Consider the following 57212-nt stretch of genomic DNA (forward strand, 5'->3'; position numbering starts at 1 on the left):
GCCCCGGCCGCCCCCGCTCCGGCCGCCCCTGGCGGTCAGCAAGCCGCGCCGGCAATCCAGAGCGTCAACGTCATCGACATCAGCGAGCTGCCGAAGGACACCCAGACGCAGGTCAACCAGGTGATCGCCCAGCGTGGCGATGCCGGCCTGCAGAAACTGCGCAGTTCGATCGACGCCACGCCCAAGGTTAAGTCCGCCCTCCAGGCCAAGGGCATGACCTCGGCTCAGGTGGTCGCGGCCAGCATGGAGCCGAACGGCGCGCTGACCCTGATCACCAAGAAAGCCAGCTGACGAACGGGCTCGGCGGGCCGGCATCCGGTCCGCCGCCCGGGTCGCGGAGGGAACCCTGACAGGGCCGGGGGCGTTTCGTTTTCCAGATCTTGAAGCAAACCGCGAAAGCGAACGATGACGATCACCACCCTGCCCGATATGAGATGGCTGCATGCCCTTGCGGCGGCTGCCTTTCTGGTGGCGAGCGCTCCCCATGCGGCGCTGAACGCGCAGGGTCTTGAAAGTCCCGAGACCGTCGACCGCATCGTCGGCTCGCAGGTCAATCAGGAAGAGGCCAAGGCAACCGCGGAAATCGGCAAGGTCAGTTCCGCGATCGACCGCACGCGCGAAAACATCAGCACGGTGCGCAAGACGTCCAAGCTCGACAAGGTCGACATCGTCTTCCTGACCGACGCGGCCCGCAGCGAAGGTGGCCCGCCGCCGGCCATCGAGAACAAGGTTCGGCAGCATCAGGACGATGTCGCCGAACTGCGCAAGGAGATCGAGGCCAACGCGCTGCTTTTCAACGCCATCGATTCGCGGCGTGTGCTTGCCCAGGATGTTCTGGCCGTGGAGTTCGACGATCCCGGAAAGATCGTCATCTACGCGGCCGCCAAGCCCTCGGACTGAGCGACGCGCAGCGCTCGTGCCTGCGCTGAAGCCACTCCTCGCGCGCCACGCAGTAGACGCCCTCACAGCTTGCCCATCACCTTCTGCTGGAATCCGTAGACCTCGCGCTTGCCGCCAAGCGGCACCAGCGTAACGTCCCGCTCCTGCCCCGGCTCGAAGCGCGTGGCGGTGCCGGCGGCGATGTCGAGGCGCATGCCGCGCGCCCGTTCGCGGTCGAATTTCAGCGCCTCATTGGTTTCGAAGAAATGGTAGTGGCTGCCGACCTGGACCGGCCGGTCGCCACTGTTGGCGACTTTCAGGGTGAGGGTAGGCAGACCCTTGTTGAGTTCGATGTCGCCTTGGGCGGGGATGATTTCGCCGGGGATCATGGAGCCTCACACGACGCCGAAGGCGAGGCCGACGCCGATCGCCGCGCAGGCGGCACCGGCGATGCGGGCCACGCGGCGAAACCTCGTGCCGAGGCCAAGCCCGGCGGCGATGCCGACGGCATGGAGCAGCATGGTGGCGATGGCAAAGCCGGCCATATAGTCGAGCCCACCGGCATTTTCGGGCACTTCCGTGCCATGGGCGTGGCCGTGGAACAGCGCGAACAGGCCGAGGATGGCGACACCGGCAGAGACAGGCAGATCGACCGCCAGCGCCACCAGCAGACCGAGCGCCACGACCGAGGCCAAAATGCCCGGTTCGACGAAGGGCACCGGCACATGGGCCATACCAAGGGCCGCGCCGGCGAGCATCACGCCGACAAAGGCCGCCGGCCAGGCCCAGATCGCCTTGCCGCCCTTGAGCGCCGCCCACAGCCCGACCGCGATCATCACGGTCATATGATCAAGGCCGGACAAAGGATGCATGAAGCCGGCGGTGAAGGAGGAGGTCGTGCCGATGCCGACATGGGCGTAGGCAGGCATGGCCGCCGCCACGAGCAGGAGCGCCGAGAGGCACAGGCGTTTGACAGGGATCATTTTACTTGCCTTTCGTTTTGCGATGTCAGGCGGCCTTGGCCGGCCCGCAGCCCTCGGCCTTGAGCACGCGTTTGGTCGAAGCCGGATATTTCTTCAGCATCGCGGCGGGGCGCATCGGCCGGGCCGTAAAATTGCCGCCGCAGTTGGGGCAGACGCCGCCAAGCACGGTTTCGGCACAGCCGGCGCAGAAGGTGCACTCGAAGGTGCAGATCCGCGCATCCCTGGCTTCCGGCGGCAGATCCTTGTCGCAGCATTCACAGTTCGGGCGCAGCTCCAGCATTTTTCTCTCCTCACCGGATCGGTTCGTGCACGGTCACCAGCTTGGTGCCATCGGGGAATGTCGCTTCCACCTGCACGTCATGGATCATCTCGGCGATGCCTTGCATCACCTGCGCGCGGCTGACGACATGGGCACCGGCCTCCATCAGTTCGGCCACGGGGCGGCCGTCGCGGGCGCCTTCGACGACGAAATCGGTGATCAGCGCGATGGCTTCCGGATGGTTGAGCTTGACGCCGCGCTCCAGCCGCTTGCGCGCCACCACCGCCGCCATGGCGATCAGCAGCTTGTCCTTTTCCCTTGGCGTCAGGTTCATGCGGCTTCCTGAAATGATGCGGAGACAGTCACAGTGACCATAATTTGGGCAGCCCGGCCTTTCCGTTGAGCAATCCGACAAGCGGGACCAGCCGCTGGCGCAGCTGGTAGCCGTCCTCGGCGCAGAGCCTCGCAAGAAGCTTGCCAGATGTCTTCACGCTCCAGACGCTGGCGCCGCCCTGGTCGCCGATGATCTCGCGAACCGGGTCGAGCAAGGCTTCCGCCCGCGGCGACACCAGCAACAGCGTCGCCACGGCGATCGCGCCGCCTGTTATCGCCGCGCGGGACAGGGTGTCGGCGATGCCAGGTCCGATGCGAAAATCCTCGGCATGGATGAGGGTTCCTTCCCTGCGGACACGCCAGCGGTCGTGAAAAATGCCCTGTGCGGCGCGTTCGCCCATGGCCAGGCGACCGAAGACGGCCGCTTCCAGCACCAGCGCCTCGGCGCCGGCCGCAAGCTCGACATCGAGCGTACGGGCAAAGGCGGCGCGGTCGAAGACGATGGTTTCCTGCGGCAGCCAGGCAACACTGCCGTTCTCGCCGACGCTCAGCTTCACGCTGACTTCGGCATGGTCCGACGCGGCGCGATAGACTTTTTCACAGGCTTGGGTTGTGACCGTGGCGCTGGCATCGGCGCCGACATCGACCTCCCAGCCGAGACGGTCGCCGCCGGTCAGCCCGCCGGCGGTGTTGATCAGGACGGCCTCCAGCGGACCGGCCGAAACGGCCGGCAGCCTTATCTTGGCGGAGCCGTCCTGATAGAGGCGCCGCAGCCGCGTGCAGCCGTCGCTGCTGGCGCAGCCAAGCTGCGCCTTGCCCGCCGCGCGCTGGGCCAACTGACCTGAAAACTTCGTATTCTCGATCGTATCCACGCCGCCAAGTTAAGCACTGTGGCGCTTTTGTCGACATAATAGCTTGTTGCTTGATGGCGTTTCCGTTTCTATAGAGGGAACCACCTTGGTACGGTCAGGCGACGCTTGGCGGAGGTATAAGGCGAAGATCGCGGCCTGATATCGAGGAAAAGAAGGCGCCGTTCAGTTGGCGTCGGGAAACGACACAGTGGGGAAGAAACCGAATGGCTGACCAGCTGGCAACGGACATCATCGAGAAGATCAAGGCCCATGCCGAGCCGGGCGGCGAGGAAATCACCACAACAACCGAACTGACGGCGCTCGGCATCCATTCGCTGGAGCTGACCGAGATCATCTTCGACCTCGAGGAGCAGTATGGCATCGAGATCGAGATGAACACGGTCGATGCCTGGAGCAATCTGAAGAATGTCGGCGACATGGTCGAGGCCGTTCGCGCGCTGATCGCGAAAAAAGCCTGACCGAATGCAAAAACGCGTCGTCATCACCGGCCTTGGCGGGATATGCGGGCTCGGCACCAATATGCCGGCAATCTGGGGCGAGATGCGTGCCGGGCGTTCGGCGATCGGCCCTATCGGCAGCGATTTCCAGAGTGAACTGAAGGTCAAGACCGGCTGCGAGATCAAGGAACTGCCCGACCACGGCATCGAGCGCAAGCAGCTGGTGTCGATGGACCGCTTCAGCCTGCTGGCGGTGATCGCGGCGAAAGAAGCCATGCGGCAGTCCGGATTGGTCCCGCATGCGGACAATACCTATCGGATGGGAACCATCGTCGGCGTTGGCGTCTGCGGCTTCGAGACGGTCGAGGAGAACTATCGCGCCATCCTGATCGAGGGCAAGAATCGCGCCGGTATCTTCACTGTCCCCAGGGTCATGCCGGGCGCCGCCGCCGGCCAGGTCAGCATGCATCTTGGCTTGCGCGGACCGGTGTTCGGCGTCACTTCGGCCTGTTCGTCGGCCAACCATGCCATCGCCTCGGCGGTCGACCAGATCAGGCTCGGCCGTGCCGATGTCATGGTGGCCGGGGGCACCGATGCGCCGCTGGTGTGGGGCGTGCTGAAGGGCTGGGAGGCGCTGCGCGTGCTGGCGCCCGACACGTGCAGGCCGTTCTCGGCCGACCGCCAGGGCCTGGTGCTGGGCGAAGGCGCCGGCATGGCGATTCTGGAAAGCTACGACCATGCGATGGCGCGCGGCGCCACCATCCTCGCCGAAATCGCCGGCGCCGGCCTTTCGGCCGACGCCTCCGATATCGTCGCGCCGACTGTTGAGGGGCCGGAGGCCGCGATGCGCTTCTGCCTCGCCGATGCCGGGCTCAATCCCGAGGATATCGATTACCTCAACGCGCATGGCACCGGCACCAAGGCCAACGACCAGATCGAAACCCTCGCGATCAAGCGCGTCTTCGGCGAGCATGCGCGCGCGCTCTCGGTCTCTTCGACCAAGTCGATGCACGCCCATTGCCTTGGCGCATCGGGCGGACTGGAGATGATCGCCTGCGTCATGGCGATCCGCGAAGGCGTCGTGCCGCCGACGGCGAATTACCGCGAGCCCGATCCCGATTGCGATCTCGACGTGACGCCGAATGTCGCCCGCGAGCGCAAGGTGCGCGCCGCCATCAGCAATGGATTTGCCTTCGGCGGCACCAATGCGGTGCTGGCCTTCAAGGCCATCTGATCCGGGACGGTTGCCATTTGCTCCGGCAGTCACCACCTGCGCCGGCGGTTGCTATCCGCCCAGGCGGTCCGATCGGTTGACTATCCGTGCATGGTTAAAGCGTCGCCGCCATATTGATCCGGCCCGACCGCAGCTCTAATTCTTGGCCGACCCGCCAACACCGCGCCCTTCGCGCGCATCCCCGCCCAGGAGTTCCCGATGGCCGACCTGTCCGCCTTTCCGATCGCAACCCGTTGGCCGGCCCAGCATCCCGACCAGATCCAGCTCTATTCGGCGACGACGCCGAACGGGGTGAAGATATCGATCGCGCTGGAGGAACTGGGCCTGCCCTATGAGCCGCATCTCATCAACATCGGCAAGAACGAGAGCTGGACTCCGGAATTCCTGTCGCTCAACCCCAATGGCAAGATCCCGGCGATCATCGATCCCGACGGCCCGGACGGCAAGCCGATCGGCTTGTTCGAATCCGGCGCCATCCTGCTTTATCTTGCGGAAAAGACCGGCCTGCTGATGCCCGTTGACGCCGCGCGGCGCTACGAAACGATCCAATGGGTCTTCTTCCAGATGGCGGCGGTCGGGCCGATGTTCGGCCAGGTCGGCTTCTTCCACAAATTCGCCGGCCGCGAGATCGCCGACAAGCGGCCGCTGGAGCGCTACCGCGACGAATCGCGACGCCTGCTCGGCGTCCTCGATGTCAGGCTGAAGGGCCGCAAGTGGATCATGGACAATGACTACACCATCGCCGACATCTCGTTGCTGGGCTGGGTGCGCAACCTGATCGGCTTCTACGAGGCGCGCGATCTGGTCGGTTTCGACGATTTCGCCAATCTGGCGAAATGGCTGGAGCGCGGACTGGCGCGGCCGGCGGTGCAGAAGGGCCTGACCATCCCGGCCCGGCCCTAAACCCCGCCAGAACGGGGAAAGGCGGGCTCTACTTCGCTTTCGCCTTGGATCCGCCCCTGCCGACCACGGAGGCGGCAAGGGACGCCACGCCTCGCGCCGTGGCCACGACCGCTCCGGCGGCGACATTGGCTGCCGTGCGAACCTTGGAGTCGGCGCCCGCCGCCGGTTTGCTCGCCCGGGGGGTCTTCGCCGCCGATTTAGGCGCGGCCGCTTTCGCCGTGCTGCCCGACACGACTTTTTTAGGCGCCGCCTTGCCGAAGGCCTTCGCATCCTTGGAGCGCTGGGCGATCGCGGGGCCGGCCCCAGCAGTCGATTGCGGCGCTTTCGGTTGAGCTGACTTGCCCCTGGCGGGCTTTTTTGCCTTGGTTGCCATCGGACGGAATCCCTCTTCCGGCATGATTGCCTGACCGGGATAACGCCTTGTAAGTCTTAAGGTTCCCGTCGAAAAATACTGAAGATTGATCGGGTTAATCTGCGTTACGCGGGTTAATCGGATTAGCCCAGGTTAATCTGGATTAACCGGGTTAACCCATGACCAGGTCGGCCGCCCGGCGCCGGGCCAGCACGCGTTCGATGTTGGGCATGTCGTTGGAGGCGATCCAGGCGCGTGCATCCGCCTCGGAGCGGCCATGCTCGTGCCAGCGTTCCATCAGGCGGCGCTCGAGTTCGTTGCGCGGCACGTCGACGAAAATCGAGAAATCGAACAGCGGCGCCAGCCGCGACCACGGCTCCTCGTCGAGCAGCAGGTAATTGCCTTCCACCAGGATGAACTTGGTCTCGGTGCCGACGATCGCGGCCGCGGCGCGCGACAATTCCATGCTTCGGTCGAAGACGGGAATGGCGATCTCGGCCTCGCCGGCCCGGATGCGCCTCAAAAGTGCCTCGAAGCCGGCAAAGTCGAAGGTTTCCGGCGCGCCTTTTCGCGCGCGCAGTCCGCGCGCGTCGAGCACGATGTCGTCATAGTGGAAGCCGTCCATCGGCACGACTTCCACCACACCCTCCGGCAAGAGGTCATGCAGGCTTGCCGACAGTGTCGACTTGCCGGCACCCGGCGGGCCCGCGATGGCGACGATGAAGCGCTTTGCCTTGCCGGCGCGCTTGAAGATGGTGGCGGCGAGGTGGGCGATTTCGGACATTTGGCTCTTCCCGCACGATTTCGGACGCATCTTGTCGGCAGTTGGCGGAAATTTCAAACCCTGCCGTCAGGCAATTTTCCTTATGCGGCCGCCGGCCGGCCGATGCGCAGGAATTCGCTGTCGAACGGGACCTCCAACGCGGTGGCGCCGACCAACCGCAGGCGGCCATCCGCCGTGGTAACCTCCCGCGGCGGCTTTCCGCCCGGCAGCGGCAAGGCACCGATGACGTGCCGGAACGAGACGGCGCGGCCCTCACCAAGATCGAATGCCGTGGCCACGCCCTCGCGCTTCAGCCAATTGTCGCCGAGCGAGGCGGCGTGGCCGATCGCCGTGCGCCCATCCTCGATGCCGAGCACGCCGAGGTGGCGGCCGCTCCACGGCGCGTAGTCACGCCCGCCATTCGAGAACCACAGCATGGTGACCGGCAGTTCGGCCGGGTTCTTCAGCACCAGCACCAGATCGTCCTCTGCCTGACGGGCCAGCGCGGTCCAGCCCGGCCCGCCATGGTCGGCCTCGACCAAGGTGAGGAAATCCTCGCGCCGATCCTCCATGCGATAGTCCGTGAGATCGAGCGTACCGCCGCCGGCGGCGGGAAAATGCCCGAGGTCCGACGACCGACCGGGATACGCCAGCATGAAGCGGCCGCGCGCGGGGTCCGGCTCCAGCGGATCGGCCGGCGTGGCGGCAAAACGCTTCGGCGAGAAGGCCAGCCTGCCGCCGCCTCTCATCGCCGTCATCGGGTGATGAGCGACCGAGATTGCGCCATGGCCGCCGGAGAAAACATGTTCCTGGTAGAGGAAGGGATGATCGTCGATGAGCGTGAGGATCTTGTCGACGCTGGCGCCCATCACCTTGTGGCGCAGGCGGAAGACCGCGCGCCAGCCTCCCTGCGTGACCCCGCTTTCCACCACATCCCAGGCGCTGTTGGCCGGCCAGCCATGCAGCGGCGCCTCCTCGACGTCGCTGCGCGAGAATGGCGCGCAGAGAAAATCGCCGGAGAGCCGGACGGTGCCTTGCGGCAGGTCTGGAGGCAGCGTCTCGCTTGCGTCCACCCATGGCGCGCGATGCAGCGGCCGTAGCCGGCGCCCGCCGCTTTCGACGGTCATGTCGGCGATATGCCCGACGGTGAGGTCGAGCGAAACCGAAATGCCCTTGGCGTTGATCGTGACCATATCCACCCTGCGATTCTGGAGCCGCCCACCAAACCCGCTTGGCGCACCTTGCGCAAGCGGCGACAGGCATTTCGCATCAAGGCAACGCCGCCGCCCCTCACCCAGCCTCCTCGCCCTGCCAAGGGCGGGGAGAGGAAATCAGGCCGTACCGCTCTCGACAATCCCTGCTCCAACCGCCATTAACCAAATGGACGCATCCGCCGCGTTACGTTAGCTTCGCCTCATCTCAGCAACAGCATCGCCAGAACAGTCCAGCCCTTGTCCTTTCCGCGTCTCTTTCCGCTCCTCCAGAAAATCCTGGCCGCGCTCGCCTTGGTGGCCTTGGTGGCCGGCTGTTCGACCACGGCCCCGCCGGACTCGGTCCTGGCCGTGCCGGCGGCACCGCAGAAATACGCGGCCATCGTCGTTGACGGAAAGAGCGGCAAGCAGCTGTTCGAGGTCAATTCGACGGCGCAGCGCTATCCGGCCTCGCTGACCAAGATGATGACGCTCTATCTGCTGTTCGAGGCGATGGACACCGGCCGCGTCACCAAGGAAACGCAGATCCCGGTTTCCGACCACGCCGCCTCGCAGCCGCCGACCAAGATGCGCTTCCGGCGCGGCGAGACGATCGACGTCGATTCCGCCATCCGCGCCATCGTCGTCAAATCCGCCAACGACGTGGCGGTGGCGGTGGGCGAATATCTCGGCGGCTCGGAGGACCAGTTCGCCGCCATGATGACTTCAAAGGCGCGATCGCTCGGCATGACCAGCACCACTTTCCGCAACGCATCCGGCCTGCCCGACGATGGCCAGATGACGACGGCGCGCGACATGGCGGTGCTCGGCATGTCGCTGCAGCGGCGCTTTCCCCAGCATTTCCACTATTTCTCCGAAAGCGACTTCATGTTTCGCGGGCGGCTGGTGCGCGGCCACAACGACATGCTCGGCCGCGTGCGCGGCGTGAATGGCATCAAGACCGGCTATATCAGGGCGTCCGGCTTCAACATCGTCACCTCCTACGACGCCGACGGCCGCCAGTTGATCGTGGTGGTGATGGGCGCCGACTCGGCCCGCCAGCGCAACGACCATGTCGAAGCGCTGATCCAGCGCAGCCTGTCGCCCACCATGGACGCCACCAAGACGCGGCTGATGTTCGCCGAACAGCAGTAAAGAACTAGCTGGCCTTTGCCGGCGATTGCGCGGAGCCTCCCCCGAATTCGTCATCCACGGGCGGAGCAAGGAGTGTAGCGACGCGGCGCAGACCCGAGTATCCATGCCGGGACTCTGAAGCTGTCGCCACGGTCCAGAATTCCGCACCGTTGCACCCTCCGACAAAGGTCGCGGCATGGATCATCGGGTCTCCGCGACGCCGCTGCCGCTCTTTGCTCCGCCCGTGGATGACGAAGCGCCTGCGGGGGCCGTCGTCGCCAAGAAGCTAACAAAAACCCCGCAGCCGGCTATCGTCTTGCGACTGTCACGCAATCGTGCGGAAGACGTGGCATAGGCTGCGGAACCCGACAGTGGATATGCCCCGCCGCCATGGCGTATCCTAACTTACAGCACGACAGCAGGAGCCCATCATGAGCACCGTTCCCAAGGCATCCGAGCAGACGTCGGCCGACAATGAGAACGACAGCGGCGGCGAGTATTTCGAGGCGTCGACCACGCAAGCGGATTTGCAGGAGGTTTCCGACGAGCATTTCGACACGCCCGAAGTGCCGGATTCCGAACCCGCCGGCCCCGGTGGGTCGCGGATAAAGCCGAAGAAGAAACCGTCGGCGATCTCGGGCCGCAAGTTCCGCAAGCGCGACCTGGTGCGCATCGACACGCTGCGCCCGAGCCTCGCCGACCGCATTCACTCGGACCACCCCGACCTGCCCAAGGGCGCCCGCATCAGCCGCGAGGAGCTTGGCCGCTACCGCATGCGTTACATGGAGGAGCTCCTGCAGCAGGAGCACGGCGAATTCTCCGAGCTCGACCGCCAGGTGGTGGAATCGATCGCCCGGCAGGATACGATTTCGGAAAACAGCGAAGAAGAATTCGAGGAGCACCGGACGTTCGCCGACCGCGTCTCCGACGGCATGGCCGCCTTTGGCGGCAGCTGGTGGTTCCTGATCTCGTTCGGCAGCGTGCTGCTGGTGTGGATCGGCATCAACCTGTTCGAGGGCACGACCGGCGCCTTCGATCCCTATCCCTTCATCCTGCTCAACCTGCTGCTCTCCTGCATCGCCGCCATCCAGGCGCCGATCATCATGATGAGCCAGAAGCGCCAGGAGGTGAAAGACCGCCTGCGCTCCTTCAACGACTACCGCGTCAACCTCAAGGCCGAGCTCGAAGTGCGCCACCTGCACGAAAAACTCGACTATTTGATCTCGCGCCAATGGACGCGGCTGGCCGAAATGCAGCAGATGCAGCTCGATGCCATGCATGAGCTGGCGAGCGCGAAGAAGGCAAAGCGAACGGTGCGCGGGCGGCGGCCGGTGAAGAGCCCGGCGGCGCAGTGAGGCTCAATTTCCTCTCCCTCCGGAGGGGGAGAGGTGGATCGGCGAAGCCGAGACGGAGTGGGGGAACCCCCTATCCGACATACCGCCTATGAAGCGGGCCTCTGCATCCCGCACGTCATCAATTCCCCGTTGAAGCCCGCGCCTGCTTCCGCTAAGAAGCCGTGACTTGCCGGTTCGCCGGCTGGTTCGTTTTCCGGACCCCTTGTCCTGAAAGCACCCGTAGCTCAGCTGGATAGAGCGCTGCCCTCCGAAGGCAGAGGTCACAGGTTCGAATCCTGTCGGGTGCGCCAGTTTCAACATAAATATCAAATAGTTATCCGATCGTACTTTTCGCGAGTGTCCTCGCATTTTTGTTCCGGAAGCACTACGGAAGCACAAGAGACCGTATCAATTTCGACACACCCTCCTGTGGAAACAATGCCATGGAACTCTGCTCGACGATTTTCTACGACGCGAACGACAGCTTTGCGCCGGTGGGTTCAACTGGTCATCGCAACACCTTTCGTAGCCTATCGGCCGGCGTTTCGAAGTCCAGGGTTTTTCGGGGGCGCTGATTGAGACGCAGAGCGATGGCGTCGAGCTGGTCCTGCGAGACTTGGGAGAAGTTGGTTGCCCTGGGGAAGTACTGCCTGAGCAGGCCGTTGGTGTTTTCGTTGCTGCCGCGTTGCCAGGGACTGCGCGGATCGCAGAAGTAGACCTGTAGGTCGGTTGCAACGGTAAAGCTCCTGTGACGAGCCATCTCCTTGCCCTGGTCCCAAGTCAACGAGCGTCGTAACTCTTCGGGCAATGCGCCGATCTTTTGGGCGAGAGCCGCCACGACGGTCGCCGAGTCCCTTCTGGTCAACTTCACAAGCATCGTGAACCGGCTGTGTCGCTCGACGAGGGTGGCGATGTTGGTATCGTTCGCACCGGCGAGCAAATCACCCTCCCAATGGCCTGGTATGGGACGATCCGCCGCCTCGGCGGGGCGCTCGCGGATGGAGACCATATCGAGGATTTGTCCTTGCCCCGTTTGGCTCTGTGCGCCCTTGGCGAGGCGCATCTGTCGTCTGGTGCGCAAGTGCGCCGTCAGTTCCTTCTTGAGCACCCCTCGCGACTGGATGAACAGGCTGCGATAGATCGCTTCATGAGATATCCGCATGATGGGATCGCCCGGGTACTCTCGCCTCAGCCAGCCTGCAATCTGCTCCGGCGACCACTGCAGCGCCAGCTTTTGCGCCACTCGCCACCTTAGCCGTCCAGAGCATGCCAGACGACACTGCTTCGGACGAAGCGCTCGCTCCCAAGCCTGTTTGTCTGCCCGAGTTGCGCGATACGTTTTTGCACCACCATTGCGCGCGATCTCGCGACATATCGTTGATGGGGATCGCCCCAGACTGCGTGCAATAGCGCCGATAGCAAGACCTGCCGCAATCCCCCGAGAGATATCTTCGCGCTCAGCCAGCTCAAGCGCCGAAGCCGCTCTACGCCGTGCTGCCGGAGCAATGCCGCCGTGCAAGGATACGATCCGCTGAACACCGCCCTTGTTCCGGCGGTCCAGTGACCGCGAGATCGACGAAATGCTCTGACCTTGCTTCCATCGTTCCCAAAGCTCGGCCTTCTGCGCTGACGTAAACCAGACCCGTGACGTCACCATGCGACACCTCCTCATCCTCTCAGAGATTAAAGGTGTTGCCACGATCAGTTGAACCCACCGCCCAATGTTGGACGTTCAGGCAAACTTTGCTTACATCTACAAGCGGGACGATCGGTTGCCGCGCAGGGCCTGCTAGTCAGCACCAGTCAATGTTGCCATTCCGAACAAAGAAATGGCTTTTGCAACCGCTCCGACGCCAGATCGATGGCTGGAGTGTAGCCAGGCCGTCGAAGCCATCAGGAGCGGACCATCGCGGGCGAACCTGTGGCAGCATATTGAGCTCGATGGTTTCACGGCAGCCGCAAGGACAGGTCATGGCTGCTCCCCAGAAATCGTCATCTTCGCCGGCAAGATAAACACGCCCCGACATGAGCATGTCGGGAAAGTCTTCGACGCGCTCAAACTGCCAGACAAGGCGACGCCGAAACAATCGGTTGAACGCTATAGGCGCTGCAATCAGCCATAGGCAGACCGCGAGGATGAACGCCCAGATCTGTCTCACGGCGACACCAGGCTGAGCGCGGGCATGTTCAAAAGCGGCGTCGTGTCGCCCCTGCCGGCATATTTGTTGAACATGCCCGATGCCTCACCTTCGGCGGTTCGCATCACCTCCGAGCCGACGAAGTTGACACGAATAATGGACGACGACGCATTTTCGTCCAGGCGGTAAGGATGGAGCCGCGCCAAGAACTCGTTCACGGCCATACTGGCGATCTGCATGTTCACGCTGATGACAGCGGGCCGGTCTTCCGGAACGCCGCGTAGGTAACCTCGCGCCACCTGATCACGATAGGCAGCGAGGTCGGTCCGCTTCATACCTTCGGCCATCAACTGCTGCTGGGTATAAACCTTACGGTCCATCAGCGTGTCACCATCTGGCCGAAGGTAGTGGATGGCGGCCACTGCCTCGTTGATGCCCCCGGCGCCATCGGCCTCAAGTTTCACGCCGAGATCGAAGTACGGAATCATGTAGAAGGACGCGATGCGGTTCAGCAGCGCGCGACCCTCAACCCCGTCCATACAGCCAAAAACGACATCGCACTGCGCCACCGCCTCGACGCAGCGCGCCTTGGCAAGATCATCGCGCAGAATTTCAAGTTCGGTCCCGAAGCCCATAGCGGCGATGGCGCGCGCCATCACCTCGACCTTCGGACGGCCAAGATAGCTGTCCTCGCGTGAGCTATTGAGTATCCGGTTCAGATTTTTCTCTTCGACGATATCCGGGTCGACCAGAACCAGTCGGCCAATACCTAGGCGCGCGAGTTGCTCGACCAGGGGGCTACCGGTCCCTGAGCAGCCGATGATCGCAGCCGACATCGTCCGCAGACGATTGACCGTTCCGGCTCCGAACATCTGAGCGTGGCGCCTAGCGAACCCGGGCGCCGCCCCAGTACCGCCGCCGTCCCATATCTGTATGTCATCGCCGACGACAGTGGTCGCATCCAATGGGCGCATCTGTCCGTCAGGCAGGATCGCGCGGCCGAAGAGTTCGCCGTCCGGGAGCATGACTGCGCTCGCGTGCGGGAACGCGCTGTCGGTCCAGCCGAAGACGGAGTTGAAAAGGTCGGCGTCAGACTCGTCGTCGATGGAGGAAAAAGCTCGGTATCCTCCCGGATGGCTGTGAATCTTAAGAATGCCGAGGTCGTATTTGGCGGCGCGCTCAAGGAGCGGGACGAGCCGCTTCGTCGACCAGGTCACGCGGTCGGCGCGCCGGACGCTGCACTCATCATGCGGTATCGGGACGAGATCGAGGATGCTGAGGGCGTGGACCGCATCGCCACGACGGCGCCCACACAGAGCGACGGCGACGGCTTCGAGGCCGTCACCGGGCAGCAGATGGGCCTTTGCCACATCGTGCTGCTTCTTGGTGAGCCGGAGTTTGATCGCCCTCATTTGTTCAGCTCCCGCTGCAGCCAAGTGTCGACCTGCAGAAGGTGAGTGCAGACATTGTCCATGCCAGGCCGCCACGGATTGGCTGCGGTGCGGTGTCGCGACCACTGTTGATATTGCTTGCCGTCGAGGGTAGTCATCGACAGGTTGGCAATCACCCGGCCAGTCTTTAACGCTACCGGCGGATCGAAGTAGACCATGTCGATCTGCTCGTCAGGATACTTGGGCGGGATCTTGAGCGCTGCTGTCGCCACGCGGGCGTTGTAGCCGTCCGGGATACGGTGGCCGGGAAGGATCAGCCAGTTGGCGTCCCCTTCCCGGATGGCTTCCCACGAGCGCCCGGCCTGCGCCAAGCACTCTTCGTCCTCTTCGGAAAGCTGAAAAGCCCTGCGCATATCAGCCCTCCGACGGATCGAGCGCGAGGGTCTGGAAACGTTCCACGCGGTCCCTGTGGAAGACGACGATCTGGGTCGGAGCGACGGGCTGGAAGCCGGCGCCTTGGACTTTCATAGACAGAAGGTACTTGTCGGGGGTCTTGTCGACGAGCGCGAGGATCTGAGTGCCGTTCATCTCGTGGACCTCGACCACCTTCTTCTCTTTGTCGATGCGCAGGCGGTACTTTTTGGCCTTCTTCGGATCCTTGCCGGCCTTGGCCCGCTCTTCGAGATCGATGATCTCGTCGAGCACCTCGACCTCATGCTCGAGCACAGCCACTTCCTGCTTCAGGTCGGCGATCTCGCGGCGATCATGTTCATTCTCACTCATTTTTTTGGGTCCTTGTTTGGCTTGGTCCTGCACCGCCGCACGAGGTGCACCGGCGTCGGAAGGTCGCTTTTCGACCGTGAGCAGCTTATAGCACGAAGTTTACAATTTTGCAAGTCAGGTTTACATTTACGATTTTCATGTTGACAAAATATCGAAATTAGGTGACACTTCCCAATATGGAAATCGACACAAAAACCCTCGTTTCGCTGCTCCAGGCCGCCATGTCGGCCGACTACACGCAAGTGCGGAGGGCGGCGAACATCCTCTCAAAGCGGCTGCTCGACGCCAAAGACGTGGATAGCGCGAAGGCTATTCAGGCGGTGGTGCGCAAGAAGGGCGTGCCCCTTCAGGCATCCGGGTATGTGGAAAGGCTGCCCGTCGATGCGGGCACCCGACTGCCGCTGCTTGAGGAAGGAAGTGCGCCGACGACGCCGCTGATTCTCGACGAAAGCGCCGGGCACGTCGTCGCGCAGTTTATCGAGGACGCCACGCATCACGATCAGTTGGAGCAGGCTGGTGTAGATGCGCCGATCCGACTTCTGATGTTCGGAGATCCGGGCACCGGCAAGTCCCTGCTCGCCTCGCACATTGCCGCACAGCTTGGCCGGCCGCTTTACATCGCGCGCCTTGATGCGCTGATCTCGTCGCGCCTGGGCGAGACCGCCAAGAACGTTCGCGGCATTTTCGATTTCATCCCAGTCCGAAATGCCGTTTTATTTCTGGATGAATTGGACGCGATCGCAAAGCTGCGCGATGACAGGCAGGAACTGGGCGAGCTCAAGCGCGTGGTTAACGCGGTAATCCAGGGACTTGATACGCTGACCAATGACGTGATCGTCATCGGTGCGACCAATCATCCGCACCTGCTCGATCCAGCGATATTCAGAAGGTTCCCCTACAAGCTTGAGCTCGGGCCACCTTCGGAAGGCACGCGTGCAGAGATGTGGCGGACATTCCTGCGGCTGCATGCCCACGACATGCCGGACGCTGAGACGCTCGCACGGCTCTCTGAAGGGCTGACGGGAGCGGACATCCAGAATATTTCACTGAGCGCGCGTCGCCGGGCAGTCCTGGATAAGACGGATCTGAACCTGCCGAACATTCTGCTTGCATTACTGTCGTCCCGCAGAGGCAGCCCTTCTCTCCTCGACTCGCGGAAGCTCACGTCTGACGACAAGCGACAGCTGGCTGTCACGCTGCATGATCGCGCCAAGCTCCCAGTGACCGATATCGCACGGCTGGTCGGCGTAAGTCGGCAGATGGCCCACCGTTACCTCAAAGGCGAGGACGGAGAGATAGATGGCTGATGAACAATCCCGCCGCCCGATCCTCAATCCGGTCCTGCGTTTTACGAAGGACCCGAGGCCAGAAGGCATTACCGGACGAGGCAAGAATCGGACGGGGATCAGGTTCGAGCGACTAGACGATCAGCGGAGCGTCCTCAGTGATGCGTTCGCCGGCCTCAATCGGAGGCAGGAGCAGCTCGCGACGGCTGCCGGCCGTACGATGATCTATGCTTCGATGTTTAGCGACTCACGCGCGACAACGTGGACGCCTACGGACATTTTCAACGCGGATCGTGGCGCCTCGATCGTCGCGCCCTACCGCTCCGGATATCTCGTCGAAATCGAAACCAGCCGCCTTGGTTTTTATTCGAGCCTCATGATCGCGGCCGATGTCGATCGCGACATGGTCGATATTTCGCGCGTCGAAGACGTGCGCGCGTACGATTCGAATGACGTCGCGCACGGAATCGGGATCGACCGGCTTTGGGAGCTCGCGCCTGAGATAGGAGCAGGTCGGGCCTTCACACTCTGGTTCATGCCCTACCGTGACAACGCAAGCGCCGAAGTGGTGCTGCAGGAAATTGGCCGCCTTCGCGACGAGGAGGTGCTAGGAAGTCTGCCGACCGCGCCGTTGCTTCAGCTGCCGGCACTGCCAGTCGCACCCGGTGAAGAGACCGGTCAACGCTTGCGCCTCGTCTCAAGCCTAACCGACCGAATCTCTTTCGCGCTGCGGGACTATCGCGCGCGTCACCGGGCAAAGACCGGGGTCATTATCCGGGACAGGGAGCGGTTGGCGTCGATACTTGGCTCTGCCGCCGTTTTCCGGCTCGATCCGATGCCTGTCATTGCCTCGACGTCGCCCGGCGAAGGGACAGAGCCACAACGCCCCTTACCGGCGTCACTTGCCTCGATGCCGATCGTAGGCGTCGTCGATGGCGGCCTGACGGCCTCCTCCTATCAACCGGCCGAAGCATGGCGAGCGCAGCCCCTCGTCCCGACCGGCTTTGCTGATGCCAGACATGGAAACAAGGTCACGTCCCTGATTGTTCAGGGGCACGACTGGAACAACCGCCTGCAACTCCCCTCGCTCTATTGCCGCGCAGGCATCGTGCAAGTAGTGCCGCGAGAAGGCTCGGGATACTTCCTGGATCCGGATTCGCTCACGCCTTATCTTGATGTGGTGATGGCAGCCCATCCAGAAACGAAGGTCTGGAATCTGTCGCTGAATCAGCGAACGGATTGTGACCTTAATCAGGTCAGCGCCCTCGGCCACGACCTCGCCGTTCTCGCACGCAAGCACGGCGTTCTATTGGTGATTTCGACTGGCAACCAGCCAAGTGGGCGAATGCAGCCGCCGGCTGACTGCGAAGCGGCTCTGACGGTCGGTGGCCGGCTTCACCTGTCGGATGGCGCGCCTGGAGGTAAGTGCCCGGTGTCCCTGACCGGTCCAGGCCCGGCAAGCATGCTCAAGCCGGAAACCGTGCACTTCTCTCACGTGCGGACCATCGGTGGGGTCGTATCGGCGGGGTCGAGCTTCTCTGCTGCCCTTACTTCTCCCCTTGCCGCGCACACGATGGCCGCTCTGCGGGAGCCATCGCCAGATCTGGTAAAGGCGCTGATCCTCCACAACGCCGACAATCCGGTCTACGATATCGCGCTCGGATACGGGTCGCCTGGCGAGTCCATGCCATGGAACAGCCCGCCCGGAGCGGTGACGCTGCAGTGGACGGCGTCTCTGAAAGCCGGCGCAGCGTATTATTGGGAACTGCCGATTCCGGCTGCTTTGCGCGCGAGTGGGAAGCTTCGTGGGTACGGCACACTGACTGCGATTCTCGACCCCCATCCTCTCGTAAGCGAAATCGCGGGCCCGAACTATTTCTCGGCGCGACTGGAGACGGCGGTTCAGTTTGAGCGCGATGGGAAAACGCACAACCTTCTTGGATCGCTCGACACGAAGAAAATCACCGAGCAAGAAGCGCGCGAGCTCGATCACAAGTGGAGTCCGCTTCGCCACCATCACAAGAAATTCAAAGGCATTTCCTTCGACGGTGACAATCTCCGGGTCTATGCGCGCATCTTCACCCGCGACCTTTACCTCTACGGCTATGATCATCCGGACGAGAGCCCCGAAATGACGGTCAACTTCGTGCTGACGATTGGAACAGGATGGGAGAACGATGCCATCTTCAATCAGATGCATGCATCGCTTGGGGCTTTCGTCGAGAATTCAACCCTCGACACTTCGGTTGAGGTCGAGACCTGAAGTCGTGCCTTAGCCCTCGGCCTTCGGTCCGCTTTTGGCGCAAAGCCAACATCGCGTCGCGAAAACAAATGGCAGCTCTCGGCAATCTGCAGGTCACCTTGAATGGCGGAATTGCAGCCGTGATCTGAAGGTCCTCTGTGGATGGCTCCCGCGATGCAAGAGGTAATTCGACATTATGGCGCGTTGGTCGGGTGCAGTCTTCTGTCCGGCCTGTTGATGCAGCCATTCGAGGCTGCTGGCCCTGATGGGGTCGGCGAACTGGGTCCCAATCTGCTTATCAGGCTATGATGCCTCGGACATTCGACGGGTTGTCCCTGTTCCCGGCCTGACCGGTCTCGCCATCACATCGCGTCGCTCTCACAACCTCATGGAGCCGATCGATCGGCTCGAACTGTTCTCTGTCCTTAAAATTTCATCTTCTTCGACCTTACGCCGCAAGGCTCGCGGCATGGCGAGCTTGATAGGTTTCGCCGCGCGCCATGATCGCCCAGACCACGCGGGCCATCTTGTTTGCCATGGCTACGCTTGCCACGCGCGCTGGCTTCCTGGCGAGCAACGCGAGGAGGCGCGGATCCGCAGCCTCGGGCTTATGCCTTGCCCGTCGGATCAGAGAGGTCGCGCCGATCACCAGGAGCTTTCTCAGATACCGGTCGCCCATCTTGGTGATGTGCCCGAGACGGTCCTTTCCGCCGCTCGAGTTTTGCGAAGGTGTCAGCCCAAGCCAGGCGGCGAACTCTCGACCCGAGCGGAACTGTCCCGGATCGGCAACGGATGCAGCCAACGCTGTAGCCCCTACCGGACCGATACCGGGGATCGTCGACAAGCGTCGTGCGACGTCGTCGGTTCGTTGGAGGGCACTGATCGAACGGTCGATCGCCTGGAGACGAACATGGGTGTCGAGCACCTGCCCGCACAGGAGACCGAGAACCTGCGTTGCCATTGCCGGCACTTCCGGCGTCGCTTCCTTCGCGGCGATCTGGTGCGCCAGCCTGAGCGCCCGCTCCAAACCTTGAGGAATGTCGATGCCGAACTCAGCCAACAAGCCGCGGATCATGTTCACGAGTTGCGTGCGCTGCTTGACCAGAAGATTGCGTGTGCGGTGAAGCGACAGGGCCGCCTGTTGCTCGGCCGACTTCATCGCCACGAAGCGCATGGTCGGGCGTGTCACCGCTTCGCAGATCGCTTCCGCGTCCACCGCATCATTCTTGCCGCGCTTCACATAAGGCTTCACGTAGCTCGGCGGCATCAAGCGGACCTCATGGCCGAGCTCCGTCAGTTCTCGAGCCCAGTGATGTGACGTCCCGCAGGCCTCGATCCCGATCAGGCAGCGCGGTAGCTTGGCGAAGAACGGCAGAACTTGCGATCGGCGCAGTGCCTTGCGCACAACAACGTCTCCAGACGCGTCGACGGCGTGAACTTGAAAAATGCGCTTGGCCAGATCGAGGCCCACGGTGGTAATCTGCATGGCGGATGGCTCCTTTGCTCGGGTTGCCTGACAGCAAACCCACTGTGGCACTCAGATGCCGGGAGCGGGAGCCATCCACCTCATCTGCTTTCGTCTGGCTAGAACTCCTAAGCGGAGACAGCTACCGGTCGCGAACAGATCGATGATCATTTCTGCCTTCGAGGGCGAAGAATCTCATGTCTGCGGCACCGCTTGGTGGCAAGCGAGTTATCGGCTTTTGACGTCCTAGCGTTTGATGAGACGCACCGCGAACCGCGATGTTGCGGGTTAGTTCCAGTAATCCTGTACGACCTACGTGAGACTGCCGAACAGTGTCATGAACTCTGGCTTATACGTCGCCCACTCCAGGTTTGCGTATAACCCACTCAATTTCTCCCTGACTAACTCGTCTGTGCCCTGAGTGCGTGTCTTCAAATAGTCCATCAGTTCATTGATGCTCTTTTTCGCTGCCTGCCTTTTCGCAGGGCCCGTCAGAGACGTGTTGTATTTCCCAACGATGCTCCGAACCTGCAACTGGTTGTCGCCCCACCTTTCCCGAACCTTTTGCTCAAAGCCCATCGCGTTGCTGGCTGCATAATCCATTAAGCCAACTTCTGGGGTGAAGGGGAGAAACGCGATATATCCTTTCAACTCCTGATGCCTCGCCAATTTGGCGTGATTTTTCGCATTCTGCCACTGGGCCAGGGTCTCGGTCGCCACGTCCGCATCGAGAACGGCCTTTTGCCTCACCGATGCAGGTAGGACCGAGCGATTTCGGTCTAGAAATCCAACAACCTCGTTAAAGCCACCCACCGGAACAATTTTGGCTGAGGGACGAAGCGTGGGGTCGCCGTATTTTTCGTCGACAAACAGTTCGAAGAACGCATTCAAGAAATCTCTCGCGAAAAGGTCTTCTACGTACAGCATGATGTCGGGAAGTGTCTCTTCCTCGGCGGCGATATTACCAATGGCGTAGGTTGGGAAACAGCCGACAACGGGGTTGATTGTTCCGTCATCCTGCCTCTCCAGGTAAATGATGCGATTGTGATTTATAGTCTTAAGGAGAGTGACTGAGTGAGTAGAAAAGATCACGGTAAGCGATTTGTCTTTGGCTTGTTTTTCCAAATAGCGGAGCAACTCGACTTGGGCTCTCGGATGTAAGGCCATCTCGAGTTCATCAACGATAATCATGCTGTTGTTCGCGACATCTTTAAGTAGGCGCAGAAGCTTTAGAACGCACAGTTCTCCCAAGCTGAAGTGCTTTTCAGAATGGTAAGTTTGAGGCGTGGTGCCCAAGGCCAGCACGAAAGCATTGTTACCGATGCCCCGAGTCAAATTGATTGACCGCAAATTCGTGAACTTGTCTGTTTGAAAGATTTGGTTAGCCGCGACCAAAATCTGCCTATCAACGGTTTTGACGTGACGGGTATCAAAGTCTTCAGGCCTGGGAGTTATGCGGTCTGCAGTGGCCCCAACGTAGGTGACTGACGCGTAGCCAAAATTCCGGAATAGATGTGAGGCACTTCGGGGCCGTGGCGTCCAGCGTGCACCACGATAGGCGTATGCTACGTATGTGCCATTAATCTCGTAAGTCACAGTCCCGGTAGCATGATTGTCGAGACGCTCCGAGCGCAATGATGAGGGAAAGTGTACGGGAAAAGCGTTAGCACTACCAAGCCGTCGAAGGCAGGCAAGCAGAGATGTCTTGCCGGCGCCATTAGCGCCTGTGAGCAGCCAAACTCCACGATCCGGGATTGAGAACTTGAGGCGTCGGATGTTACGCAGATTGCAAATTTCTATCGAGCCAGGCATTTGCCCCCCAAGATTCAGCTCAAACTAAATTACACGTAGTGTTTATCCGGAGTCCTCGCGGAAATGCTAGTGGCGGCCCCACCTGCTAGCCGCATTGCAACGAAAGGGTTCACGGCATTCCGAACCCGCAAATGGCGCGCTACGAATATGTATTACGCTTTGACTGCGGCACGACCTCAGCGGGAAGCACGCACAACGCAACGCTGATTTCTCCGGCCCTCATCGTCAGCTCTCTGGGTCCCGTGTCCACGATGCCGGCTATCCAATCTGGCTAGATGAACTTTGAACGATGCCTTTCTTCCGGGGCCACCCAGTTCTCTATGAAATCCAGCGGATCCGCGTTTCCCATCATTGCCTTCGCGAGCGCCAGACGCTCCTCCAGGCGCTGCCGCCCCCCGTCGTTCGTACACTTCAGGCGCTCTTCAGCATCCGCGAAAAAGCGCTCTACCGTCATAGCCTTTCCCCACCTCTCGATAATTTCCGCAAGCTGCTGCTGGCTATCGGCAAGAGCTTGAGCTGTCTTGCGGGCATCTTCTTGCCTTAGGTAGCGCTCCCACTCCTCCTCTCGCTCTTTTTTCCTCTTCGCCGCCGCCACATCCTCGGCGTCCATAAGGCGTTGCACATTGTCCTTAGCCGCTTTCAAGGTCTCGACGATTTTTGGGATCAGCGTGCCAAGCGCCTCCTGCTCGGTCTCCTGCCAACTGACAGACCAGTCGACGCCCTTTTTCGGGGAATAGGCAATCACCCGAAAACGTCCGCAGGGCATATCCTGCTCTGTTGTCCAGGAGTGCGTCAGTTGCCAAGACTTGGCTGATCGTATGAATCTGCTGTCCTCGCGATGGTAGTCACCATTGAGGTATCGCATTGTCACTCTCTCGGTCATCTCGGTGAGAGCGAGCCCTATTGGCACCGTATCCACGTAGAAGACGGTCGGTCGGTCCGGAGCCCAGATGCTTCCGGAGTGATAGCATCCGTATTTGCGATCCTTTCGCTCCACCTCCTGTTCCTTGACGTGAATGCGATGAAGGTCACCGCCAGCCTGAGCGATGTGGACGCGGTAACCTTGTTCGTCCAGCGCGAGGTAGAGGTCATTGGCGATCGCCAGTGCGCGATGCAGTGCAGTTTCCGATGAAATTAGATCTGGCAGGATCCTCTTGTAGGGCCTGAGGAACTCGCCTTCTTTTACCTCCCGCGTTTTTCGCAAATGTTCTTCGACACCAAACAGCAGCGGATGACGTGCCGGACGATGGGGTTTTGCTGCGCGCCTGGTCTTCCGCGCGGAGCCTTCTTCCGGTGCTCTTTTTGATCTTGGTTTCTGGGTCGACGGCGTGATCTCAATGATCTCGTCAGGTGCCTCTGGCAGCGCTGGCAGCTCCGCCGGGAGCCCGAGAGAGATGCGGGTCCAGTACCCCGATCCGGGGTAAGGTACCTGATACCCTTTGCAGATGGCGGCTAGCGCCGTGCCGGAAATTCCGAGTTCCGGGGCGACTTTACTGAGCGGCCTGTTGCACACCTGTTGATAGAGCTCAAAACGTGTCAGCTGCATTGGCGAAAAGGTCTCAATTCAATTGCGGCCGATATCGCACTGCCGGGATACACCGGGCAATATGTCTCTCCGGTCGTCACTGATTTGTCGGCGGATAATTTTTAACGTAACTTGGTACGACGGATCCCCTCGACTAGCTTGAAGGCAGGCAAGCGCTTGAGGGAGCGCGGCCCTCCTGTCCAGCAATCCGTGGCCGCGTCAGCACCGCCCGGCCGGCCGCTTGATTAGCCCGAAGCGAAAGCGCTCTACGGCGGTGATGGCAGCAACGCGCGGGGATAGGCACGGTTGACAAGTTCCAAGGACGAGAGGCGCCCATCGTGATCTATTCCATCACGACCTCCAGTCATGCCGACGCCCCCCAGGGAATGGAGTTCCTCTACACCGCGAACCACCTCAACGTGGCCAACTCGCGCGCTAAGGCACTGTGCATTCTATCGTGGCCAATCCGGACGTGTTCGAGCCGGAATGTCGGACGCCGCGCCAAATGTATCTCGCCAACGGCTTCTGCCGCTACCTGGAAGGCTGATGTGGTCAATCCACAGCCGTTTCGCAGGGGCGGAGCCGTGGCCGTTGAATGGTGGCGGCGAGGAAGGTTGTCCTGCGCTCGACGCCACACATATCAAGGCCGCCAAGATGGCGATTATGGCCGAGACGTTGCGCACCCTGCCATCGTCGAGACGGATAGAATGGGGCGGGGCTGACGCGCTAGGCTGTCGTGGCGCCCCAGCTCCGCACTGGCCAGGAACCCTTGCTTTCCTCCTCCACGACGAAATAGAAATTATTGAGCCGCCGGGCTTCGATGCGTGGCAGCATGTCCGAAAACTGCGCCCTGGTGACTTGGAGGGAGAGGCTTAGCGACGGCAGGCGATCGGCCGGGAAGAGTTTGCCAGCATCGGGGAACTCCGTCTTCATGGGCGTGGGCGCCATGATCATGACGACGCCCGGCCACCGGAATGCCGCATCCGGCATGATGAGCGTGGCGGGGAGAATGATATAGGTGAACTCGACCGACTGGCGGGGCAGGCCTGGCTGGACCACCTGGCCGAAGTTGATGCTGGCCGGGCCTACGATTTCGCCGCGCCACTCGCCGGCCACGATCGGCGGCAACTTAAGACGGTCGCCCTTTTTCCTGACGGTCATTCGGCAGGTGTGGCGCCAGGAAGCGCGGCAATATCGATATCCGCTGCCTCCAGCCTGCGCCTGGCCGCCGCGACGACCTCCGCGCCAAACCGCGGCGCGTGCCGCAGGACGACGGCTTCGCCGGTCAGCTCCGGCATGTTCCGTTCCAGCAGCATGACAAAGCCGTCGGTACTTTTGGCACTCATGGCCCAGTCTTGAAGGGTTTGGACCACTCCGGCCCTTGCGACTTTCTGCCTTGTGCGCGCGAGCCGGGTCGTCTTTCCCCGCTCTTCGGACAGGACATGCTCGAAAGCATGTATCGTCTGCCAGAAGTCATGCTCCACCGTCCCCGGCTTCTCTCTTGGCAGGACCGAAACCAGCTTACGGAAAGCGGCGTCGACGACGCGCGGCTCACCCTTGTCCCGGGCGTTCCTGATCCACGACCTCAGCTTTTCGGGATCGTTGCAGTTCTCGATCAGTCCCAGAACCTTGGCCACGTCGCTCATGCAGTCCTCCTTTGGCCCCTGACCCGGACGCCCTTCTTGCAGACCACAGTTAGGCGGACATTCTGAGTGACCGGGACAACTTGGGTCGACCGCCGCTTTCCATGGCACCTCCGTTTGCTCTACTGTTAGCAGAGGTTGCCCACGTTCGGAGCCTACCATGTGCAACGACTACGAGCAGCATGTCGCTTGGGCTGAATATTGCCGGATGATGGCGTTACTGGCGCTCAAAATCCCCAGCCACCAAACCGAACTCGATCTGCCCCAGGCGGACGACGTACGCATCAATGACCCGGCGCCAATAATGCGGGCCGTTGATGGCACGATCGAACTGGCATCGATGACGTTCGGATTTCCGCCGACCGGACCAAAGGGCGGGCCAGTGTTCAACTTTCGCTCCGAAGGCCGGCAGTTCGGAAACAGTAACCGCTGCCTCGTTCCCGGGTCCGCGTTCTTCGAATTCACAGGCACGAAATATCCAAAGGCGAAACATCGCTTCACGCTCAACGGCTCTTCCTTCATGGCCGTCGCGGGGCTTTGGCGCGAAGCTGTCGGCAACAAGCCGCCCACCTTCACCATGCTGACGACCGATCCCGGGCCGGATGTTGCGCCGTACCACAATCGACAGGTCGTGGTGCTTCAGCCTGAGAATTGGGCGGCTTGGATCAACCTGACGAAGCCCGAGGCTGAGCTGTTGCGGCCGCTTCCAGCCGGCTCCCTCTCGGTGGAGACAGTTCGCCCCGAAAGCCAGTGATTCAGCTGCGCAATATCTCCGGCACGCTGAGAGGGCCAAGATTGACAACCGGAGCGTATTCACCCGTACGACGCCAGGCGCCCCGCACCTTTCCATTCTCTCTATCCCGCCTCGGATCGAACATCAGCCCCTCGAAGTGATTGCGGAACGCCCGTGCAGATGCGGCATCGCCGAAGCAGTGGAGCCGATAGATTTCATATTTGCCATTCGGCCATATCGCCTGCACGTGCCGCGTATGGTGCTTAAGCCCTCGTTCTTGGCAGAACTTCGCGATCATGGTGAAGTTCCGGACGGTGCAGAAGTCATCCGGCAGCGCAACCTGGTGTGGCCAGTCCCGGTCGATGACCGATGGCGTTGGTAAGCTCCTACTGCGTTTGACCACTATTCGAAATGCATGGACTGGCCGCGCATCATTGCCAGAGTCAGCGCGATTGCGGGATTTGCCGGCGGCTTCTCCATATGCAGGGAGCCGTCGAAATCACGCCATGCCGCCATCCGCAATTCATCATCGTCATCGCTGGCTGCCGGGTTGAAAACATGGGCGTCACAGGGATCTCGGTCGACCTCGATTGTCCAGTCCTTGAGTGCCTTGCGGGCCATCTCTTCGACCTGCGCAAGGTCGCTGGTGAAGAAGGGGATACGGTCGCCATCCTCCGAGAGCGGCTCAACCCGGTCCAGCGTCGGCCGCTCGGGAACCCAGCCGAGAACGAAGGCAATATCGAAATCGATCTGGCGATCCGGGCCGGTCGTGATCTCCAGCCGCCTGACGACGTCAGGATAGAGCTGCTTCCGCTCCGGCCAGGTGTCTGGAGTTGCCTCGGCTTGCAACTTTGTGCGGGGAACGTTGATCAGTTCCATGATTTGATGGCGCGGAACTCTTTCCTTCGGCCAGCCCGCACAACACGCTGCCGCCGCAGCCTCGTCGGCCTCCAACCAGATTGTGGCAGCTCGGTCCTCGTCCTCGGTAGGCTTGTCGTCTTCTGGAAAGCCTTTGATATCCCACCCTTCTAATGCAAACAGTCCTTCCGCGCCTTGCAAAGCTGTAATGCCGGCGCGTGCAAACACTGCTTCGGCTGCCGCGATGCCAAGTGCTAGCTCTTGGGGTGTTGCGTCCTCAATGTTCAAGCGAAGTTCCATGGTTCGCCTCCTATGACCTAACCCCCGCTAATGTGAACAAAATAAGAACAAAGAGTCAAGCCCGCCCTTGACGAAAGAGGAATATGTTCCTTATTTCAGCTTGATCTTGAGCAGCAAAGGACCATGGCTCGGCTTCAATCGCGCTGGCCGGCGAAGCTATGGCGAATAAAACAGCGGAAGACAATTTTCGGATCGAGGTCTGGGATCGCGAGGAGCAGGCTTTGTCGGAGACCATTTCGCGTTCTCCCGATTCAACGGTGAGTCAGGCAGCCTGGCAAGCCGCCATCCGGCGCCGCTCCGGCATGTTGCTGATTCACTACAACAGTCGGCATGTAATGGAGAAAATCCTGACACCCGGCGAGGTGAAGATTCCGACACAGACGATCATCGACGGCAGCGTTCACGCCGGCCTCGATGTTGCGCTCGGCGATCTTCGCGAATGGCATGTGCTGCGAGCCTGGTGCAAATCCTGCTCGCACCATGCAACGGTGAAGCCAGCCGGGCTCATCAAACGTTATGGAAAGGACGCTCTGTTCAGTTCGGTCGAGCGAGCGCTTTTTTGCACCAGTTGTGACAGGGGCGGACCAGTCAGGCTGGAAATTCACAAGCTGCCACGCAATTGAGGGGAGTTGAAGAGATGCAGGACCCGATCGATTTCTTCCGGGCCAACTCGGCTCTGGCCTTGGCCAGCCCTATCGCATCGTCGCCGATCAGCGGCCGGACTGTCGAGACCCGGTCCCGCGTCCCGTCCTGCGGCCGGCGCTATGCTGACGCTCCTACGGCTGTCCTGTTTACCGCCTGCGGCGGGCGCAAATTTCCTTCGTCCTACCGCGACAATCGCCCATTGGTGCGGACGCACGCAGGACTGCGGTTTGTACGCCGTTCTTCCTCAGAGCGCCGATGCGCGGAGATCAACGAGACAGGGATGGTATGTAAAGCGGTTGCATTACCGATATGGTGGCGAAACTCTCCTTCGCTGAGCGTGGCAAGGTCGACCGGTTCTCCAACCCAGTTTCCGCTCTGGAATGGCGCGCCCCGCTGACCTTTCCAATGTTGTCTACGAGGTGGTGGCGTGGTTCGACAATCAACACAATGGCGAGAGCAAAACATGACGGTGTTCAAGAATTGCACAATGACAATGTTCACAGCCGAGGGGGAATGGGACTGGGGTGATTCTTGCGAAGTCAGGATTAGCGACGGCTCCATCGCCGTATCATACAGGGATGACGGGCAGTTGGTCGTTTACGAAGGACCAGAACTGGAGCCGGGCCATTTCAAGCTCCAATTTTCAGCTATAAATGGCCGTGCGACGCTGCATCGATTTGCTGGTGCAGACATCCTCGAAGGTCATTGGATCGAGGGTGGTAATCAGGGGATGTGGCGTATTCAGCTTGACGATTAACAGGCTGGACGGGCTGCCCGAGGCGGCCTCGCGAGCAGTCGACCGAAAGTTCCGACTTTCAAGATAAGTAATCTTCGATTGCGCGTAGGATACTCGAAAACCCACGACCTTGAGCATAGAGCAACGGACGGTTTGCGCGGTGTTCGCGAATAAAGTCGGTCGCTGCGTGTTTTGCAGAAAGCCATGTCATAACGAAGAGATCGGCATTCTCGGCCAACGCCCTTAAGCGGGCTGTACCGCCATGATCTGCATTGCAGTCGACGATTGCCGTTGGTGCGATCTCTTCGATCGCGGCCTTAGCCTGGCGACTCGCTGCCTCGGTCAATGAGTAAATGGCAATGCGCAGACCTTGGATTCGACTGGAGAAGTCGTCGGGTTCACCTATGCCGGCACTGATCCCTAAAGATTGGGGCGTCCAGCCTAGTTCATGCGCCAGACGCCCCATGGCAGCACGTTGCAAGCTGGTCAATCGCGCGTAAATCGGAGCAATGTGCGCGAGGACGCCGTGCAGGAAAGACTCTCTCGCGTCAACGTCCGGCGCGCTAGCTCGCATGAATTCCTCGGTGATCTCCAGCACCCAATAAACCATGTCGACACCGAAACCGTCGCCAGCCAACTCCTCGATGTCCGCAATCAGGGCTTTATATGCCTTGACATCTAGACCTGCGGTCAACAGCGCGCTTACTAGGATTTGACTGGACTCATAGGTGCCCCTCCCGCGCGCTGGACCGAGGGCAAACAGGGTCAGGAGACTTGCGTAGATAGGGGTCATTGCGGATCTCGGAAAGTCCGGATCGCGCTGTAGCCAAGCGACGAGAAATGGGAGTGCCTGTCCAGTCCGCTCGGTGGCAAGTGCGTTGCTCTGCGCATGATCGAGCGCTGAGGCAAGTGCCTGGACTGCGACTGGGTCACCGGCTCCAGCCTCAATCGTCCATTCGTCCTTTCCTTTACGGGCAATGTCGAGGGCAGTGGTGAAAGACGGATCGACAGTCTTAGCCAACCACTCAGTCCATGAGGTCGGCAGGTCGATTTCGGCCAACTGGTCTGTGACCTGCAACGTCGATCGAAACGGTTCGGCTCCGCGGAGGCGCGCGAGTTCTTCCGAAGTCAACTTCGCCAGCGCCGCCAGCGCTGCTGCCACCGCGTCGACGCTCTCGACGGCATCAACCTGAACAAGCGCGCCACGGGCGCTGTCGAGTGGGGTAGGTTCGGGGGCTAGCCCCGCTGCGGGCACGGCGGCCGGGAGCCTATGGCTGATCCAACCGAGCACATCTTGTCGATCGACGAGCGCGAGCGCGATGTCGGTTCGGGAAGGCGCTATCCAGCTTTCGAGGCCGTAGATCCGCCAACCGCCCTCTTTCAGCGTCATCGGCGCGGGAAGGCTCAGCATAGGTTGGGCGAAGGGCCTCACTGCGGCCTCATACAGTGTGCGGGTTTCGCTGGCATCGCCCGCGTCAAACGGATCGGCTAAATGGACTCTGTAGAGCGCTTCGAGCAGCAGCGCTGTTATGGCTGGCGATCGGCGCGCGAGGCAAAGATTGGCAAAACCCGGAAGACCGACAATACCTGTCCAATCGCTGAAGGTGGCGAGGAGTTGGACCTCGAGAAATTTCAAATTTAGCGCGTCAAGACGCAGTTCGCTCTTAATGCGTGCGACAATGTCAGTCGCAGCGTCGCGCCGACCGACATTGAGATAATCTTGAAAGCGCGCAAGCAGCCAACTGGTCGGTTCGGGCGCCGCACGTTGCAGATTGGGCGCACGACCCAACATGTCGCGCGCCTGAAGCAACGCGCGGAGTGCCGACAGGCGGTTCTTCGTGGGCAACCGCATCACGCCGGTCGCAGCAGGCTGCGAGTGCATAACGATCTCTACAACGGGATCGCCATGAGATAAAGGTTCGAGCAGTCCATCGAACGAAGTCAGCGTTGGACCGGCAAAGGCCCGGAGCACTGGGCTAAGCCGCCGCCACGCGGTCATGGTTGGAGCGGCGAGAATGAGGCGAAGATCGCCCGTCGCATCAACATTTGGTATGATGGCGCCCGGGAAGCTGGGATCGATGACAGTCTCGATCAGCTTGGTACAAAGTTCGGCTGCAGCGGGCTCAAGCGCCGAGAACTCAAAGGTCGACAAGTCCCTTGCCATCGCCCGTGCGGTCTCGATATCCGCACCGATCATTTGAGGAGACCTTCCCAGCGGGATTCGAGTTCGATCGCCTGTTCGGCAACCGCTGCGGGATCCGTTCGCAGCACTAGATGCTCACCATTCACTGAGATGCCGGTCAACGTAAGATTCATTGAACCGCTGAGGAAATAGTCGGCGCCGAGCAGTCCTTTGGCATGAAAGCTCTTCTCAATCGTCCACTTCACCAGGTCGCCGTGGCGCGCCTTCAACGACTGCAGCTTGGCGATGAAATAGTCGTTGTGACCATGTTCACGGATGATCAGACGAACCTGGACGCCGCGCGAAAGGAGTGCCTGCAGGACCTGCGAAAGCCGGATCGTTGTCGCCGGCCAATCGGGCTCCAGCGCCGCGAACTGGCGTGCCGAATTGTCGAGGATCTCGACGTCGGAGATCCAGGCGAAGAAGAACCAGAGCTTGGGGCTCGGATTGATCAGTTCCGCTACGAACAAGCTCTGGAAAAGATCACGGATGGCGCGCGACTGCGTGGGTCCGTGGAGGTCGCGCGAGGCCGGTGGCACTAGACTTGCTCCCTTAGAGTGAGGCTCACCAGGATTCGGCCGTCGGCACGTTCGACTCGCTCGACGATCGGGAAGAACTGCAGGACGCCAACATCGACAGGCATTGCTATGAGAAGCACGGTTGCTTGGCGGAGCGCCGAGGCCTGGTTAGCACTTGCGGCGAGTCGACAGGCACCTTGACCGGCGAACGCGGCGACGAGTTGGGCATGCCAGTCGAGATCGGCGAGTTCGACTGTCGGCATCAATCGGCCCAACAGCAGATGGCGAACGACGGCGGGATCGGTGCTGCGTCCCTGCCGGTATGGATTATAGGATTGAAGCGCCCGTTGACGCATCTCGTAGGCACGCGGCCACAGCAGGCTGGTCACGGCGGCGATCACGGTCACTTGCCCGATAGCCGCCGCAGGTAACGTCGTTGATAAGAACGTTCGAACCGACGCCGACAAGTTCACGTCTTTGCTGCAGATATAAGCGAATTCGCGGAGGCCGATTGCCAAGCCAAAGCGCCCCTCAAGACTGTCCCAATGCGTGTGAAGGTCGAGCAGAAGCCGGTCGAGCAAGGGCCCAGACCCCGAACGGAGTAGGCGATTGTTGAGCGAAACCGACAACGCGTGGCTGAGATCAATCCCACCGCGCTGTGTCAGTGTGTGCGAAAGGGACTGCCACAAAGTCGCGCGTTCGCCGTGGGAGTTGGTTGCGCGAAGCCGCGCCATGTGATCGGCAATTTCGATATCGTTCAACGCCAGCGCCAAGATTTCGCGTAAGCCCCCGTCGACCAATTCAAGATCGGTCGCTGCTAGCGCGGCCTCGATCGCCGTGAAGAAGACGCGTGGTTCAGAAGCGAAGCGCTCCGCAAAAGCCTGAAGTACGCCCCCGCCACCGAGCGTCGTCTCGGTGATCCATACGCTGGCTGCGCCACTGCTGGGATCGTCATGAATATCCACTAGCAGGGTGTCGACGGTCGCCTGGCGAGGGGCTGCCGCAATGCAGGCTTGCAGTACCGCCTCCCCAAGAGTGTCGAGAATCATTCGCCGAAGCCACCCGGCGAATCTTTCGGGGGCAGTATTACCAAGCTGGTCCGCCACTGCACGCAACCGCTCGCGTACGATGGGCTGGGTCAGTTGAATCCCAAGTGCCTGCTGCAGCCGGCCTGGCCCCGTACGCGTCGTCCCTCCATCCCGAGCGCCGTTTTCCGGCTCTACACCATCCCCGGCGTTGTCATCGTCGATTTCATCACTGTCAGGAAGGTCGGGCGGCGTCGCGCCGAACAGTTCGTCCATCACGCCATGAAATACGCTCTCGATCCGGTTCTCTTGTAGGAGATCGGCGGCTACAGCGTCGATCCTGCGGCCGGTGGTTGCGGCATCGGCCAGCAGCGATGAGAGCAGTATCTGAAAGAGCCAGTCGCGCTGGAACCCGTTAAGATCGGCGGGCAGGTCGGGGTCCGCACGGAAGGCGTCGCGGATGTAACTGAGTCTGCTTGACGCCATCAGCCGTGGCGGTAGCGCGTTGGTCGCAAGCATCTCGGCGCCTGGGAGTGAAAGATCCAGGCGGAAGCCATCTACTTCAAGCTCGAACCCGATCGCGGCTGGGCGATCATCGTCGCTCTTAAAATGCAACGTGACAGGAAAATCATCTTGAAGTGTGCGAATGTTCGCATGAGCGGTCGGCGCGAACCGCCGCACGCTGACGCTCGATCGGAAACGGTGAAGATGGAAATCGATGGCTTGGACATAATCACGCCATTCCGAGCGTAGCGGAATGGGCACGTTCAGGGGCTCCCCGTTGGGGACAATGTCGGTGCGCCACGCGAGTCGCGCGTTGCTGCTAGGGAGCGCTTCGCTGCGCGCGGCCTTTGAAAGGCGCACCGTCCAGGGCCGGAACACGAGCAACGGCTGAGCGTCCACGTCATCATTGAGCCGGCCGATGAAAGTGCCGACAAACTCATGCTCCTCGGCATACTCGCTAATCCGCCGATCCTGCTCCGGAAACGCCGGATCGACCGGTACCCAGTGCGAGAGAGCACCGCGCTCATGCGCAAAACGTCTCGTCACGCGCCCGGGCACAAGATGGTTCAAAGCCTGGAGGATCGGCAGCGTCTCGACGCGCTCCTCATGATTGACGGTTGCGGGCGGCAAGATCACCCGCACCTCCGGCAGGCTAAGATCACTGAAAAGGCTACGCGGTACGAAGTCCGGCAGGGGATGGAAGTTGATCTGAAGGTCTGAAGCACCCGCGATGCCTGGAAAGGCCAATTGCCATTGCCGAAAAAGGCGACGTACAAGGGTTGGCACAGCCTCAAGCAGAAGCGAGCGTGGCGCGTCCCAAAGCAGCGTCTCGGCCGTGATCTCGTCGACTCCGAGCGCCGAGACAAGGTAGTCGCGCAGATCACCGATCGTCGCGGCGTCGCCCTTGAAGAGTTTGGTAAGCTTGGCTTTGGTGAGGTCGATAACCTTGCGGACCGCTTGATTGGGATGTTCCAGTGGTCGGCTCAGCAAATCCCATTGCCATGCCTTCTCATAGCCGGCCGTCCGCGCGGCCAGCCAATCGAATAGGGCGAATACAGCCTGGATCTTCAATACATAGGAGTTTCGGATTGGGAGGTGCTGCGGCTCAAGCGTCGGATCGAATAGATGCTCATAAGCCTGGTAGAAGACGCGATCGCGGCCATAATCGGAAAGGATGGTGACCGTAATCGGCCGCATGGCACGGTCACGCCCGGCGCGGCCCTTGCGCTGCAGGAACGACGCCATTCCACGCGGCGCTTTGTGCTGGATGACCGCGCCGACCAACGGGTCGTTGAAGCCGACCTCAAGCGCTGCGGTGGCAACCACAATATTAGCCGACTGATTGACGCCAGCATCCTGCGATGTAGTGCGGCCGACAATCAACCGTCGATCTAGCGGGTGACCTATATCCTCGCATATACGCCAGCGCTGGCCCGCGATATCGCGCACTGTCGCATCGGGGCCAGCGCGGCGGATATTGGCGAGTGGTTGGCGCTGCGGATCAGGCTGGCCAAAGATCGTGTAGGCCTCGGCATCGCGTAGGTCGTCATAGAGCCGATTGGTGACGTCGAGATCGTCCGTGAACAGGAAGGCGCGGCGGCCGAACGCGCCCGACGCACCGCTCGCCCCCGGTGGATCGAGAACGCGGGGGACCAGCATAGACGTCTGGATGGTGGTCGAGAGCAACGAGGCGCGTGACGCGGGGTCGCCGCGCAGAAGCACCTGATACTCGGCTCCCTGTTCCTCAAGTTCATCAAGGTGCGGTGCTATCTCGACGACGCGATCGGGGTGAACACCGGTCAACTCGGAAAAGAAGCGCGCGGCATCCCCAAGCGTCGCTGACAAGCCGACCCAACTGATCGGTGCAGCCAGAAGATGACGCCAGCGTCGAAGCGTAAGCGCAGCCTGAGCCCCCGTCGCCCCTTCATAAGTGTGCACTTCGTCGAGAAGCGCGAGGAGCGGTTTTTTCGCCTCGGCTGATCCAACGCCAAACAATCCCCGCATCCAATGGTCTGACAGGCGTTGGTTCAGGATCTCGGTGGTCGTGAACAGAATATCGGGTGGTTGCTGTTGCAAGCGGCCTCTGGTGAGGATGATGTGATCTTCCCCCACCGCGCCGGTACAATCGTGGCGGACACAGGTGAGTTGTTCGTTTGCAACCTCGAGATCCGCCTGCCGCCAGAGCAGTTCGTCGCCGCACTTGGGACAACGCATCCAAGGGCAAACGAAATCCTGACCACGCCGGAGCCACTCTCTATCGATCAGTTCCTGGCGACTGGCACGCGTTGGTGTTGCGCGAAACAGCGCACCAATCTTCAATGGGCGCCGACCATGAGCAACGAGCGGTGCATCGATCGTCCGTGCCATGCGGAAGGCTTCGGCGAACTGGTCTTTCAGCAGTTCTATCCGGGGGTAAATCGCTACCGCCTTCACCCAATGGTCGGCCCCTATCGCCTCGCCTATACGAAGCATACCCGGCAGATAGAAGGCGATTGTCTTGCCGCTGCCGGTCCCAGCCGTAACGATCGTGCCGGCGTCCTCGGTGGGTACCGCAAGGCGCACCGCCGCGCGCTCCTGGAACGCGGCAAGCTTAGTGCCTGGACGAGAGGTTAGCGCCTGCCACAGGTCATGCCGCAGTGTGGTCGAAGTGATGATGGTGGCATGCTCGTCCAAAATGGCAGACGGCAGACGATCCCGACGTGGGAAACGCCGGGGTCTCCGATCGACTCGAAAGTCGGCCACAAGGTGCGGCGCCCCCTGCCAAGGCTTGTTGGGGAATAACTGCCGATTGTTGGCAAGCAGTCGCATCATCTCGGCGAAGCGCGAGCGTATGCGCACACCACTACCCATGCTTTGCAGTTCGAAGATAAGCTTGGCGTCGATCAGTTCTTCAATGATATCCTCGCCGTCGCCGGCGCTGCGATCCCCTTCGCTTACACGGTTGGCGAGCGCGAGCGCCTCGCCCTCGCCCAACGAACCGTCAGTAAAGCCCCATTCGAGCGATCGCATCTCGATTGATTCGATTAGATCGAGCACCGCCAATGCTTTTCGGGAAACCGTCATTGCGCGTTGCTACCGAAGCCTAATGCGGAAGGAATTGATGAGGTGGCGACTTTCGAGCCATGTTTGCACTTCGTCGGTATAGGCCGTGAGCGGCGCGCCGTCGCTCGCCGCTGCGCGAATAAAGGAGATGACGCTCCGTGGGATATCCTCCGCCGAAATGGTGGCCCAGGCGGTATCGTGTTCCGCGATGAGCGTGTCCAACCGGACGACGGTCGCTTGCGGATCGGTCGGCAGGCTATTGCCGAGTGCCGTAATGTTAGTGCGGCAATGCAGGATCTTGTCGACGCTCGGGCGGAATTGAGGGACCTCTGCGAGCGCGCTCAACACATCGTTGGGCCCAAAGTCGGCCCGCTTGGCGACATAGGCCTTCCAGGCGTCGGTCATCGACTTCTCGGCGGCGGCCGCGATCCCAGTAATCCGATCTGTAAAATCGTACCTGAGATCGAACGGTGGATCTTTGACCGCGGCCGGGTTATCCCGAATGGCCGCGCGAAGCGTTTTCGCTTTGGCCGCTAAGCCCATTCCGTCGCTCGGTACAAAGCTGATGGCCACGCCTGCACTTGCCAACCTCTCTAGCGCGCGGCGCGTGTTCGCGATCCTCTCGGCAACAGTACCGAATTGGTCGGCGCGCGTATGGAACTGTTGGGCTTCGTCTGCCGTACCTTTCAGCTTCTGATACTGGCTGATTTTCTCAGCAAGCCCGGACGCGCGTTCAAGCAGCATCGAAGGCCTCCTCGCCCTTAGCGCTCACGCTGGTGAGGTCCGTTTCGATTGCCCGCAGCGAAGCGTCGATTCGCGATAGGCTATGCGCTAGAGCGCCATGCGTGGCAGTATGGCTATGGCCATAGGTTTCGAGATTCTGATCCACCGCGTCAAGAAACGCTTTCGCGCTCGTTACGAGCGCAGTGCCTGCCTCGACCGCGTTCTGTCGTCCACGCCCGAAATGCGCCAGCGCCGCAAGTGCGTCGTCCTGTTTGACGAGGGCGCGCGCAGCCAAGATTGAGTCATCAAAGTTCGTCCCGCGAAGGCGTTCGAGTGCATCGAGCAGCGCTTTTGACGTATTGCTCGAACCGATGCCGGCATCGAGTGCCGCCTGACGTGCGCCCTCAAGCGTTGCGGCGATGGTCGAGCGGATAGCGTCCGGGCCAAATGCGGCTTCCATCTCGCTCAGCCATTTCTGGCGGACCGCCATCTCGGCCGTAGCCGCGGACGCGAGGTCAGCCCTGGTCTCGCGATAAAGTTTGGCAACATCGCTCCGGTCGTCCTCGGGTGGCTCCAGGCCAAGGCGCCATTTGGATTGGCGTATGTCGCGGATAGCACCGACGATGCGCCCCGGATTCAACATCGCGCCGACTTGGCCGCCCTTCATGCTCGATAGTTGAGCCCGCGCCGCGCTGACGATCTTGTCACGGCCGCGCACCAGCCTGTGGTATGTCGTGCGCATATCGTTGGCTGTACTGGCGCACTCAGAAGGCCAGGAGCTGAAAGCGCCGTCGATCATCTCGGCGATGCTCGCATCCGGCCTGATCTTACCACCGATTGCCGCGCCGACGCAGAGGAGTTCAAGAGCAGCTTTCGCTTGGTTCCAGGCGGGTGTCGGCGCACAAACCTTGCGCAACTGGTCTTCAACGCTTTTCGACCAGACTTCGATACAATCGAGAAAGGCTGCGAGCATCTTTTCGCCATCGTCAAAATTCCAGCGGAACTGTTGCTTGCTCGCGCGGAGCAACCCCTGAAGGGCCGTACCAACGGTCGGTGCCGCCGGCAGATCACCCGGTACCCGGATCTTGACCTGAAGATGCTCCTGTATCTGCGTCATCTGCCTGTCGAAACTGATGCTGTTGGTTTGGAACGCCCGTCCAGTCGTACCGACAAAGCTCGTTTTTTCGAGCCCCAGCATATCCCAGTCGATCGCATCGGCGATGGCCGTGAAGATTAGCGGCCTAAGTTGCGAGGCCACCGTCTGGTCGAGCCCCTTGCCATTAATCCACGCCTCGATTGCCTGATCCTCACGACTGGCCACCGCCGGCATTAGTCTTTCGGAAAAGCCGTCGTCTTCACCTTGTTTGATGACTGGCGCTACGGCTGCGTCCGGTATTTCGGGTACCCCGAAAGCCTCACGGAGAGGTGCCTCGAGGTTCTTGATCTCGCCAGAGCCGTCGTAGAGTTCTAGAAACGCCTCCCAGCGTTGAAAGACCTGTGGATTGCGGTTTTGGAGCAAAACCTGCGCTGTGAGAGGAAGCATCTTCACGCCGCCGAGCTTCTCTAGAAGCCTGTAGGGAGGGAAATTGCCTGTCGTGATGGTCTCCCCATAGTTGTCGAGCACCTGCACGAGCAGGTCGTTCTGGAGGATACGTGGGTTCAGGCTTTCCGGCATCGAACTGTCGGCACGCGAGGCGGAGTTCCACAACGCGCGCGGGGTGAAGGGATAGAGACCATACCCATCAATTGCTCCGAAGGTCGCATGACATTCCCCCCGGTGGGGGCAGTTGGCACAGCGCGACGGTGGATTATCGCCTGGTCCGGCGCTCTCATTCCAGCGTTCGATTTCGGCTCGCCCGAGCCGAACGGCATTCAGATAGCGCGACGCGAAATAACCGAGTGAAGACATCGTCACGCTCCGTCCTTCGGCTCGGCCAGCGGATCGATCCATGTCAACGATGTGAGTGGTCCGCATATACGCCGTTTCAGCGACGCTCTTGAAGAAGCCAGTGGTTACTGCGATGGCAGAGCGCATTTTGCATTGTCGATCATCCCCATGTGAGGTGATGGCTTGAAGCAGGGCCCGATCAATTCCCTGAAGACGAGCAAATTCCTCTACCAGTAGGACCAGTTCTTTACCTTGGCTCTTCAAGTGGGTGCGCAACCGCGCCATCAGCTCCTCAACCCGGTCCCCGGAGAAGCTCAGTGTGCGTGCCACGGCGCGGTCGAGATTTCGATTTATGATCTTAATTGCGAGTGGAAGGTAGGCGGCAGGGTCCAGTTCGATAATATGCATTGCATCGCGCGCTTGCTTGGATGCGTTGGCGAAGTCCATGCCGCCGAGCGGAAGGTCGGTATCCACAAAGCTTCGCCGCTTATCCGGCCGGTCCTGGGCGTTCGATGGTGCGAAGATGTGGTCGATGATCTCTGCTACTATGGTGCTGTCTGCCAGAAAGTGCGTCGCACGCATGTGCGGATCTTGGAACAGATGCGGCAGATGCCTGACGAGTTCCTGCTCGATCTCGTCCGCATCGGCGGCCAGCACCTCCTCTCGGATAACCTGAGCGAGGTCATTTAGAAGCTGTTGCTTCTGGTCGCTCCGGTTTTGGGTGCCGTCACCGGCAGACTGCAGCGTGTCAAGAAAGCTTTGCTGTTCCGCCTTTGGTAGCTTCTCGATGATCATCTTTACGATGGCCCGCAAGCTCGTGCCGGACTTGGGCACCACAAGCAGTAGGTGCTTCTCGTCCGGCCTTATGTTGAGCCGCATCCAATGAACGAGGTGAGACTTGCCCGACCCCGTTTCACCGAGTATGGCGGCGAGCGCATGCGGGCGCTCTTCGCGCAGGAAGTCCGCGAGGAATTCGCTCGGCGTCAATTCGCGCCATGCCGCGTCGCTGATCTCCTGGAAGGATTTTCCGACAGGTGGGCTTACGTTGAGGTTCCAATCGCTGTGGACTGCACGGAAGAGACTGTCAGGCATATGCTCGGCGAAAGGGTTGATGACCTGGCGGACGGCATTGGGTTCCCAGCAAAGATAGTTACGCATCGAGCGAACCCCGGGTAGCGATATGGCTGACCCGGCTCTCACGCGCACCGAAAACAAGAACACGTGCCGGCGCGTCGGCTACGCTGTTGAGTACAATCCTTTGTCGGTCGGACAGACGCTGAAGAGCGATGCTCGTTGCGATTGACAAGCGATATGCAGCATCAGTCGATGAGATCGGCCTCATCGCGTCATAACTCTGACGGACGCTGCCCGTCTCAAAGACTGGATAGACTGCGGCTAGGCGGGACAGGAATTGCTGGATAGGCAGTTCAACGTCGCCCCCAAAAACCACAGGCAAAACGGCGTCGATTGCCCGCGCGGGATCAGGGATGGCACGGCGAGAGTTGGAATTGCCAACGATGGTAGCGAAACCGAGGTATCTCGCCCAATAGAGGAAACTTTGGTAGTTAAGGAGTGTAGTGCATTCCGTCTTTCTGGCGTTTTCGCCAATTTCGGCCTTAATTGCGAAGCTAGGATCTTCTGAAAAGCTCATGGGCGTCAGCGGATTGGCGCTGAGAAACCACGCGAGTGCGAGCATAAAGCCGGCCTGTTGGGCGTCGTTGGCGCGTGATGGGTCGAATAGGGTGTGGTTAAGATAATTGCGGAAGAAAACTTCGCTGCTCTGCCCCTTCTTGCCATTCCCCCGCGCATCGGCTGTGAGCCGCAGCTTACCATCTGCTTCCTCGACGAGACCAAGCTTGCGAGCCTCCAGCAGTGAATTGACAAACAGTTTGGTGGTTGGACCGCCTCCCTCGTCCGAACCGCTTTTGCTCAAGGACAGAGGCGTCGCCCAGGATTCTATGCGGTCTTTGGGTTCGCCATTTTCGCTGTCAAAGAGCGTCGCGTAGATCGCGAACAGGCGACTCGGAACGGCTTCGACAGTGGTGATGATACTCATTGAATAACCCTTTCAAAGAATTCATCAAGCGTCAGTGTGCGGCCCCCAAAAACGTCGCGCAAGCGTCTGCCGTCCACTGCCATCTGGTCCTGTGGAGTGATGAAGATTCGTGGTGTTTTGGGACGGGTGACGAGATTCTGCTCCTCCAACACCTGACCCTCGCCCACCATCACCACCTCCGGACCCCTTGGTAGCCGCGAAAGCGCTAGAGACGAAACTTCACTCACGAAAAATGGGACCTTCTCTGCGAATTTGAGAATCTTTGGCATGTCGAAAAGTTGCGCGCCCAAAAGCAGCAGCTTGGCGAACTGGGCTTGCTGTAGGCGATGAAGGCACTCCCCAAGCCGCCGGGACGCAGCGCGCGGTAGGCTCTCGGCTTCGTAGGTCACGAGCAGGCGCAGGTTGCTGTCGAGAAGCCGAAGAGTAGTTGGATGCAATGGTTCAATCCAAGGCGCGCGCGGTTCACCAACCGGCACAGTACGGTGCCGGTTGGTGGGGTCGGTCCGGCAGTTGCTGCACCGGCTGCACGCGCGTCCAAGGCGATCGCTACTATATAGCTCCTCAAGTACCTCAGCGGGACAACGCGCGTCACCAAGGAATTCGCGCATAAGGTCGAGGTTGCGCTTGCTAGCCATCCAGCCCTCGCGCCGCACAGGTTCCACACGCAAGGCCCAGACCGCCTTGTCTAGGTGGTGATCGTCCACAATCTCTACCTGGAGCCAATCGCCCGCCTCTTTCACACGCGGGTAGGGAGTTCCCAAAAGCCGGACGAGACCGGCGCGCGCCATGAGCGCCAGAGTCCGCAGATTCCAATCTGTATTGGTCTCGCCGAACATATCGATATCGTGCTCGTCGGCTCCTGGCCGGCCGTCAATGCGGACCACAAAACGGCCCTCGGCCAGTTGCAATTTTCGCGCGAACATCGTCGACCAACGCTTGAGACCGCGATCAATACTAATGACTTGTTGGGCATTGATAGCCGCGGCGGTGGCGAAGTCCTTGTTCGTCGGGACGATCAACGACAGGGAGGCCTTGCCGTCGCGACCGCCGCGACCGACCTCTTGGTAGAAGCGGTCAAGCGTCTCGGGGACGCAGGCATGGACGATACTGCGAGCATGAGGATAGTCGATGCCAAGGCCGAAGGCCGAGGTACCGACAACGATGTCGAGCAATCCGTCGCGCCACTCAGCGACAATCAACTCGCGTTCCGCGCGGCTAGTCTTACCGTGGAGCTTGCGCACGCGGCCAAAACCGGCGGCAATCAACCGATTGTGCCACTTATCAGCTTGGTCAACCTCAGTCACATACAGCACTGCTGGGCGTGGCAGGTGGTGAAGAGCCTCGCTGACTTGATCGATCCGCGTTTGCTCTCCCGTAACCGGCGCGATCCAGTAATCGGGCTCTGGCCTAAGCTGGACAGCTGCAATGCTCTCGAAATCGCCCTGGATGCCGAACAAGGCGCGCAGTGTTTCGAGCGAGGAATCGGTCAAGGTCGCGGATAAGAGCAAAGTCCGCATTCGCTGCGCAGGCGGGGCTGCGGCAATGAGTTCGCGCCTCAAGCCGCTCAGTTCCTGAAATTCCGTCCGAAAGCCGGTGCCCCATTGGTCAACCAGATGCGCCTCGTCGACGACCAATGCACGCAGATGACCCGCCTCGGCAGCGCGACGTAGGGGATCGCGCAGGCGTCCGCAGGCCGCCTCGGGCGAAGCGAAGCAAAGGCCCTGCGAGCCCTCGGTGATACGCTCCGCGATGATCCCGTTTTGGACGTCGTTGCCGCCCTGGAAGGCGAGCGGCTTGGAAAGTCTGCAGACGTCAACCGCCTCCTGCTCATGGTTGATCCCAAGCGCGACGGTCGGGACAATAACGAGCGTGACGCCTCGCCTTTCAGCATGGCTTGTTCCAACAAAGCCAACGCTTTGCGCGAGTTGGAAGATCATGCTTTTCCCCTCGCCCGTGGGAAGTGCAACGACGAGCGTTCCGCCTGCGGGTGTCGACAGGGCGGCACGTACCGCAGCACGTTGGCCGCGGCTGCGATAGGATGTCCGTCCGACTGAGGCGAGGAACGGGTCGCCTTCGCTGCCCTTGGCATTGAACTCGCGGCAGACCATCTCGGAAGCTGCGAAGCCGTCGACGCCATGATCGTCATTTTGAACGAGCCAGCTTGGCTGCCAGGCTAGCGCCGTCACGTAGCGACCATGTGCTGACGGCGTAGTACGCAACCCCACACGCTCCCATTGATCGAAGGCGCCGAAACGTGGGTGGGCGACCAATACGGTCGGAGAGACGGCGTAGCTGCGCCTGGCATGCTCGTAACGCATCGCCTGCCGGAGGAGGACCGCGAGATCCAGCGGACTAGCATGCTGCGACGCGTCGCTAAGAGCGAGGCGGAGTCGATCGATGGATGGAGAAAATGCGCGCCAAGTCTCACCGTCATCAGAGTTGCCAAGCAACCGGGTTAACGCCGCGAAGGCGTCATTGCCGTCAAGCTTGATCATGGGCGCCTCCTTTTGGCCGACGCTGTGCGACTATGAAACATCCCATGGCGTCCAACCTGATCGACGGATCACGGATGCTCGGCAAAGTCCCTTCGATGAGATCGAGATCAGCGCATGCCATCGCGTCACCGGCGGATTGGCGGCGGAGTAAACGATTTCGATGGCGTTCGAGGTCGGCTTCGGCCATACGCACCCCAGTGGCGATCTGCTCGATGATGTTGGGTTGCGCCGCGAGCCAGCCACGCGCGCTGTCACGTACCGCACGGCAAATCCGTTGGAAGGCGGATGGATCGATGATCTCAGCGAGCAGTTGCGGCCGACTACCGAGATTAATGTCGGGCGGATACGCGCTGTGACGCTCGTTGCAGTAGGGGCGCTCAAGGATCGCGATCAGGCTTTTGTTGCTGACCGCCTCACCGTTGACGTCGATATAGAGCGTATGCCCCCGTGGCGCCAAGTAGCGTTGGGCGCGTCTCGATGCGGCAAGCTCAGCGCGGGTGGGAGCAAGAAGATCAGAGAGCTCAACGCGCGGTTCGACGACGAAGTAGAGCTTAAACCCGATCCAGAGATCGTTCGGCCAGTCGGGCGCCGTTCGGTAGGTGACAAATGCAGTTCCGCGATCATCCCACCGGGTGAAACGCTCAGCGACATCGATTAGCGGGACTCCAGGTCGAAGAAGGATGACGTCGGGGCGCTTAGTCGCGATCCGCCTTTTCCAACTGAGTGGCTGGCTATCATTGACGTCTAACTCGGATTGCCAGGGCAGACGCGGAATCAGTGTGTTGTTGGTGACTCCAAGTTTGAATGGGTCGTCTTCGGGCCAGGCAAACGGCCGCTTTCTCAGTTGCAGCGTGCCGACTAGCCACCGATCGACGCCGCGTTCGAGTGTGCCTTCGTCTTCCTCGGCGTCCTCTATTCCCTTGATGAAAGTCTCGACAGGTTCTTCCGCGAGCGCGATGCGATCGAGCGCATATTGCTCATCCTGCGAGCTTCGCTCCTCGTTGATGCGAGCGCGGATGTCAGCCGCTAAGGCCAGAACGCCCACTGGCCCGCTGTGGAGCAATGTTTGGAAGGCTTGATCCTCAAAGCCTTCCAGTCGGAATTGAATGTCGCTAATCGAACGGTTGAAAACGAGGAACCCGTTGGCTAGCAGTTCGAACCAAGCCGACCAGGGGCTCATGTCATCATCAGACGGGAGTAGGACGCGGTGACGGATAATGCCTTGCCGACGGCCAAACCTATCAAGGCGGCCGATCCGCTGTTCGATTCGAGCCGCCGACAAAGGTAGATCTAGATGGACGATTGCATCAGCGCAGCTCAGATTGAGGCCCTCTTCGCCCGAGCGGTCCGTCACAAGGATCGTGCTTTTACGCGGTTCCTTGAATGCGTCGAGGGTCTCGACACCATCATCTAAGCTGCTGGTCAACAGATAGGCGACCGTACCATCGCCAGCCTCCTGGTACTGCTTGTGGAAGACCGTCGCGGTTTGGCCCGATGAGGCAAAAACGACGATCTTTGGATGCGAGGTTTCGGCTTTCAGAGTCCTGATAAGCCGAGTGGTACTGGCGATCATTGTTTCGATGCGATTCTTCTCTTCGCATTCTTCCGCGATCGATCGCAGCGCATCTAGAATCTCGTCCTCGCCCTCAAATGTTGGCGTGGCCATCTTGAGCCAGCCACGCAGGGCATCGGGGCCAACGCCGACCGCGTCTAAGAGGTCGCGATATCGAAGGGCCGCTCGCGCCTTCGCAGGTTCATCGCCGCTCGCGGCTTCCGTAGCGGAGAAGCGCCAATCCTCGATCGCTCTGAATAGGAGTTGATCAGACTCGCTGGGATTGGCTTCGCTTCGGACATGCGACAGGTTGGGTTCGGCATCGACGGCGGGACCGCGGGGCATAAATTCCCATCCCTTCGCATCGGCACGCCGTGCACGGATAAGGCGCTGATGTATTCGATAGCTGTCGGCAATATGCTCTCTGAGCGTCAAGCATAGACCGGCAACATCGTCCTGCCCGCCTCGTGTTGCTTCGACCAAGCGAGGCGCGAACTCTTGCACAAACGGATCGGTTGGAAACAGCCGCTGAAGTTCGGATCCGCGCTGCCGCAAAACGAGCCCCGGCGCGTCGGGATTGAGACTCAAAAGCAACCGCCCGACGTCGCGGCGATGTTCCAGCTTGGCTCGGAAGCCATCGAGATCCTCGAGCGGATGAGTGACCGGATCGAGAAGGTTCAAAAGCGCCAGAAATTTCGCCTCTTCGCCGAGCGGCGGCGTCGCCGAGAGCAATAGTAGCACTGGGGCATCTCGCGAGAGAACGCACAAACGTTCAGCAGCACTGACGAGTGCCCCGGATTCTTGGCCAACAAGATGATGCGCTTCATCGATAACCAGAATATCTGGAGCGCGTGAAACGCGAGCAAGGTCGGCATGCGCACAACACTCGTAGCGCTGACCAAACTGGTCCAGTCGAAGCTTGTCGATCAACTCGCGGCGCCATTGTCCGACCAAATGCTGGGGCGTTGCGATTAGAATCTCCGTGTCCGGATTGTCGATCAGATGTTGGCGAATGATGAGACCAGCTTCAATCGTCTTGCCTAGGCCGACCTCGTCGGCGAGCAAGTAACGCTGGATAGGGTCGCTAAGCACGCGTCTAACGGCGGCGACTTGATGCGGAACAAGGTCGATACCTGCCGACACGAGAGAGGTCAGCCCCTGTGCGGCGCTCCTAAGGTTCAGCAGTTGCATTACCGCGCCTTGCCGGCGGTCATGGAGGAACTGGCTTTCGGCACCTCCCGCGGCAAGGATGTCTGCCGGGTCGTCAGGTACGCTCCATGGACGAACAAACAGATCAAGTTCGCTGCAATCCTGCTGTCCGCCATTCGGGAGCCGGACCTCGTACTCAACGAGACCGTTCTCCTGCAACATATAGTTGGTGACTCGTCCGATGCGGACGCGGTCGCGTACTCTTATATAAACTCTCGTTTGAGGGCTCAGATAGGCGCGCTTAATCTCGCTGATTTTCAGGTCAAGTTTTTCAATCCGCCGCATGGAGTGGAACACTGAAACCAAGCAGCGTCCATCCGATGCGGACTCTAGCTTTCCCACACCTTTGCGGTCAGGCAACTCTATAAGCATGCCTTGAAACAGCACGTGCCCCCCCCTCACGAGTGATTCGTTCTCGCTCGCCCCAGGTCAACATACCGGTTACTTCTCAAGCGCCAAATAGAAATGGTGTTTGTGCGGTGGTCGAGTTCTCACTTGATCCGAGTTCTCAACGATGACTTTCAGGGAATTCGCGCGCACGAGAAACTGCGGCGAGCAGCGCAGTCACCGGGCAAGACGACAGACCGGGAGTTTAAGCCATGCTATATCCGGGTGAATCGGCTGAGAGGGTACCATGAGTGAGCATCACAATGCAGAAAGCGGGCGGCGAGCTAAGAAGATAGAAACCGATGCGGAGATGGGCTGGTTTGACGCCATCGCCTGCTCATTTTTCAACAAAAGTATCGACTTCTACCCACGCTTGGGCACCCAAAAAATTGAGAGTGTACCGTCGAGTGCGATCATCGCAGAGATGGTCGAGGCGACAAAGCATTGGAATGAGTTCGAATCTACTGATGCGAATTTGGACAAAGCGATCGAACTCGCCCGGGCGTCACTAAACGAGGCGAAACAGCAGACCGAATATCAGGACCAGAAGGCGACTCGTTTGCTCACGGTTACAACATTTTTAACCGCACTGGCCGGAGCCTTCTTCACGACCTTCACCGGAGAGTACCCTTTGCAGACGATTGGTGCCGTTCCAGTCGGGTGGAGTTTACTCCTAGCGGGCACGTATTTGAGCTTCGTTCTGTTCGTGTTGTCGGCGTTGACAGGTGCCCTCGTCACATTCCACGGTACCCGAACCACATTCAAGTATCCGGCTGAGGCGACAGTCGTTGGGCAAGCTGGACCGACTCGATCATACCTCTTTTTTCGAGAGATGATTGGTGTGTCGCCGACCGGTTGGGTCAATTCTTTTGTCACGGCCATAGAAAAAGATGGAAAAACCATTGCCGTCCTAAAACCAGACCTCAAGGTTAAATACCTCGAAAATTACGTCAGCGAGGCGTATTTAGTTGCCACGAAAACTGCGGATAAGCTTCGATACCTACAGCCAGCTCAAATTCTGCTCGCCTCTGCCCTTCGCTTTCTTCTCGTCTATGTGGTTCTCCTGGTGATTGTCAAAGCCACCATCAACCCGACGAAGCCAGCGCCAGACTCTTGCGGAATTGAACTGAGTCTTTCGCTGGGGCCAATGGTCAACAATTTGGTCTCGGGGACTGCAGCCCCAGGGCCGTGTAAAGGACCGTAAGCTATGACTCGCGATCCTGACAGGGCGGCGGTGTTCGTCGATGCCGATAACACGTTGTGGGACACGGACGCAGTATTCGCCGGCGCACAAGTTGCTCTTCTTGGAGCTGTAGAATCAAGGATTGGCATTGCAACGGCGCAAACGGATCGCCTTCTGTTCGTGCGTGCGATCGATCAGGCACTCGCGGAGCGTCATCACGCCGGTTTGCGTTATCCGCCACGGTTGCTTGTGCGTGCCACCGAACTGGCGCTCAGGGGTGCAAAAGCCAACGAGGCTGCCCGGGCAGCATGGAATGGCGGCGAGGACTATCTTTTGCCGGACGGCGATCTCACCACGATCGAGGAAGGTTTTTTGGTTGATCTGGCAAAGGCGCCCCGAATTCGCAACGGGGTGGCAGAGGGACTGCATACGCTTAAAGATTTGGGCGCCCTGCTTCTGATTGTGACCGAAGGAGCAAAGGTCAAGGTTCAGCGGAATGCCGACCTACTTGAACTTACCAGTTTCTTTGATCGCATAATAGAAGGCCGAAAGACATCGGACCTCTATAAGCGGATACTCTCGTTGATAGGCCCGCGCGCCCGGGCCTTCATGATTGGCGACCAACTCGACCGGGACATCGCCCCTGCCGCTGCTGCCGGGCTTGAAACCATCTACTTCCCAGGAGGATTTCGGCCGCGGTGGACACCTGATGAGGCCTCTGTTCAGCCAGATCATCTAATTTCCAGCTTCGACCAAGTCCCTGCCATCGTCTTTGACGCAGCATCCGGTACGGCCGGAGCGCGAGTCCGAGATATCTAGAGCCAGTGCGACTCGCCTAAATGGTCATAGGCGTCGCGAAACCGACAACAAAGTGACAGGGCCGACCGACGCGGACGCCGTAGAGATGCATTCCTAACGGCTGGTCAAGATGAAGGCTTCCCTATTCTTGGCGATCCCGGGTTGCATCCTCTACACAGCGGCTTTTTGGCTTTTTGGTAGCCCATCAACCTCAGATTTTCAGATTCAAGCCGGCATAAGGCCAAGCCGACGATCGCGCGCGCGCAGCAATGCCAAGAACGGAAGGGCGACCAACACCATCCACGCCTTACCCACGACCTGTCCCGCCAAAAATTCAACGGAGCCGAACGCGAGGCCGAGAAACACGATGCTGTCGATGATAAGCCCCACAATGCTGCTTGCGACGGCGGCGCGGATGAATCCGCGGCGCTGCAGCGGAGTGTAGACCGCTAAGTCAGCAATTTCCGACAACAGAAAAGCGACAGTGGAAGCGACAACCAGTGCAGGCGGCGCAAAACTCGCGGACAACACGGCGCCGATCGCAATTGCGGCAGCCGCCCAAATTATTCCAAGTCGCCGCTGCACAAGGTCGCGCAGCACCAAGGCGAGGCCGACCGCCAACACCCCGCTAGGAGCTTCAAGTCCGGGCGCCACAGGAATCAGACATGGACCGTTCGGTACGCAGGTTGTCCCAACATTTCCGATTAACCAGTTCGCTAGCGGGATACATCCAGCAAAGCACAAAGCGAACACGATTCCTTCCGTCTTACGGAGGCGTTCGATCTCAGCCATGGGCTAGTTCCTGCGTCAGCGGTAGCATTGCTGATCGCGCGGCGAACTGCCGATATCCCTTCGCGCGCAACTCGCATGCCGGGCACACGCCGCAGCCTCGGCCCCACTCATGAACGTTCCCCACGTCCCCATCGTAGCATGTCAGAGTGCTAGTGCGGATCAAGTTTACCAGGGCGCGCCCACCGAGTTCTTCGGCAAGGGCCCACGTCTGTGCCTTGTCTATCCACATAAGCGGAGTTTCAAGCACGAAACGACTCTCCATACCTAGGTTGAGAGCGACTTGAAGCGCCTTCACCGTATCGTCACGGCAATCCGGATATCCGGAAAAGTCTGTTTCGCAAACGCCAGTCACTACGTGCTTGAGACCTCGACGATAGCCGACAGCAGCCGCAAACGTGAGGAAGATAATGTTCCGCCCAGGCACGAAAGTGTTCGGCAACCCGGATTCGGTTGCCGCTATCTCAACGTCGCGTGTCAACGCAGTCTCACTTATCTCGCCAAGCACAGATAGATCGAGCACCCGATCCTCACCGAGTTTGGCAGCCCATTTCGGAAAATGACTTTCCAAGCCCGCCCGGAATTCACCTCGAGCGTCGAGTTCGGCTCGATGCCGCTGCCGATAGTCGAACCCAATCGTCTCCACGTGGTCGAACCGATTGAGAGCCCAAGCCAAACATGTAGCGGAATCTTGGCCGCCAGAAAAAAGTACGAGCGCGCTTGAATTGGACATTATTGAGAGTCCGTACCGTAGAAACTACAGGCTCCCGTGTCGCTATCGCGTCTTACGGTCACTCGCCATAAGTTCGGACAGATGGGCGCGACTTTCCGCCATATCCACGACGAAAGGTTTTCCATTGTCGCGGGTCCAAGGTCATTAATCTCGTCCAGAAAGCGGTGGTCGAGACCATCGCGAGCCTCTTCGAGGGCCTGGTCGAGCAATCCTAGATCGATTACCATGCCACTCTCCGGATTAGGACGGCCGCGAACGACTACTTCTGCGCGGTAGGAATGGCCATGAATCCTGCGGCTCGGCTCGACCTCAATCTGACGTTGGAGCGTGTGCGCCGCGTCGAAGCGAAACTCCTTGCTCAGTTCGTACATTATCGGATCCCCATGAATTTGTGAGTTTGGAGAGATAGGCGCCAGTGCGGATGCTGCAGGCAATAGGCTATCGCCGCCGCCGTATTTATTTCGACCATAGGACCGTCGAGAGGCTGCAGAAGGAAATGGTCAAATGCGAGATTCTCAAAGATCGCAGGATCCAGGCCGACTTGCGGAAACACCAGTTTCAGTTCATTTCCCGTTGTTTGCGCCAAGGTTGTCGCACCCTTGGGGCTAACGGTTATCCAATCAATCTTATTGGGGGCCGCGAGGGTTCCATTGGTCTCTAAGGCAATTTCGAACCCGTGGTCGTGGAGTGCCGACACAAGCTCATCCCCAACCTGCAGAAGCGGTTCGCCGCCGGTGAGAACGACAAATCGTTCGGACGTTCCAGCGCCCCACATATTCTCGATTGCGGCTGCCAAAGAAGATGCATCATGGAACCGGCCCCCGCCAATGCCGTCGACGCCGACGAAATCGGTGTCACAAAAATTGCAGGCGGCTTTCGCTCGGTCGCGCTCCCGCCCGCTCCATAGATTACAACCGGCAAATCGGCAGAAAACGGCCGGCCGCCCAGTGTGGCGACCTTCACCCTGCAACGAATAGAACATCTCTTTGATTGCGTAACTCATAGTTTTTCACGCTGCCCGTGCGGATTCGGCCAGGCGCCTCTTGAGGACCTGGACTAGGTGAAGTGATAATTGGCGGACATCGGAGGGAACGTTCTGAAGCCCGTTCCAACGTCGGCGCTCGGCGCCGAACTCCCACTCGCCCTCGCTCCAAGCGGTCTTTCCTTTTAGCAACCGTAAGCCGTTTGCGAATTCGTCGCGTGTGGCAGCGCCGGTAACGCTGTTGAGAAAGTCCATGACATACCCGAGCGCGACAATGCCCGTGCCATGAATCAACCGAGAGGTCTTGGGCGTCTTGTCGGCCCAATCGTCTGCGAAGACGTGTTGCACTGCATGATAGAACTCGCTCATCATCGTGACGCCTTGATCTAGCAGAAGCTCATCCTCGCCGGCATAGAGACGCAGCGCGCCGTCACTCAACGAATTCATGATAACTCTCTGGAGCACAGTGTCCCGGATCACCCCCTTTGGATTGGTTTGCTGCTTGATCAAACCTCTCAGCGACGACCCCTTGCGATAATTGAGCGCCTCAGTAGCAAGTGCCGCTTGTGATCGACTCGACATGCGGTGCGGCAGGTCTCCCACTTTGGGAAGGAGCTCGTAAACCAGGGCCTTTGGTAGCGGGCGGGTGTTGTTCACGAGGATGAACTGCTTTTGCAACTCCTCCTCGGTCTCACAGATGAATCCCGATACGAGCACTTCAAAATCACGGCTTTGAAGTTCCAACAAGGCTGTAAACCGCTGTTGCCCATCAACGATCCAACCGGGTGGGCCGTTGGACGTGTCAATCACCAGTTGGCAGAGTCGGCTTTCTGGGCTCGCTGCCGGCTCTAACCAAGCGTGCCCCATGAAGGCGACCACGATGGGATTGGGCAAAATTGAATTCGGCTTTTCGAGATAATCACGGATTTCGCGAATGTGCCCCGCGATCTGCGGTCGCTGAAAACCTTGCAGGGTGCCGCCATCATCGCGGCCCGCCCGCTCGATTCGAGCAATCCGTGCAACTTCCCCAGCATTCGCAATGAAGGTGAAGACCGTGAGTTTCTCGCTCTGAACCGGCGCCAGTGCATCAAATCGAAGAAAACGTTGCTTGTTCATATGCTTTCTCGCCGGAATTCGCTCAAATGGGTGTGAAAGACGTGGAGGTTGTGGATGCCGCGTCGCTTGTTGCGATTTGAGGTGCGGAAGATCACGGCCTCCACGCCGCTCTCCCGACAAACTCGGCAACTACATCGCTCCCAGGGACGATCTCCAAGGGTGTGGGCGTAGACCTTGCGCTGTCGGGTTGCGGCGTCAGCACGGCGGCTTGGTGACGCTTCGTCGTGCCAATTCAGGGCAGCCCAATAGTCCATCACGGCATCAAGGCTTTGGTCCAGGGTCGCACCACCCTCGGCGTAAGCGCGCACGCCGCGAAGCGCGGCGTCTTCAAGACGCCTCGCGTCTTCCTGGTTGAGGCTGCCTTCCAGCGCCTTATGCTTGAGCTTGTTGTTCTGGGTGGCCTGCGGAATACGAATTGCGGTGTAGTACGAGAGGTCGCCGTTGGGCGTCCGCACCCAGTAATTTTTCCGGGCATCCTTGAAGGCGCGCAAGAGCGGTGACGTCGTATCGAAACTGGTTACGCGGTACTGCTCCAGTACGGCCAGTTCCTCGATTTTCCCGAAACCGAGAAGATGCAGTCGAACCCGGTCGGGGAGAGCATCACGCAGAGCTTGTAAGACTCGGCGAATCTGATCGATCCTCAACGGCACGGTGCCGCCGATCGCCAAATAGTCGTATCCCATGCTGGCCAGGTTGCGGGCAGCTTGCGCCATACTCTCAGCCGACCAACCCTGTATGACCCCCATCGGCGTGAAGCCTGGGCCAATGCTCTTGGCAGATTTGTAGAACTCAGTCGCGTTCTGCAGCGTGATCTCGTAGCGACGGCGCACATCATCTGGCACGTCGTCCAGGACCCGCGTTACCCCAAGATCGTCAAAGTCGAAGATGAGGTGATCGGGCGAACATCCATGCGTGAAACCGGCATCAGCATAGAATTCCGCTGTGTCGTCGGCCTTGTATGGCGGTTCCGGCAGGTTCCGATAGGTGAAGGCGCCGCAGTCGCCTATCAACAAGCTTCCCGGAAATCGATCGATCGGATAGCGCAGAAAGCGTCGAGCACCCTCGCGACGAAAGCGCATCAATTGAGCTTCTGAATATTTTCCAGGCTGACGAGCGTCGCCAACGATGCCGCGGGAAACGAGGATCCCGTCATAAGGTGCTTGCTCTAGGAACTCGTGGGGATACTGGTCATCGCGGTGAACCGATCGACCCGCGCCGTTGCGATCGGCAACAAAGTCGTACTCTGGATCGATCGTATCGACGCTGTCAGCGAAAACGAATTGCATCATGCGACCTTTGCAAAGGCGTGCATGTGATCAAGCCGTGCCAAATGGCCCGACAAGAGTTTGATGTCGCGTCCGACGTTTTGAATTTCATTCCAATCACGTTGCAACTCCGCCCATCTGCCGCTGGTCCAGCGACAGTACGGAGCGATGCGCGTCAGCGACTCGGTCGCGTGGAGCAGCAAGTCCGTACCAGGCGCTGCACGAGACATCATGCGGTCCATCAAGAGGCTCATCGCCTCGATGCCTGCCGAATGCATAAGCCGGCTTTCGGTTGGTGGACGCCCCCATGCCTCCGGAAAGACGCGCCGCACAGCAGTCCAGTAAGCGACAAGAGTGCGGTACATCGCATCAACATCGGCGGGATATTGGGGAGTCGCCTTGTAAGGAGAGAGAGCGCCAAGAGCGCTGTTGATGCTGCTGCGAATCGCCTTGATCAATGCTGAGTCCGTGACCACCGCGATCCCGGAATCTTCAGAAAGCCTTTTGATCAGGCCTTGGAAAGGAGAATCCACAGAGGTTTGAAGGAGATTGACGAGTTCGCTCGGGATTTTCCGAGACGACAAGTCACGCGGAAAGGTTGTGTCCACTTCTGGGAGCAGTTCGTTGATTAGCCGGGGATCGAGCGGCTTGGCCTTGTTGACCAGGATGAACTGCTCGCGGTGGACGGACAGTTCCTCAGACACAAAGGCGACGACAGGAACCGGAAAGCTCTTATTCTGAGCTTGAGAAAGGGCGATCGAACGCTGTTGGCCATCGACGATCCAAGCCGCCTTTGGGCCATCGTTTGGAAGCGGGATCCGCAATGTTCCGGCTTCACACGCCCTTACGTCGCCGCCAGGCTTTTCGCCACGGGTTTGGGTGAAGCGCGCGCGGGGCGAAAGTGCGAGAATGATGGCGTTGGGAAATAGCACAGGCCCTCGATCAAGAAACTCAGTGATCGCGTGAACGTGGCTTTTGATGCCTTTGCGCTGAAATCCCTGTAATGAGCCCTCGCTGTCGCGGTGAACGCGGCTGATCTCTGCAAACTTGAGAAGATCGGCGCCGGCGACAAAGAACGCATAGACGGCTTTGTCGGCTTGTTCGGTCCGGACGGCGCGAACAGCCAGCATTGCTTCCTTGTTCCTTCGCGGACGGGTCATGCTGTTTCCCTTTGCGCCACGGCAGTCCGGTATAGGCGACTGAACCGCGATTGCTCGCACGCGACCCCCTCTTCATCCCGGAGCGAGCGGAGGATTCGTGCAATACCCGATTGCGAATGAAGTCGTGCCAAAATTAGCTGGAGGATCTCCGCGTCATTGCGGCGCGGCCGGCGCGCACGTTCCGGGGGCGTCACCGAACTCATAGCCGCCTCCACGGCTGCATAGTCGGCATTCCGGTCGTATGAGTCGCCGTTGATCGCTACCAACCGAGCAAAGTGGAGCAAGGCTCGTTGAGAAAAGTCGGCTCGAGTACCTGGTAGGATCGTATCCAACCGATCGTCATACGGGGCAAGCGATGGGCGAAGCGCAGCCGGCAAGGCTGGCGCAAGAGACGCGCCGAAGATTCGCAATCGCGCCAAAGCTTGAGGTTCCAGTTCACTGAGGCTCTTGCCCACCATCTCAGCATAAGGACGGGTGAGTGCTATCAGCACCCGCCCCGAACCTTCGCGAAACACATCGACCCACTGAACCGAATGCGGACCTGGCAGGAGGCCACAAAACCAAGTGCCTACATCGAAATCACCTGAGACCCGGGCGTCGACAGAATCTCCGTATCCGCTGGAGACGGTGAGTCCATAGGAGGGGACTTGCCGGTCAGCGGCGACTAAGCCCAATCCGGCAGAAATTATATAAAGCTTGGCGTCGGCGATCTCTGCTGCCTGACTCGCCAGTCCAAACCCTCGACCCGCATAAAGTGCGCCTGCAAGGATTTCGGGCTGTAGCGTGCGTAGCCTTTCTAGCCAAGCGTTTTGGATGGCATCTTGTGGACCAATTGGCAAAGAAACTGGGGTTGCGGCGAAAGGCGGCTGCTTTTTCTTTCGAAGGGTGCAGATTGTGATGACCGCAACGGCAACTGCGCTCCCGACATCGCCAGCCGACGTGAAATTCATCGTCAATTTCATCGACAACTGCGCCTCAAATGGCGTTGGTTGAGCTCGCTTAACCAGGGCTTTCCCTGCATCTAGTGTGCCCAACGCGGTTGATACACACCATGCAGACTGTATCATAACTGAAGTCAAACAGCTACAGGGAAATTGCCTGGTTTCCGTCTGAGGGGTGAATAACTGTTGGCCTTATGACGGTTTGTTTTTGAGGCCTGCAGTTATTGGGGCATTGATGCAAAATTTCGACGGCCGAAATGTCAAACCAACGGTCTGTGTGTCGTTCCCCGAGCGCCGCGCAATGGTCAATTTGCCTGCGAGCAATTCGCTCTCTCTTGTGCGGCACAAGTTGCGTCTTGATCGTCCCTCCGCCAAACGAAACTGCAGCCACGGCGTCGGACGGCACTGTTTTGATAGGGGAGAGATGGTCTTGGCCATCTCTCCCCCGCGAATGCCGCCTGCGCAGAGCGGAGCCGCCCGCTCGCAGGGCGGCGCTGACTAGTCATCCGCCGAACTGATCTGATCCGCCCCGCTCGACGCGCAGCCCAGCTCCGCTCGCCGGCATTCGCCCCCCTCTCTGCCGCGCGCTCACGCGCCCCCGGAAGGCATGCCGAGGGGCATGCCTTCGGCATGTAACGGGAAAGGACCAGAACCATGACCATCCATGCAAAGAGTGCGGAAACCACGACAGCCGGCGAGAGCGGCACCGAGGTTTTCATTCCGCTGAACAAACTGAAGAAGTCGCCCCGCAATGCGCGCAAGACGCCGCATAGCGAGGCGACCATCGAAGCCTATGCGGCAAGCATCGCCGCCAAAGGTATCCTGCAAAATCTTGTGGTCGAGCCCGAGCGTGACGGCGAGGGCGATGAAACCGGCTTCTATTTCGTCACCATCGGCGAAGGCCGCAGGCTGGCGCAGCTTTTGCGCGTGAAGCGCAAGCAGATCAAGAAGGCCGAACCGATCCGCTGCGTCATCGACACCAGGAATGATCCGCACGAGATCAGCCTGGACGAGAATGTCACGCGCGAGAACATGTCGCCTGCCGATCAGTTCGAAGCGTTCCGGCGGCTCAGCGAGGAACGTGGCTGGGGTGCGGAAGAAATCGCCGCCCGCTTTGGCATCACCGCCCATGTCGTGCGCCAGCGCCTGCGGCTTGGTGCTGTCAGCCCCAAGCTGATGCAGGTCTATCGCGACGGCGGTCTGACGCTCGACCAACTGATGGCGTTCGCCATCACCGACGATGCCGCCCGGCAGGAGCAGGTTTTCGACAACCTTACCTACAACCGCGAGCCCTACATTATCCGCCGCGAACTGACACGGACCCATGTCGCGGCCGGCGATCGCCGTGCCATCTTGATCGGCGCGGAAGCCTATATCGACGCGGGCGGCATGATCATCCGCGATCTTTTCACCGATGATCGCGGCGGCTTCTACGATGATGCGGCTTTGCTCGACCGCATGGTGATCGAGAAACTGCAAGGCATCGCCGAAACCGTCAGGCAAGCCGAGGGCTGGAAATGGGCCGATGTCCACATCGACTATCCGCATGCGCACGGCCTGCGCCGCACCTACCCGCAGCCGGTGGCTTTGTCGGAAGAAGACGAAACGGCCTATCAGACGGCACTCGGCACGTTCACCCAACTGACGGAAGAATGGAGGAGCGCTGAGGAATTGCCCGACGATGTCGATCAGCGTTTCGGCGAGCTTGAAACCGAGATCGAGCGCATCGACGCACTGCGCCACGCCTACGACCCGGAGGTCGTCGAGCGCGGCGGCGTGTTCGTTGTGCTCTCCCATGACGGAACGGCGCGCATCGAACGCGGCTTCATTCGCGCCGAAGACGAATTGCCGGTACAGGAAGCAGGCGGCGAAGGCTACACCATCAATGGTGATGGCGAGATCATCGAGGCGGATGCCAGTTCGGACCCCGATCATGGAAACGATGAAGACGCGGAGGAGGATGGCAAGCCGCTTTCCGATCTTCTCGTCCGCGACCTGACTGCCCACCGGACGCTCGGCCTTCGCCTTGCGCTCGGCGAACAGCCGGAGATTGCGCTCATCGCTGTGACGCATACGCTCGCCGCACAGGCCTTCTATCAAGGCATGGAAGCCTATTGTTTGGAAATACGGCCGACGAGCACGTATCTCGGCGGCCACGCCGATGGCATCGAAGACACGGCAGCGGCCAAGGCGCTGGCGGATCGTCATGCCGGCTGGGCAGCGGACATGCCGGCCAATGTCGCGGACCTGTGGAGCTTCATCGTCGCGCTCGATCCTGCCAGCGTCATGGCGCTGTTTGCGCATTGCGCCTCGCTGACCGTCAATGCTGTCAAGCAGCCTTGGGAGCGCAAGCCCCGCGCCCACGAGACGGCGGACAGGCTGGCGGAAGCGCTTGGGCTCGACATGACGGCACATTGGACACCGACCGTGCGCA

The 57212-nt window shown here is 60.1% G+C and carries 52 protein-coding genes and 1 tRNA gene (1 of these 53 running past the window's edge); 17 read left to right on the top strand and 36 right to left on the bottom strand.

Features of this window, described 5'->3' with window-relative positions; all coding sequences use genetic code 11:
• Together LB564_RS16420 and LB564_RS16425 are read left to right on the top strand one after the other, a co-directional pair.
• Positions 1-291 (top strand): hypothetical protein (locus tag LB564_RS16420; protein WP_224539239.1); only part of this gene is annotated, 291 nt, incomplete at its 5' end.
• A gap of 114 nt (positions 292-405) precedes the next feature.
• Complete coding sequence (locus LB564_RS16425) at positions 406-900, top strand: hypothetical protein (RefSeq protein WP_224539241.1); 495 nt, start codon at positions 406-408, stop codon at positions 898-900.
• Positions 901-962: 62 nt separating this feature from the next.
• On the opposite strand, the gene LB564_RS16430 is transcribed toward LB564_RS16425, so the two are convergent.
• From LB564_RS16430 to LB564_RS16450, 5 genes are read right to left on the bottom strand one after another with little or no spacing between them, the layout of a single operon-like run.
• A complete protein-coding gene (locus tag LB564_RS16430; protein WP_224539243.1) occupies positions 963-1268 on the bottom strand; it encodes an urease subunit beta in 306 nt (101 codons plus the stop codon).
• Between the two features lie 6 nt (positions 1269-1274).
• The gene (locus LB564_RS16435; protein WP_224539245.1) at positions 1275-1862 is read right to left on the bottom strand and encodes a HupE/UreJ family protein; all 588 of its coding nucleotides are present in this window, start codon (positions 1860-1862) and stop codon (positions 1275-1277) included.
• A 25-nt stretch (positions 1863-1887) separates the two neighbouring features.
• Positions 1888-2142 carry a DUF1272 domain-containing protein gene (locus LB564_RS16440; RefSeq protein WP_224539247.1) on the bottom strand — a complete coding sequence of 85 codons (255 nt, stop codon included), beginning with the start codon at positions 2140-2142 and terminating at the stop codon, positions 1888-1890.
• A gap of 10 nt (positions 2143-2152) precedes the next feature.
• Positions 2153-2455, bottom strand: a complete 303-nt coding sequence (locus LB564_RS16445) for an urease subunit gamma (RefSeq protein WP_224539249.1) — start codon at positions 2453-2455, stop codon at positions 2153-2155.
• A 28-nt stretch (positions 2456-2483) separates the two neighbouring features.
• Positions 2484-3326 carry an urease accessory protein UreD gene (locus LB564_RS16450; protein ID WP_224539251.1) on the bottom strand — a complete coding sequence of 281 codons (843 nt, stop codon included), beginning with the start codon at positions 3324-3326 and terminating at the stop codon, positions 2484-2486.
• Positions 3327-3529: 203 nt separating this feature from the next.
• Between LB564_RS16450 and LB564_RS16455 the strand changes: the two genes are divergently transcribed.
• From LB564_RS16455 to LB564_RS16465, 3 genes are all read left to right on the top strand, one after another.
• Positions 3530-3784: an acyl carrier protein gene (locus LB564_RS16455; RefSeq protein ID WP_027145432.1), complete on the top strand. Its 255-nt coding sequence runs from the start codon at positions 3530-3532 to the stop codon at positions 3782-3784.
• Between the two features lie 4 nt (positions 3785-3788).
• Entirely contained in the window at positions 3789-4997 is a 1209-nt protein-coding gene (locus tag LB564_RS16460) for a beta-ketoacyl-[acyl-carrier-protein] synthase family protein (RefSeq protein ID WP_224539253.1), read from the top strand.
• Positions 4998-5195: 198 nt separating this feature from the next.
• A complete protein-coding gene (locus LB564_RS16465) occupies positions 5196-5900 on the top strand; it encodes a glutathione S-transferase family protein (protein WP_224539255.1) in 705 nt (234 codons plus the stop codon).
• Between the two features lie 28 nt (positions 5901-5928).
• On the opposite strand, the gene LB564_RS16470 is transcribed toward LB564_RS16465, so the two are convergent.
• The 3 genes from LB564_RS16470 to LB564_RS16480 all read right to left on the bottom strand — a co-directional run bounded on the left by LB564_RS16470 (position 5929) and on the right by LB564_RS16480 (position 8214).
• The gene (locus LB564_RS16470; RefSeq protein WP_140703929.1) at positions 5929-6273 is read right to left on the bottom strand and encodes a hypothetical protein; all 345 of its coding nucleotides are present in this window, start codon (positions 6271-6273) and stop codon (positions 5929-5931) included.
• Between the two features lie 151 nt (positions 6274-6424).
• A complete protein-coding gene (locus tag LB564_RS16475) occupies positions 6425-7036 on the bottom strand; it encodes a nucleoside triphosphate hydrolase (RefSeq protein ID WP_224539256.1) in 612 nt (203 codons plus the stop codon).
• Positions 7037-7116: 80 nt separating this feature from the next.
• Complete coding sequence (locus LB564_RS16480) at positions 7117-8214, bottom strand: hypothetical protein (protein ID WP_224539258.1); 1098 nt, start codon at positions 8212-8214, stop codon at positions 7117-7119.
• Positions 8215-8466: 252 nt separating this feature from the next.
• Between LB564_RS16480 and LB564_RS16485 the strand changes: the two genes are divergently transcribed.
• The 3 genes from LB564_RS16485 (at position 8467) to LB564_RS16495 (ending at position 10984) form a co-directional block, all read left to right on the top strand.
• Entirely contained in the window at positions 8467-9360 is an 894-nt protein-coding gene (locus tag LB564_RS16485; RefSeq protein WP_224539260.1) for a D-alanyl-D-alanine carboxypeptidase family protein, read from the top strand.
• A gap of 410 nt (positions 9361-9770) precedes the next feature.
• The gene (locus LB564_RS16490) at positions 9771-10694 is read left to right on the top strand and encodes a DUF1003 domain-containing protein (RefSeq protein ID WP_224539262.1); all 924 of its coding nucleotides are present in this window, start codon (positions 9771-9773) and stop codon (positions 10692-10694) included.
• A 213-nt stretch (positions 10695-10907) separates the two neighbouring features.
• Positions 10908-10984: transfer RNA gene (locus LB564_RS16495), tRNA-Arg, on the top strand.
• 197 nt (positions 10985-11181) lie between these two features.
• Here LB564_RS16495 and LB564_RS16500 read toward each other — a convergent pair.
• The 5 genes from LB564_RS16500 to LB564_RS16520 form a co-directional block, all read right to left on the bottom strand.
• Positions 11182-12330: an IS30 family transposase gene (locus LB564_RS16500; protein ID WP_224539263.1), complete on the bottom strand. Its 1149-nt coding sequence runs from the start codon at positions 12328-12330 to the stop codon at positions 11182-11184.
• A gap of 136 nt (positions 12331-12466) precedes the next feature.
• On the bottom strand, positions 12467-12832 hold the full coding sequence (locus LB564_RS31645; protein ID WP_224539265.1) for a DUF6527 family protein: 366 nt from the start codon (positions 12830-12832) through the stop codon (positions 12467-12469).
• Positions 12829-14223, bottom strand: coding sequence for a HesA/MoeB/ThiF family protein (locus LB564_RS16510; RefSeq protein ID WP_224539266.1), 1395 nt, complete (start codon positions 14221-14223; stop codon positions 12829-12831). Before LB564_RS16510 ends, LB564_RS31645 begins: the two co-directional genes overlap by 4 nt.
• The gene (locus LB564_RS16515) at positions 14220-14615 is read right to left on the bottom strand and encodes an E2/UBC family protein (protein WP_224539268.1); all 396 of its coding nucleotides are present in this window, start codon (positions 14613-14615) and stop codon (positions 14220-14222) included. Before LB564_RS16515 ends, LB564_RS16510 begins: the two co-directional genes overlap by 4 nt.
• 1 nt (position 14616) lies before the next feature.
• The gene (locus LB564_RS16520; protein ID WP_224539269.1) at positions 14617-14985 is read right to left on the bottom strand and encodes a multiubiquitin domain-containing protein; all 369 of its coding nucleotides are present in this window, start codon (positions 14983-14985) and stop codon (positions 14617-14619) included.
• A 176-nt stretch (positions 14986-15161) separates the two neighbouring features.
• Between LB564_RS16520 and LB564_RS16525 the strand changes: the two genes are divergently transcribed.
• Positions 15162-16292: an AAA family ATPase gene (locus LB564_RS16525; RefSeq protein WP_224539271.1), complete on the top strand. Its 1131-nt coding sequence runs from the start codon at positions 15162-15164 to the stop codon at positions 16290-16292.
• A complete protein-coding gene (locus LB564_RS16530; RefSeq protein ID WP_224539273.1) occupies positions 16285-18534 on the top strand; it encodes a S8 family peptidase in 2250 nt (749 codons plus the stop codon). Before LB564_RS16525 ends, LB564_RS16530 begins: the two co-directional genes overlap by 8 nt.
• A 427-nt stretch (positions 18535-18961) precedes the next feature.
• Here the strand turns inward: LB564_RS16530 and LB564_RS16535 are convergent, their stop codons facing one another.
• From LB564_RS16535 to LB564_RS16545, 3 genes are all read right to left on the bottom strand, one after another.
• On the bottom strand, positions 18962-19999 hold the full coding sequence (locus LB564_RS16535) for an IS110 family transposase (protein ID WP_023796120.1): 1038 nt from the start codon (positions 19997-19999) through the stop codon (positions 18962-18964).
• Positions 20000-20290: 291 nt separating this feature from the next.
• Entirely contained in the window at positions 20291-21790 is a 1500-nt protein-coding gene (locus LB564_RS16540) for an ATP-dependent nuclease (protein ID WP_224539275.1), read from the bottom strand.
• 271 nt (positions 21791-22061) lie between these two features.
• Positions 22062-23336 carry a hypothetical protein gene (locus LB564_RS16545; RefSeq protein ID WP_224539277.1) on the bottom strand — a complete coding sequence of 425 codons (1275 nt, stop codon included), beginning with the start codon at positions 23334-23336 and terminating at the stop codon, positions 22062-22064.
• Positions 23337-23653: 317 nt separating this feature from the next.
• Here LB564_RS16545 and LB564_RS16550 point away from each other — a divergent pair, with 317 nt between their 5' ends.
• Positions 23654-24037 (top strand): hypothetical protein, encoded by a 384-nt coding sequence (locus tag LB564_RS16550; protein WP_318012812.1) that lies wholly within the window; start codon positions 23654-23656, stop codon positions 24035-24037.
• A 4-nt stretch (positions 24038-24041) separates the two neighbouring features.
• Here LB564_RS16550 and LB564_RS16555 read toward each other — a convergent pair whose 3' ends face one another.
• Positions 24042-24476 (bottom strand): hypothetical protein, encoded by a 435-nt coding sequence (locus LB564_RS16555; RefSeq protein ID WP_224539279.1) that lies wholly within the window; start codon positions 24474-24476, stop codon positions 24042-24044.
• Entirely contained in the window at positions 24473-24961 is a 489-nt protein-coding gene (locus LB564_RS16560) for a hypothetical protein (RefSeq protein WP_224539281.1), read from the bottom strand. The genes LB564_RS16555 and LB564_RS16560 overlap by 4 nt, the downstream gene beginning before the upstream one ends.
• A gap of 157 nt (positions 24962-25118) precedes the next feature.
• Here LB564_RS16560 and LB564_RS16565 point away from each other — a divergent pair, with 157 nt between their 5' ends.
• Entirely contained in the window at positions 25119-25712 is a 594-nt protein-coding gene (locus LB564_RS16565) for an SOS response-associated peptidase (protein WP_224539283.1), read from the top strand.
• Position 25713: 1 nt separating this feature from the next.
• Here LB564_RS16565 and LB564_RS16570 read toward each other — a convergent pair whose 3' ends face one another.
• Both LB564_RS16570 and LB564_RS16575 read right to left on the bottom strand, forming a co-directional pair.
• A complete protein-coding gene (locus LB564_RS16570; RefSeq protein ID WP_224539284.1) occupies positions 25714-25989 on the bottom strand; it encodes a hypothetical protein in 276 nt (91 codons plus the stop codon).
• A gap of 104 nt (positions 25990-26093) precedes the next feature.
• Complete coding sequence (locus LB564_RS16575) at positions 26094-26849, bottom strand: hypothetical protein (RefSeq protein ID WP_224539286.1); 756 nt, start codon at positions 26847-26849, stop codon at positions 26094-26096.
• A 158-nt stretch (positions 26850-27007) separates the two neighbouring features.
• Here LB564_RS16575 and LB564_RS16580 point away from each other — a divergent pair, with 158 nt between their 5' ends.
• Together LB564_RS16580 and LB564_RS16585 are read left to right on the top strand one after the other, a co-directional pair.
• Positions 27008-27472, top strand: coding sequence for a hypothetical protein (locus tag LB564_RS16580; protein ID WP_224539288.1), 465 nt, complete (start codon positions 27008-27010; stop codon positions 27470-27472).
• A 485-nt stretch (positions 27473-27957) separates the two neighbouring features.
• Positions 27958-28251, top strand: a complete 294-nt coding sequence (locus tag LB564_RS16585; protein WP_224539290.1) for a hypothetical protein — start codon at positions 27958-27960, stop codon at positions 28249-28251.
• A 58-nt stretch (positions 28252-28309) separates the two neighbouring features.
• Here LB564_RS16585 and dpdD read toward each other — a convergent pair whose 3' ends face one another.
• From dpdD to dpdE, 8 genes are read right to left on the bottom strand one after another with little or no spacing between them, the layout of a single operon-like run.
• Positions 28310-30427: a protein DpdD gene (dpdD, locus tag LB564_RS16590; RefSeq protein ID WP_224539291.1), complete on the bottom strand. Its 2118-nt coding sequence runs from the start codon at positions 30425-30427 to the stop codon at positions 28310-28312.
• Positions 30424-30951 (bottom strand): phospholipase D-like domain-containing protein DpdK, encoded by a 528-nt coding sequence (dpdK, locus tag LB564_RS16595; RefSeq protein ID WP_067955144.1) that lies wholly within the window; start codon positions 30949-30951, stop codon positions 30424-30426. Before dpdK ends, dpdD begins: the two co-directional genes overlap by 4 nt.
• Positions 30951-35522 carry a protein DpdJ gene (dpdJ, locus tag LB564_RS16600; protein WP_224539293.1) on the bottom strand — a complete coding sequence of 1524 codons (4572 nt, stop codon included), beginning with the start codon at positions 35520-35522 and terminating at the stop codon, positions 30951-30953. The genes dpdK and dpdJ overlap by 1 nt, the downstream gene beginning before the upstream one ends.
• 9 nt (positions 35523-35531) lie before the next feature.
• Positions 35532-36245, bottom strand: a complete 714-nt coding sequence (locus LB564_RS16605) for a hypothetical protein (RefSeq protein WP_224539295.1) — start codon at positions 36243-36245, stop codon at positions 35532-35534.
• Positions 36235-39270, bottom strand: a complete 3036-nt coding sequence (dpdH, locus tag LB564_RS16610) for a protein DpdH (protein WP_224539297.1) — start codon at positions 39268-39270, stop codon at positions 36235-36237. The genes LB564_RS16605 and dpdH overlap by 11 nt, the downstream gene beginning before the upstream one ends.
• On the bottom strand, positions 39263-40168 hold the full coding sequence (dpdG, locus tag LB564_RS16615; RefSeq protein WP_224539299.1) for a protein DpdG: 906 nt from the start codon (positions 40166-40168) through the stop codon (positions 39263-39265). The genes dpdH and dpdG overlap by 8 nt, the downstream gene beginning before the upstream one ends.
• Entirely contained in the window at positions 40165-42663 is a 2499-nt protein-coding gene (dpdF, locus tag LB564_RS16620; RefSeq protein WP_224539301.1) for a protein DpdF, read from the bottom strand. The genes dpdG and dpdF overlap by 4 nt, the downstream gene beginning before the upstream one ends.
• Complete coding sequence (dpdE, locus tag LB564_RS16625) at positions 42650-45811, bottom strand: protein DpdE (RefSeq protein WP_224539303.1); 3162 nt, start codon at positions 45809-45811, stop codon at positions 42650-42652. The genes dpdF and dpdE overlap by 14 nt, the downstream gene beginning before the upstream one ends.
• Positions 45812-46058: 247 nt before the next feature.
• On the opposite strand from dpdE, the gene LB564_RS16630 reads away from it, so the two are divergent.
• Positions 46059-47015, top strand: coding sequence for a hypothetical protein (locus LB564_RS16630; RefSeq protein WP_224539305.1), 957 nt, complete (start codon positions 46059-46061; stop codon positions 47013-47015).
• Between the two features lie 3 nt (positions 47016-47018).
• Positions 47019-47813 carry an HAD family hydrolase gene (locus LB564_RS16635; RefSeq protein WP_224539307.1) on the top strand — a complete coding sequence of 265 codons (795 nt, stop codon included), beginning with the start codon at positions 47019-47021 and terminating at the stop codon, positions 47811-47813.
• Between the two features lie 204 nt (positions 47814-48017).
• Here the strand turns inward: LB564_RS16635 and LB564_RS16640 are convergent, their stop codons facing one another.
• From LB564_RS16640 to LB564_RS16675, 8 genes are read right to left on the bottom strand one after another with little or no spacing between them, the layout of a single operon-like run.
• A complete protein-coding gene (locus LB564_RS16640; RefSeq protein ID WP_224539308.1) occupies positions 48018-48584 on the bottom strand; it encodes a VUT family protein in 567 nt (188 codons plus the stop codon).
• Positions 48577-49314, bottom strand: a complete 738-nt coding sequence (gene queC / locus LB564_RS16645; protein WP_224539310.1) for a 7-cyano-7-deazaguanine synthase QueC — start codon at positions 49312-49314, stop codon at positions 48577-48579. The genes LB564_RS16640 and queC overlap by 8 nt, the downstream gene beginning before the upstream one ends.
• Complete coding sequence (locus LB564_RS16650) at positions 49314-49685, bottom strand: 6-pyruvoyl trahydropterin synthase family protein (RefSeq protein WP_224539312.1); 372 nt, start codon at positions 49683-49685, stop codon at positions 49314-49316. Before LB564_RS16650 ends, queC begins: the two co-directional genes overlap by 1 nt.
• Positions 49685-50317 carry a 7-carboxy-7-deazaguanine synthase gene (queE, locus tag LB564_RS16655; RefSeq protein ID WP_224539313.1) on the bottom strand — a complete coding sequence of 211 codons (633 nt, stop codon included), beginning with the start codon at positions 50315-50317 and terminating at the stop codon, positions 49685-49687. The genes LB564_RS16650 and queE overlap by 1 nt, the downstream gene beginning before the upstream one ends.
• A gap of 6 nt (positions 50318-50323) precedes the next feature.
• On the bottom strand, positions 50324-51412 hold the full coding sequence (gene dbpB / locus LB564_RS16660) for a DGQHR domain-containing protein DpdB (protein WP_224539316.1): 1089 nt from the start codon (positions 51410-51412) through the stop codon (positions 50324-50326).
• Positions 51409-52701: a tRNA-guanine transglycosylase DpdA gene (dpdA, locus tag LB564_RS16665; protein ID WP_224539317.1), complete on the bottom strand. Its 1293-nt coding sequence runs from the start codon at positions 52699-52701 to the stop codon at positions 51409-51411. The genes dbpB (LB564_RS16660) and dpdA overlap by 4 nt, the downstream gene beginning before the upstream one ends.
• Positions 52698-53837, bottom strand: a complete 1140-nt coding sequence (gene dbpB / locus LB564_RS16670; RefSeq protein WP_224539319.1) for a DGQHR domain-containing protein DpdB — start codon at positions 53835-53837, stop codon at positions 52698-52700. Before dbpB (LB564_RS16670) ends, dpdA begins: the two co-directional genes overlap by 4 nt.
• Complete coding sequence (locus LB564_RS16675; RefSeq protein WP_224539320.1) at positions 53834-54799, bottom strand: hypothetical protein; 966 nt, start codon at positions 54797-54799, stop codon at positions 53834-53836. The genes dbpB (LB564_RS16670) and LB564_RS16675 overlap by 4 nt, the downstream gene beginning before the upstream one ends.
• Before the next feature lie 633 nt (positions 54800-55432).
• Here LB564_RS16675 and LB564_RS16680 point away from each other — a divergent pair.
• Positions 55433-57212, top strand: the 5' portion of a protein-coding gene (locus LB564_RS16680; protein ID WP_224539322.1) for a ParB/RepB/Spo0J family partition protein. Its footprint extends 335 nt past the window's final position; 1780 of the gene's 2115 nt are visible here — the first part of the coding sequence; it begins with the start codon at positions 55433-55435; the stop codon falls past the right edge of the window.

The sequence above is a fragment of the Mesorhizobium sp. ES1-6 genome (genome assembly GCF_020164775.1).
Taxonomy (GTDB): domain Bacteria; phylum Pseudomonadota; class Alphaproteobacteria; order Rhizobiales; family Rhizobiaceae; genus Mesorhizobium.

Excerpts from the sequence above, each read along its gene's own strand:
- LB564_RS16425 (WP_224539241.1), top strand. The coding sequence starts at position 406 with ATGACGATCACCACCCTGCCCGATATGAGATGGCTGCATGCCCTTGCG.
- LB564_RS16430 (WP_224539243.1), bottom strand. The coding sequence starts at position 1,268 with ATGATCCCCGGCGAAATCATCCCCGCCCAAGGCGACATCGAACTCAAC.
- LB564_RS16435 (WP_224539245.1), bottom strand. The coding sequence starts at position 1,862 with ATGATCCCTGTCAAACGCCTGTGCCTCTCGGCGCTCCTGCTCGTGGCG.
- LB564_RS16440 (WP_224539247.1), bottom strand. The coding sequence starts at position 2,142 with ATGCTGGAGCTGCGCCCGAACTGTGAATGCTGCGACAAGGATCTGCCG.
- LB564_RS16445 (WP_224539249.1), bottom strand. The coding sequence starts at position 2,455 with ATGAACCTGACGCCAAGGGAAAAGGACAAGCTGCTGATCGCCATGGCG.
- LB564_RS16455 (WP_027145432.1), top strand. The coding sequence starts at position 3,530 with ATGGCTGACCAGCTGGCAACGGACATCATCGAGAAGATCAAGGCCCAT.
- LB564_RS16460 (WP_224539253.1), top strand. The coding sequence starts at position 3,789 with ATGCAAAAACGCGTCGTCATCACCGGCCTTGGCGGGATATGCGGGCTC.
- LB564_RS16465 (WP_224539255.1), top strand. The coding sequence starts at position 5,196 with ATGGCCGACCTGTCCGCCTTTCCGATCGCAACCCGTTGGCCGGCCCAG.
- LB564_RS16470 (WP_140703929.1), bottom strand. The coding sequence starts at position 6,273 with ATGGCAACCAAGGCAAAAAAGCCCGCCAGGGGCAAGTCAGCTCAACCG.
- LB564_RS16475 (WP_224539256.1), bottom strand. The coding sequence starts at position 7,036 with ATGTCCGAAATCGCCCACCTCGCCGCCACCATCTTCAAGCGCGCCGGC.
- LB564_RS16490 (WP_224539262.1), top strand. The coding sequence starts at position 9,771 with ATGAGCACCGTTCCCAAGGCATCCGAGCAGACGTCGGCCGACAATGAG.
- LB564_RS16500 (WP_224539263.1), bottom strand. The coding sequence starts at position 12,330 with ATGGTGACGTCACGGGTCTGGTTTACGTCAGCGCAGAAGGCCGAGCTT.
- LB564_RS16510 (WP_224539266.1), bottom strand. The coding sequence starts at position 14,223 with ATGAGGGCGATCAAACTCCGGCTCACCAAGAAGCAGCACGATGTGGCA.
- LB564_RS16515 (WP_224539268.1), bottom strand. The coding sequence starts at position 14,615 with ATGCGCAGGGCTTTTCAGCTTTCCGAAGAGGACGAAGAGTGCTTGGCG.
- LB564_RS16520 (WP_224539269.1), bottom strand. The coding sequence starts at position 14,985 with ATGAGTGAGAATGAACATGATCGCCGCGAGATCGCCGACCTGAAGCAG.
- LB564_RS16525 (WP_224539271.1), top strand. The coding sequence starts at position 15,162 with ATGGAAATCGACACAAAAACCCTCGTTTCGCTGCTCCAGGCCGCCATG.
- LB564_RS16530 (WP_224539273.1), top strand. The coding sequence starts at position 16,285 with ATGGCTGATGAACAATCCCGCCGCCCGATCCTCAATCCGGTCCTGCGT.
- LB564_RS16535 (WP_023796120.1), bottom strand. The coding sequence starts at position 19,999 with ATGCAGATTACCACCGTGGGCCTCGATCTGGCCAAGCGCATTTTTCAA.
- LB564_RS16540 (WP_224539275.1), bottom strand. The coding sequence starts at position 21,790 with ATGCCTGGCTCGATAGAAATTTGCAATCTGCGTAACATCCGACGCCTC.
- LB564_RS16545 (WP_224539277.1), bottom strand. The coding sequence starts at position 23,336 with ATGCAGCTGACACGTTTTGAGCTCTATCAACAGGTGTGCAACAGGCCG.
- LB564_RS16555 (WP_224539279.1), bottom strand. The coding sequence starts at position 24,476 with ATGACCGTCAGGAAAAAGGGCGACCGTCTTAAGTTGCCGCCGATCGTG.
- LB564_RS16560 (WP_224539281.1), bottom strand. The coding sequence starts at position 24,961 with ATGAGCGACGTGGCCAAGGTTCTGGGACTGATCGAGAACTGCAACGAT.
- LB564_RS16565 (WP_224539283.1), top strand. The coding sequence starts at position 25,119 with ATGTGCAACGACTACGAGCAGCATGTCGCTTGGGCTGAATATTGCCGG.
- LB564_RS16570 (WP_224539284.1), bottom strand. The coding sequence starts at position 25,989 with ATGATCGCGAAGTTCTGCCAAGAACGAGGGCTTAAGCACCATACGCGG.
- LB564_RS16575 (WP_224539286.1), bottom strand. The coding sequence starts at position 26,849 with ATGGAACTTCGCTTGAACATTGAGGACGCAACACCCCAAGAGCTAGCA.
- LB564_RS16580 (WP_224539288.1), top strand. The coding sequence starts at position 27,008 with ATGGCGAATAAAACAGCGGAAGACAATTTTCGGATCGAGGTCTGGGAT.
- LB564_RS16585 (WP_224539290.1), top strand. The coding sequence starts at position 27,958 with ATGACGGTGTTCAAGAATTGCACAATGACAATGTTCACAGCCGAGGGG.
- dpdD (WP_224539291.1), bottom strand. The coding sequence starts at position 30,427 with ATGATCGGTGCGGATATCGAGACCGCACGGGCGATGGCAAGGGACTTG.
- dpdJ (WP_224539293.1), bottom strand. The coding sequence starts at position 35,522 with ATGACGGTTTCCCGAAAAGCATTGGCGGTGCTCGATCTAATCGAATCA.
- LB564_RS16605 (WP_224539295.1), bottom strand. The coding sequence starts at position 36,245 with ATGCTGCTTGAACGCGCGTCCGGGCTTGCTGAGAAAATCAGCCAGTAT.
- dpdH (WP_224539297.1), bottom strand. The coding sequence starts at position 39,270 with ATGCGTAACTATCTTTGCTGGGAACCCAATGCCGTCCGCCAGGTCATC.
- dpdG (WP_224539299.1), bottom strand. The coding sequence starts at position 40,168 with ATGAGTATCATCACCACTGTCGAAGCCGTTCCGAGTCGCCTGTTCGCG.
- dpdF (WP_224539301.1), bottom strand. The coding sequence starts at position 42,663 with ATGATCAAGCTTGACGGCAATGACGCCTTCGCGGCGTTAACCCGGTTG.
- LB564_RS16630 (WP_224539305.1), top strand. The coding sequence starts at position 46,059 with ATGAGTGAGCATCACAATGCAGAAAGCGGGCGGCGAGCTAAGAAGATA.
- LB564_RS16635 (WP_224539307.1), top strand. The coding sequence starts at position 47,019 with ATGACTCGCGATCCTGACAGGGCGGCGGTGTTCGTCGATGCCGATAAC.
- LB564_RS16640 (WP_224539308.1), bottom strand. The coding sequence starts at position 48,584 with ATGGCTGAGATCGAACGCCTCCGTAAGACGGAAGGAATCGTGTTCGCT.
- queC (WP_224539310.1), bottom strand. The coding sequence starts at position 49,314 with ATGTCCAATTCAAGCGCGCTCGTACTTTTTTCTGGCGGCCAAGATTCC.
- LB564_RS16650 (WP_224539312.1), bottom strand. The coding sequence starts at position 49,685 with ATGTACGAACTGAGCAAGGAGTTTCGCTTCGACGCGGCGCACACGCTC.
- queE (WP_224539313.1), bottom strand. The coding sequence starts at position 50,317 with ATGAGTTACGCAATCAAAGAGATGTTCTATTCGTTGCAGGGTGAAGGT.
- dbpB (WP_224539316.1), bottom strand. The coding sequence starts at position 51,412 with ATGAACAAGCAACGTTTTCTTCGATTTGATGCACTGGCGCCGGTTCAG.
- dpdA (WP_224539317.1), bottom strand. The coding sequence starts at position 52,701 with ATGATGCAATTCGTTTTCGCTGACAGCGTCGATACGATCGATCCAGAG.
- dbpB (WP_224539319.1), bottom strand. The coding sequence starts at position 53,837 with ATGACCCGTCCGCGAAGGAACAAGGAAGCAATGCTGGCTGTTCGCGCC.
- LB564_RS16675 (WP_224539320.1), bottom strand. The coding sequence starts at position 54,799 with ATGAAATTGACGATGAATTTCACGTCGGCTGGCGATGTCGGGAGCGCA.